Genomic DNA, 57671 nt, shown 5'->3' with positions numbered 1-57671 from the left:
CGCCTGGTTGGCCGCCTTCTGGGGGCTGGTGCGGCGATGATGCGCGCGCTCGCGATCGGCGGCTTCCTCGCCGCGCTGATCCTCTTCGCGGTGGTCGAGTGGATGGCCCGGCGGGAGGGGTCGCGGATCCCCACCCTTGGCGAGGTCTGTGCCTACGTGATGCGCTACGAGGTCGGTTCGGTGCCGGTGGGCCGGATCGGTCTGTTCGGGTTCTGGTGGTGGCTGGGCTGGCACTTCCTGGCCCGCTGAGCCGGGTTGCCGACCGTCCAAATGGCGGGAACCGTAAGCAGTATGTGGACCTGAACGATAACTTGGGAGAAGGCCGGTGCCGCCTGGCGGTGCAGGTCATGGGCGGTGGTGCCACACCCCGCGCTGCCTCCCTCCAGGGTCGGATCGACCCGGGCTCACGCTGCCCAGTCGGCTGCTCCGGTAACCCCGGACCGCCGTGGGGCGCTCAGCAGGACCGCCCGTGAGGGCCGCCGCGTGTCGGCGGCTCACGCCCTGGGAAGAGGAGCGCCACCATGCCGAACAAGCCCAAGCCTGAGACCACCACCGACGACGCCCGCGAGCAGGCCCGCCGCGCACTGCAGACGTCGATGGACACCCGCCAGTGATCCGACCCCGCCGACGGTGATCCTCAGATCGGTGCGGGCGGGAGATTCGGCCAGCTCCGGGCGCACCGGCGGAGGTAAGTAGTCGGCGGGATTGCGATCCTTACCGCAGCCGTGCCAGGATCGGCCGCGATGAGCCAGACCGCCACCACCGCCCACCAACCCGCCTCGCCTCGGCGGATCGCCGCGCTCGCCCTGCCGGCCCTCGTGGTGCTCGCCGCCGAGCCGCTCTACGTGCTGGTCGACACCGCAGTGGTCGGTCACCTCGGCCGGGTGCCGCTCGCCGCGCTCGCCGTCGGCGGCACTGTCATGACGCTCACCGCCTGGGTCGGCACAGTGGTCGCCTACGGCACCACCGGACGCACGGCCCGCCGCTTCGGCGCGGGTGACCGGGCTGCCGCCGTCGCCGAGGGCGTCCAGTCGTCCTGGTTGGCGCTCGGTGTCGGTCTGCTGATCGCGATCGGCATGCAGTTTGGCGGGGGCGCGCTCGCCCGTACCCTCGCCGGTGGTGGTGGCGAGGTCGCCGACGCCGCCGCCCATTGGTTGCGGATCGCGGCCCTCGGCGCTCCCGGCCTGCTCCTCGCCGCCGCCGGCAACGGCTGGCTGCGCGGCGTGCAGGACACTCGCCGCCCCCTGTACTTCGTGCTCGGCCCCAACCTGCTCTCCGCGCTGCTCTGCCCGCTGCTGGTCTATCCCGGCGGGTTGGGTCTGGTCGGCTCGGCCGTGGCGAACGTCGTCGCGCAGACGCTCTGCGGAATGCTCTTCGCCGCCGCCCTGGTCGGTGAACGGGTGTCGCTGCGCCCTCAACCCCGCGTGATCCGCCAGCAACTGGTGCTCAGCAGGGACCTGCTGATCCGTGGGCTGGCGTTCCAGGCCAGCTTCCTGTCCGCGACCGCCGTCGCCGCCCGCTTCGGCGCCGCCGCCGTCGGTGCCCACCAGATCGCCCTGCAACTCTGGTTCTTCACCGCCCTGGTCCTCGACGCCCTCGCCATCGCCGCGCAGTCCCTGGTCGGTGCCGCGCTCGGCGCTGGCGACGACGCGGGTGCGCGGGCGCTCGCCCGCCGGGTCGGGCTGCTCGGCGGCGTCTGCGGCGTGGGCTTCGCGCTGCTCGTCGCCGCCGGCGCGGGCGTGGTGCCGTCGTGGTTCAGCTCCGATGCCGGGGTACGCGAGCAGGCCATGGTGGCCTGGCCGTGGTTCGTCGTCATGCTGCCGCTGGCCGGGGTGGTGTTCGCCCTCGACGGCGTGCTGATCGGCGCCGGCGACGTACGTTACCTGCGTAACCTCACCATCGTGGCGGCGCTCGGCGGCTTCCTGCCGGCCATCTGGCTGGCGTACGCGCTCAATCTCGGGCTGGGCGGCATCTGGGCCGGGCTCGCAGTGTTCGTGGTAATCCGGCTGGTCGCCCTGTTGCTGCGACTGCGCAACGGCAGGTGGGCGGTGACCGGCGCGGTCCGCTGACCGGGTCGCCGGGGCCCACCTGTCAGCAGCGCGTGGTGGTCGGCGCGGGCGCGTCGAGGTCGAAGATCGTGCCCGGGTCGCCCGCGGGTATCCGCTTCCCGTGCAGGGCAGCCAACCAGTACTGCTCTCGGATCCAGCCGTCCCGCAGTTGACCGCAGTCCGCGTTCCAGGTGATGGCCTCCGCTGAACCGAGCCACAGGCCCTTGGAGGATGCCTGCACGTCGTCCGGGTGCGGCATCTGCCAGACCACCCGGTCGCGGACCGCCACCACAGCGGCACCGGCAGGTGCCCGCGGGTCCACGTTGAACGGGTACGCCCACACGAACTCCGTGGAAACCTCCAGCAGTCGGATCCCCTTCTCCTCGGTGGTGGCCCGGTAACTGATCCGGCCCGCGGCTCGCGCGCCGGGCTTCCACTGCGACGGCGACGCCATCCGGGTCGCGTACCGCAGGAAGCTATTGCTGGCGAAGTCCGGCCGGAGCTGCTCGCGGGCGTCCGCGGCGAGCAGTGCGAGGAACGGCTCTGGATCACCCATGAACATCGAGGTGTCGAGCCGGCTCTGGATCAACGCTCTGCGCACCGACTCCAACGCGGTTCGCACCTGGGCAGCGGTGAACGGCCCGGTGGCCTTGGCCGCCGGCATCCGCACGGCCTCCTCGCCCGGCGCGAAGGCGGCCGCCGGCGACCCGGCGAAGAGGTCCCGGGGCTCGCCGACCCTGCTGACCGGCGGGGTGGGGCTCGGGGTGGGGCTCGCCGAGGTGGAGGCCTGGACGTCATCCGCGATCCGGCCGACCAGGACCACCCCGCCGACGACCATCAGCAGTGCCAGCACCAGCCCGAGGCCGAGCAGCAGCGCGCCGTTGTGCCGGGCCGAGAAGAAGCGGACCCGGTCCCACCCGGTGGGCTGGTGCTCGACCTGCGGTGACCGCAACCACTCCGGTAGCTGGACCGGGTTGACCTGCGCTACCGCGGTGGACGGCGGTGGCGGGTCGACCGGGTCCGCCGGCGGGGTGTTCTCCACGCTTCCTCCGTCAGTATTCGCCGCTGGTGGCCAGCGCGAGCAGGTAGTAGGCACCGGTCACCAGGGCGGTGCCGAGGACGGCGGCCACGACGAACGACAGCACGGCGACGATGTGCGGATGCGACTCGCTCCACCGGGTCCGGCCGCGCCAGCGCCACACCGCCCGGCGGGCGGCCCGCAGCGCCGGCCAACCCTCGATCAGGTCATCGACGTAGCGCATCGGGGTACGACGCTGCGGCGTCGGCTGCCGCATCCACTGCGGCAGGTCGACCCGGGCGCGGTGCTCGTGGCCCGGAGGTCGGTCGGAGGTCATCGGCGGTCCTGATCTCGGGGCGACGGCAGCGGGCGGATGATCTTTGCATCACGACGGTCGGTCGGTTGCCCCGCCCGACATTCCGCCAGATGGACGCCCTGTCCCCACAAAACGACTCAGGACGCGTTGGCAGAGGCTCGGGTCACGCGGGGCGTGCCCACGCCCCGCGGAGTACGGGCCATCTGGCAGGCTTGGCCGACGTGAGCACCGATGGTCTGATCGTGGTCGACAAGCCCGGCGGCATGACGTCGCACGACGTGGTGGCGCGCATCCGCCGACTGGCGAAGACCCGGAGGGTCGGGCACGGCGGCACCCTCGACCCGATGGCGACCGGCGTGCTGGTGATCGGTGTCGGCCGGGCCACCCGGCTGCTGACCTACGTGATCGGCGCGGGCAAGAGCTACACCGGCACGATCCGGCTCGGCCAGACCACAGTCACCGACGACGCCGAGGGCGACGTGACCGCCACCGTGCCGGCCGGGCAGGTCACCGACGACGCGATCTCCTCGGCGCTGGCCGGACTGAGCGGCGAGGTCGACCAGGTGCCGAGCGCGGTCAGCGCCATCAAGATCGACGGGCAGCGGGCGTACAAGCGGGTCCGCGACGGGGAGAGCGTCGAGCTGCCGGCGCGGCGGGTCACCATCTCCCGGTTGGAGGTGCTGGCGATCCGTCGCACCGAGCCGGACGTGGTGGACGTGGACGTGGACGTGACCTGCTCCTCCGGCACGTACATCCGGGCCATCGCCCGGGACGCCGGCCTGGCGCTCGGCGTCGGCGGGCACCTCACGGCACTGCGGCGCACCGCGGTGGGCGGCTTCACCCTCGCCGAGGCGGCGACCCTCGACGAGCTGGAACAGCGCGCTCCGGACGTGGTGAACCTGCCACTGGACGCGGCGGCCGACCGGTTCTTCGCGCGCCGGGAGGCCACGCCGGACGAGGCCCGGGTGCTCGCCCACGGTGGGCCGTTGGACCCGGCCGGCCTCTCCGGGCCGTACGCCGTCTTCGGGCCGGCCGGCGGCCTGATCGCTATCGTCAGCGAGCGGGACGGGCGGGCCCGCGCGGAGATCGTGCTCGCACCGGCCTGACAGCGCAGCGCAGGTCCGTCGGCCCGCAGCCGGCGGTGTCGACCCGCCGGCCGGCGGGACAGCAGAGAGGAACGGCATGCAGCGGTGGCGGGGCTACGACGCGGCGCCTGGCGGATGGGGACGCTCGGTGGTCACCATCGGCGTCTTCGACGGTGTGCACAAGGGGCACCAGGCGACCATCGGGCACGCCGTGGCCCGGGCCCGCGAGTTGGGCGTGCAGTCGGTGGTGGTCACCTTCGACCCGCACCCGGCCGAGGTGGTCCGCCCCGGTTCGCACCCGGCGGTGCTCACCGAGCCGGCCCGCAAGGCCGAGCTGATCGAGGCGCTCGGCGTGGACGTGCTCTGCGTGGTGCCGTTCACCCCGGAGTTCTCCCGGGTGCCGGCCGAACAGTTCGTGCACGACGTCCTGGTCGAGCACCTGCACGCCGCTTTGGTGGTGGTCGGCGGCAACTTCCGCTTCGGGCACCGGGCCGCCGGCGACGTGGCGTTGTTGGAACGGCTGGGTCAGACGTTCGGCTTCGGCGTGGAGGGCGCCCCGCTGGTCGCCGAGGCCGGCACCGTCTTCTCCTCCACGTACATCCGGTCGTGTGTCGACGCGGGTGACGTGGGCGCGGCGGCCGGCGCGCTGGGCCGCCCGCACCGGGTGGAGGGCGTCGTGGTCCGCGGCGACCAGCGGGGCCGGGAGCTGGGCTTCCCCACCGCCAACCTGCTCTGCCACCGGTACGCGGCGGTGCCCGCCGACGGCGTGTACGCGGCCCGGCTGATCCGCCGCGGTCAGCACGAGCCGCTGCTGGCGGCGGTGTCCGTGGGTACCAACCCGACCTTCTCCGGCCGGGAGCGACGGGTGGAGGCGTACGCGCTGGACTTCACCGGCGACCTGTACGGCGAGCGGCTGGCCCTGGACTTCGTGGCGCACCTGCGGGGCCAGATCCGGTACGACTCGATCGAGCCGTTGATCGCCCAGATGAATCAGGACGTCGAGCGCACCCGGCGCGTACTGGCCTGATCGTGCCGGGGTGCCGGGCCGCCACCGAGGCCCTTCGCCGGGTGTTACCGGCGAGTGCTGGTAGTCTTGCCGGGACGTCGGGTGACCGGCGTGGGGCCTCGCGTGCCTGCTCGACGCCGCGGGTGCGAGGTACCGGTCCGTTCCCGGTCCATCGGGACGACGGACACCCACTTGATCAACCCATCGAAACAGGGAGAACATGGCGCTCGATCAGGAAGCCAAGGCCAGCATCCGCGCGGAGTACGCGACCGCCGAGGGCGACACCGGTTCGCCGGAGGTCCAGGTAGCGGTCCTCACCAAGCGGATCGCCGAGCTGACCGAGCACCTGAAGGTGCACAAGCACGACCACCACAGCCGCCGTGGGCTGCTGCTGCTGGTCGGCCGTCGCCGTCGGTTGCTCAACTACGTCCAGAAGAAGGACATTGCCCGCTACCGGTCGCTCATCGAGCGGCTCGGTCTGCGCCGGTGACGTGACGGGGGAGTGGCCGCTCGGCTACTCCCCCGTACCGCGTCCCACCTGAAGAAACACGGGCCGCGCGACCACCCGAGAGGGAGCCGGTCAGCGTACCGGTCTCCGGTAGTGGCCCCCGGGAACCCGGCATCATGCCGGCCACCCGGGCGCTTCGATCGAAGACCGGCCGGCTGAGCAGCTCCCCGATGTCGTGGGCCCACGACGCGAAGGAGCACGACAGCACATGACCGAGACCAAACTCGGCACCGAATCCCGCACCGCCGTGATCGACAACGGGTCCTTCGGCACCCGCGAGATCACCTTCTCCACCGGTCGGCTGGCTCGCCAGGCCGCCGGTTCCGTCATCGCCCAGCTGGGCGAGACGGTTGTTCTCTCCGCCACGACCGCCGGTAAGCACCCGAAGGAGCAGTTCGACTTCTTCCCGCTGACCGTCGACGTCGAGGAGCGGATGTACGCCGCGGGCCGCATCCCCGGCTCGTTCTTCCGCCGTGAGGGCCGGCCGAGCGAGGACGCGATCCTCACCTGCCGCCTGATCGACCGGCCGCTGCGCCCGTCCTTCGTGAAGGGCCTGCGCAACGAGGTCCAGGTCGTCGAGACCATCCTCGCGCTCGACCCGCAGCACCCGTACGACGTCGTGGCGATCAACGCCGCCTCGATGTCGACCAAGCTCTCCGGCCTGCCGTTCTCCGGCCCGATCGGGGCGACCCGCGTCGCCCACATCGACGGCCAGTGGGTCGCCTTCCCGACCCTGGAGGAGCTGGCTCGCGCCACCTTCGACATGGTCGTGGCCGGCCGCACGCTCGAGGACGGCGACGTCGCGATCATGATGGTCGAGGCCGAGGCCACCCCGAACGCCGTCGCCCTGATCTCGGCCGGTGCCACCGCCCCGACCGAGGAGGTCGTCGCCAGCGGCCTGGAGGCCGCCAAGCCGGCGATCCGTGAGCTGTGCCGCGCGCAGAGCGAGCTGGCCGAGGTCGCCGCCAAGCCGGTCACCGAGTTCCCGGTCTTCCTGGACTACCAGGACGACATCTACGACGCCGTCGCCGAGTTCGCTCGCGGTGACGTGGCCGAGGCGATTACCATCGCCGGCAAGGCCGACCGCGAGGAGGCCCTGGACCGGGTCAAGGCTCGGGTCGCCGAGGAGCTGGGCGCTCGGTTCGAGGGTCGGGAGAAGGAGCTCAGCGCCGCCTTCCGCTCGCTGACCAAGTCCGAGGTGCGCAACCGCGTGCTGCGCGAGCAGGTCCGCATGGACGGCCGCGGCCCGCGTGACATCCGGGCGCTCACCGCCGAGGTCGGCGTGCTGCCCCGGGTGCACGGTTCGGCGCTGTTCGAGCGGGGCGAGACCCAGATCCTGGGCGTCACCACGCTGAACATGCTCCGGATGGAGCAGATGGTGGACACGCTGTCCCCCGAGAACCGCAAGCGCTACATGCACAACTACAACTTCCCGCCGTACTCGACCGGTGAGACCGGCCGGGTCGGCTCGCCGAAGCGTCGCGAGATCGGCCACGGTGCGCTCGCCGAGCGTGCGCTGATCCCGGTGCTGCCGTCGCGCGAGGAGTTCCCGTACGCCATCCGGCAGGTGTCGGAGGCGCTCAGCTCCAACGGCTCCACCTCGATGGGTTCGGTCTGCGCGTCGACGCTGGGCCTGCTCTCCGCGGGTGTCCCGCTGAAGGCGCCGGTCGCCGGCATCGCGATGGGGCTCATCTCCGACGAGGTGGACGGCAAGACCCAGTACGTGACGCTGACCGACATCCTCGGTGCCGAGGACGCGTTCGGTGACATGGACTTCAAGGTCGCCGGCACGCCGGAGTTCGTCACCGCGCTCCAGCTCGACACCAAGCTCAACGGCATCCCGTCGGACGTGCTGGCTGCCGCGCTGCAGCAGGCGAACGAGGCCCGGCAGGTCATCCTCGGTGTCATGAAGGCCGCGATCGAGGCTCCGGCCGAGATGTCGGACTACGCGCCGCGGGTCACCACCGTCAAGATCCCGGTCGACAAGATCGGCATGGTGATCGGCCCGAAGGGTCAGACCATCAACGCGATCCAGGACGAGACCGGCGCCGAGATCTCCATCGAGGACGACGGCACGATCTACGTCGGCGCCACCAACGGCCCGTCGGCCCAGGCGGCCGTCGACCGGATCAACGGGATCGCCAACCCGACGCTGCCGAAGCAGGGCGAGCGCTTCCTCGGCACGGTGGTCAAGACCGCCGCGTTCGGCGCGTTCATCTCGCTCCTGCCGGGCCGTGACGGCCTGCTGCACATCTCCAAGGTGGGCGACGGCAAGCGGGTCGAGCGCGTCGAGGACTTCCTCAACGTCGGTGACCGGGTCGAGGTCGAGATCGCGGACATCGACGCCCGCGGCAAGATCTACCTCGACAAGGTCCGCCCGGAGGGCACCGAGGCTCCGGCCGCCGGTGAGGCCGCCGCTGGCGACCGGCCGGCTGGTCGGGACCGGGGCGACCGGGCTCCGCGTGACCGTGGCGACCGTGAGCGTGGCGGCGACCGTGGCGGGCGTGGCCCGGAGCGCGGCGGCGAGGGTGGCGGCGGCGAGGGTGGCGAGGGCGGCGAGCGTCCGCGCCGTCGGACCCGGCACAGCTGACCGTCGCACAACGCATCACCCACCCCTCGTCGAACCGGGAGCAAGTCGTGAGTCGGGCCATCAGCGCGCCGTTTCCACCGGATCGACGGGGGGTGGCCCCCGGCTGGCGGGCCAGCCAAGCGAGTCGAGTTCGGGACACCGGGGCGGGCCGCTCCGGCGGCACCGCCCGCGCGGTGACCCGGACGCTCAGCGACGACCCGCTGGGCGGCACGGTACGTCGTACCGTGCTGCCCAGCGGTCTGCGCGTCCTCACCGAGGCGATTCCGGCGATGCGCAGCGTGTCGTTCGGCATCTGGGTGGCGGTCGGCTCGCGTGACGAGACCGGCCCCCAGGCCGGTGCCGCGCACTTCCTCGAGCACCTGCTCTTCAAGGGCACCCACAAGCGGACCGCACTGGAGATCTCCTCGCAGATCGAGGCGGTGGGTGGCGAGACCAACGCCTTCACCACGAAGGAATACACCTGCTACTACGCCCGCGTGCTGGACGAGGACCTGCCGCTGGCGATCGACGTGATGTGCGACCTGGTAGCGGACTCGCTGTTGGAGCCGGCCGACGTCGAGACCGAGCGTGGCGTGATCCTGGAGGAGATCGCCATGCACGACGACGAGCCGGGTGACGAGGTGCACGACCTCTTCGTCCAGGCCGTCTACGGCGATCACCCGCTGGGCCGGCTGATCTCCGGCACCTCGGAGACCGTCACCCCGATGACCCGGCGGCAGATCCAGACCTTCTACCGGGGTCGCTACACCGCGCCGCAGATCGTCATCGCCGCCGCCGGCAACCTCGACCACGCCGCAGTGGTCAAGATGGTCCGTCAGGCCGTGCGCGGAACCCCGCTGGACAGCGACCCGGCCAGCCCGGCGCCGCACCGCGCGGCGACCCCGGCGGTACGCACCAAGCCGACGACCACACTGGTGGAGCCGAAGGAGACCGAGCAGGCACACGTCATCCTCGGCTGCCCCGGCATCGACCGGCTCGACGAGCGGCGGTTCGCCCTCGGGGTGCTCAACAACGTGCTCGGCGGTGGCATGTCCAGCCGCCTGTTCCAGGAGATCCGCGAGCAGCGTGGCCTCGCGTACTCGGTCTACTCCTACGCCAGCCAGTACGCCGACACCGGCCTGTTCGCCGTCTACGCCGGCTGCGCGCCGGGCAAGGTGGACGAGGTGCTGGCCCTGACCCGCGCCGAGTTGGCCCGGGTGGCCGCCGACGGGTTGACCGAGGCCGAGGTGGCCCGGGGCAAGGGGATGAGCAAGGGCTCGTTCGTGCTCGGCCTGGAGGACACCGGTTCCCGGATGAGCCGTCTGGCCAAGGGTGAGTTGCTCTACGGCGACCTGATGCCTGTCGACGAGCTGCTCCGCCGGGTCGACGAGGTCACAGTGGAGGACGTGAACGTGCTCGCCGCCGAGCTGCTCAACCGGCCGATGTCGCTGGCCGTGGTGGGCCCCTTCGGCGCGGGCGACTTCGCGGTCTGAGTCCTTCCGTCGCCAGCGCGGTCTGAGTCCTTCCACCGTTGCGCGGTCTGAGTCCTTCCGCTGCGGCCCTTTCGCGCGTGGCATCCCGGCGGGTGGATGCCCCGGATCCGGCCGGAAGGGCCCGTCCCGATTGGGATAGGTTGTGCCCCGTGACTGACGAGCAGGAGAAGACCCCCGCCGGGCTGGTGCGGGTCGGCGTGTTCGGAGCCCGCGGCCGGATGGGCATCGAGGTCTGCAAGGCTGTCGACGCCGCCGACGACCTCGCCCTGGTGGCGTCGATCGACCAGGGTGACGACCGTTCCGCCGTCTCCACCGCCGAGGTGGTCGTCGACTTCACCACGCCGGACGTCGTCATGGACAACCTCCAGTGGTGCATCGAGCAGGGCATCAGCGCGGTGGTCGGCACGACCGGCTTCACCGAGCAGCGGCTGGAGCAGGTGCGCGGCTGGCTGGCCGACAGGCCCGAGGTGGGCGTGGTCATCGCCCCGAACTTCGGTATCGGCGCGGTACTGATGATGCAGTTCGCCGCGCGGGCAGCCCGACACTTCGAGTCCGTCGAGATCATCGAGCAGCATCACCCGCGCAAGCTGGACGCCCCGAGTGGCACCGCCACCCACACCGCCCGGCAGATCGCCCGGGCCCGCGCCGAGGCCGGCCTCGGCCCGGTCCCGGACGCCACGAAGGACGAGGTGTCGGGTGCGCGCGGCGCCGACATCGACGGGGTACGCGTCCACGCGGTGCGCGCCACCGGCCTGGTGGCCCACCAGGAGGTGCTGTTCGGCGGTACCGGCGAGACGCTGACCATCCGGCACGACTCGTACGACCGGGTGTCGTTCATGCCGGGTGTGCTGCTGGCCGTCCGCGCGGTGCGCAACCGCCCCGGCCTCACCGTCGGCCTGGACGCCCTGCTCGACTGAGCTCAGACCTTCCCGCTCCCTCGTTGCTGGCACAGATCTTGGACAGTTGCCGTCACGCGCTGACTATTCAGTCACGCGCTGACGGAAACTGTCCAAGATCTCCGCACGCGGACCGACCGGGTAGCATCCGCCGATGATTGATGGTGGACACCTGGACCGGCGCGGGCGGCGAGTGACGCTGCGACCGGTGGACGACGACAACTGGCGTGCGGTGGCCGACGTCGCCCCGCGCGACGACCAGCGCCGCTTCGTGGCCGCGCTGGGCGCGCGCTACCTGCTGCTGAGCACCCGCTCCGAGGTGTGGAACTCGCTCGCGGTGTACGCCGACGAGACCGTCGTCGGTCACGTCATGTGGGGAGTGGACGACGACGGCTCACACTGGATCGGCGGGATGCTGATCGACGCCGCCGAGCAGGGCCAGGGCGTCGGCAGGGCCACCGTGCAGACGCTGGCCCCCTGGCTGGCGGCCCGAGAGGGCAACCCCCCGGTCCGCCTCTCGTACCACCCCGACAACACCCAGGCTGCCGCCCTCTACGAGTCCCTGGGCTTCCACCCGACAGGCGCGGTCGACGACGAAGAGCTGATCGCCGAACGAGCCCCCTGACCCCCTCCGCGATCTAGCACTTCCTGTCGCGACATAGAGAACATCCCACCCGTAACGGCAACCGAAACTGCAAGATCGCCGGGGCGGCGAGCCTGGGCCGGCGTCGATCATGGAGTTGTGGTGCCCCACAAATGGGTCGTACACGGAACTGTCGCCCACCACAACTCCATGATCGACCGGTGGGGTGGGGCGGGGACGGGCGCCGGCGGGGACGGGGCGCCGGGGAGGGGTCAAGGGCTGGGGAGGGTCAAGGGCTGGGGCGGGTTAGGCGGGGTGGGTTGGGGATTTTGGGCGGCGTTGGGTGGGGAGGGTTGGGGTTGGGGTTGGGGTTAGCGGGGTGGGGAGGTTGGTGACTGTGGCTTCGCCAGTGCGGTCGACAGACACGTGCACCGGGGTGTTGGCCACGCGGAGGCCGTCGACCGCTACGGCACCCAACTCTGCTCCCGCCAGGGGTGCCAGTCGGACCGTGCCGCCCGGCACGTCCGGGTAGAGCCCCGCGGCGGCCTGGAGCAGCAGCACCGCACCCGTCGCGGCCCACGCCTGCGGTCGGCACGCGGCCGGGTACGGCACCGGCCGGTTAACCAGTGAGCGGTCGTCGCCGCCGTACAGCTCCGGCATCCGGTAGTCGAACGCCTCGGCCGCGCTGAGCAGACCTTCGGTCAGGCCGAGCGCGGCCTCCCGGTGCCCGGCGCGGGCCAGCCCACCGAGCACGATCGCTGTGTCGTGGGTCCAGATCGAGCCACAGTGGTACGACAGCGGGCTGAAGCCGGCGTCGTCGCTGGACATGGTCCGCAGCCCGAACCCGGCGGCCATGGTGTCCGTGGTGAGCAGGCGCGCGACCTGGGCTTCCTCGTCCCGGTCGAGCAGGCCGGTGCCGAGCAGGTGGCCGATGTTGCTGGTCAGCGAGTCGACCGGGCGCTTGTCGCGGTCGAGGGCGAGCGCGGGCTGCGGGCCGTGGCGGCCGTCGACCCAGAAGCTCCTGCGGAACCGGCCGACGAGCGCGGCGGCGTGCTCGCGCCAGCGGTCGGCGTCCGGTCGGCCGAAGGCGTCCAGGAGGGCGGCTCCGTTCACGGCCGCCTCGTGCGCGTAACCCTGCACCTCGGCCAGCACGATCGGCGCGGTGGCCAGGGTGCCGTCGCGGAATCGGACGGCGTCACCGGAGTCCTTCCAACCCTGGTTGGACAGCCCGTGCCCGGTGGTGTCGACGTACTCGACCAGGCCGTCGCCGTCCGGGTCGGCGTGTTCGCCGAGCCAGCGCAGAGCCGCCTCCAGGTGCGGCAGCAGGGGCTCGACCTGCTCGGCGGGCATGCCCCAGCGCCACGCGTCGTGCAGCAGGTTGACCCAGAGCATCGTGGCGTCGACGGTGCCGTAGTACGCCGGCGGAAGGCGCAGGCCGTTGCCGGGCACCGTGAACTCGTGTCGGCGCAGCTCGTGCAGGATCTTGCCGGGGGCTTCGCCGGTCGCCGGGTCGAACCGGGTGCCCTGCCGGCGGGCGAGTACGCGCAGGGTGCCGGCGGCCAGGTCGGTGCCGAGCGGCAGCATCATCCGGGCGGCCCAGAGGCTGTCCCGGCCGAACAGGGTGAGGAACCAGGGCACGCCGGCGGCGAGGAACACGTCCCCGGGGGCGCCGGTCTCGGCCAGTCGGAGGCCGCGCAGATCGTCGAGGCTGCGGTCCAGCAGTCGGACGAGGCGTCGGTCGTCGGCGGTCACCTCGGGTCGGGACCACTCCGGCTCGCCGGCTGGGCCGACGACGACGGCGCGCGGGTCCTCGACGGTCAACTGCCAGCGCAGCACGGTCTCGCCGCCGGGAGGCAGGTGGACCGCCCACGCCAGCCGTGGCGCGGTGGCACGCTCGGCGTCGGCCAGCACGTCCGCGTCGGACGCGGTGACGGTGACTGTGATTCCTGCTCCCGACCAGGTGAGCACGCCCGGCTGGCCGGTCCTGGCCTCCAGCGCGGCGGCGGCGCCACCGGACTTGACGGCCTCGATGGGTGCCAGGTCGCAGCCGAGGTCGACGGTGACGGTGGCGTTTACGTCGACAGTGGCGGTGGAGACGATCCGCAGCTCCTCGGTGAGGCCGTTGCGGGTGGCCCGGCGCAGGCGGTCGACGCGGACCGTCGGGTCGGGGGTGGGGTCGCCGAGCCAGCGGGCCAGGCCGACGAAGCGTGCACCGTGTGGGCCGTCGTCGCCGCGGGTCAGCCCCTCGAGTTCCCGTTCGTCGACCCGCAGCTCGGCGCGGGAGAGCACCCGGGCGTCGGCGTGGAAGACGCCCTGGACGCCGGTCGGGCGGATCTGCCCGGTCGCGTCCCCCAGCGCGCTGGTCGGGGCGAAGACCACCCCTACCAACTCGTGCAGGAGGGGTTGCAGCTGGCGTTCGATCACGGTGTGGCTCCAGATCCTCGGGGTGCGGGGCGGCCATCTTGACAACGCGCCCCTGGCGGTGCAAAGTGCGAAACATTCCAGAAACTTGAACGATCCAATCCTGCCTTATCTAAATTGGATCGTTCAAGATGGCGAGAGGGATTAAGTGGCCGAAAAGGTGACCATCGCGACGGTGGCCCGGCACGCCCGAGTCAGCCGGCAGACCGTGTCCAACGTCCTCAACAGCCCGCACATCGTGCGGCAGGAGACCCGTCAGCGGGTCCAGGACGCGATCAACGCGCTCGGCTACCGGGCCAACCAGGCCGCCCGACAGATGCGTACCGGCCGGTCCCGCCTCATCGCCGCCCGCATCGACCCGACCCGCGACGGCATCAACGGCTCCGTGCTCGACCGCTTCCTGCACGGCCTCACCGAGACCGCCGACGCCGCCGGCTACCGGGTGCTGCTCTACACCGCCACCGACGACGAACGGGAGATCGCCACCTACGGCGACCTGCTCGGCACCTACGAGTTGGACGCGTTCGTGCTGGTGGGCACCAAGTACGGCGACCCGCGTACCGAATGGCTCGCCGACCGGGACGTACCGTTCGTGACCTTCGGCCGCCCGTGGGACGCGCTCGACGTGCACCCCTGGGTGGACGTGGACGGCGCCGCCGGCACCGCCCAGGCCACCCGGCGCCTGCTGGACGCCGGCCACCGGCGGATCGCCTTCATCGGCTGGCCCGACGGTTCCGGCGTCGGCGACGACCGGAGGGCCGGCTGGCGCGACGCGCTGCGCGCAGCCGGCGTCGACCCGACCGGGCTGCACCGGGAGACCGAGGACGGCATCGCCGAGGGGGAGCGGCTGATGCGTGACCTGCTCGTCGCCGTGGCGCCGAGCGCCGTGGTCTGCGCCAGCGACTCACTCGCCCTCGGTGCCCTCCAGGCGATCCGCGGCGTCGACCCGCAGGTGTCGGTGATCGGCTTCGACGACACGCCGGTGGCCGCCGCGGTCGGGCTGACGAGCGTCAGCCAACCGCTCGGCGACGCCGCCGCCCGCTGCGTGGACCTGCTCACCGGGGTCCTCGACGGCGACCGCGAGACCCCTACCCCCGTGCTGCTCCAGCCCTCGCTGGCGCTGCGGCACACCGCGTAGTTCCACACCCCCCCACCAGGAGAAACCATGGCACCCCGAACAATCACCCGGGCCGCGGTGGCCGGCCTCGCCGCCGTCGCCCTCCTCGGCTCCGCCGCCTGCGGCAGCGGCTTCGACGACTCCTCTGGCGACACCGCCCAGTCCAGCGGGCCGGCCAGCCTGCAGATCCTGATCGGCTCGTCCGGCGAGGCCGAGACCAAGGCGGTGCAGGACGCCGCCGCGAAGTGGGCCGGCAGCTCCGGCAACACAGCGACTGTCACCCCGGCGCAGGACCTCACCCAGCAGCTCGGTCAGGCTCTCGCCGGCGGCACCCCGCCGGACGTCTTCTACGTGGACGCGGCCCAGTTCGCCGACTACGCGAGCGTCGGCGCCCTCGAGCCGTACGGCGACAGGGTCAGCAACCCGGGCGACTTCTACGAGAGCCTGCGCACCGCCTTCACGTACGACGGCAAGCTCTACTGCGCGCCGAAGGACTTCTCGACCCTGGCCCTCCAGATCAACACCGACCTGTGGACCAGGGCCGGGCTGACCGACGCCGACGTGCCGACGACCTGGGACCAGCTCACCGCGGTCGCCCAGAAGATCAAGGCGAAGGGGCAGGTCCCGCTCGCCATCGGTGACACCCGGGACCGGATCGGCGCCTTCATGGTGCAGAACGGTGGCTGGCTGACCAGCAAGGACGGCAAGCAGCCCACGGCGGACACCCCGGAGAACCTGGCCGCCCTCCAGTACGTCAAAACCCTGCTCACGACCGGGCTGGCCAAGTACCCGAAGCAGCTCGACGCCGGCTGGTCCGGTGAGGCGTTCGGCAAGGGCAAGGCCGTGATGACCATCGAGGGCAACTGGATCAAGGGTGCCCTGCAGAACGACTTCCCGAACGTGAAGTACAAGGTCGTGGCGCTGCCGGCCGGCCCCAAGGGGCAGGGCACCCTCTCCTTCACCCAGTGCTGGGGTGTCGCCGCCAAGAGCAAGCACAAGGACCAGGCGATCAAGTTCGTCGAGGCGATGACCAGCGGCGAGCAGCAGATGGCCTTCGCCAAGGCGTTCGGCGTCATGCCGTCCCGGCAGTCGGCGGGCGAGCAGTACACCGCCGCCTTCCCGGCCGACAAGGTGTTCATCGACGGCGCCGCGTACGCCCAGGGCCCGGTGAACGCCCCGAAGATGGACAGCGTCCTCAAGGACCTCGACACCGGTCTGCAGGCGCTGGCCAACGGCGACCCGAAGACCATCCTGCAGAACTTCGACAAGAACGCCAAGGCGGCGCTCGGCGGCAGCTGAGGTGACGGCGGGGGCCCCGGGTGATCACCGGGGCCCCCGCCGCACGTCGGCCGGAGAGAGGAAGGGAGGGAGGGAAGATGGCAACCGAGACACTGACCGCCGCGACGACCGCGCCCGGGTCGGGTCCCCGCCGACGCAGAGGCGGCATCCGCAGCAACGAGAACCTCGCCGGCTGGCTCTTCGTCGCGCCGGTGATCGTCATTCTGGGGCTGTTCCTGCTGCTGCCGATCCTGATGGCGCTCTGGGTCAGCCTCACCGACTGGAACGGCCAGGGCAGCCCGTTCACCGGCGACGTCCCGTTCGTCGGCGGCCACAACTACACCCAGTTGTTCACCGAGGACGGGCTGGCCCGCCGCGACTTCATGACGAGCATCCGCAACAACATCTACTACGTGGCGATCGTGGTGCCGGCGCAGACGGTGCTCGCGCTCGGACTGGCGTTGGTCGTCAACAACCGGATGCTCAAGGGCAAGAGCTTCTTCCGCAGCGCCTTCTACTTCCCCTCGGTCACCAGCTCGGTCGCGATCAGCGTGGTGTTCCTGTTCCTCTTCGCCAACTCCGGCGCGGTGAACGCGCTGCTCGGCTTCGTCGGCATCGACGGCCCGGAGTGGTTCGCCGACTCCCGGGGCGTGCTGCACCTGCTGTTCGGCGCGGTCGGCGTGGACTCGCCACCGGCGGCACTGACCGACGGCGGCCCGTTCGGGCTGACCTGGTGGGACTGGTTGGCCGGCCCGAGCGTGGCGATGATGTCGATCATCACGTTGGTCATCTGGACCACGTCCGGCACCTTCATGCTGATGTTCCTCGCCGGGCTGCAGAACGTGCCGGTAACGCTTGACGAGGCCAGCACCCTCGACGGCGCGTCCCGGTGGCAGCGCTTCCGGTACGTCACCCTGCCGATGATCAGACCCACCACCTTCCTGGTGCTCACCCTCGGCACGATCGGCTCCTGGCAGGTCTTCGACCAGGTGTACGTGATGAGCCAGGGTGACCCGGCCAAGACCACACTCACCCCGGCGTACCTGTCGTACCGGACCGCCTTCCGGGACTTCGACTACGGCTCCGGCGCGGCGATCTCGTTCGTCCTGTTCCTGATCATCATCGTGCTCACGCTGATCCAGCGCCGGGCGCTGGCCGAGCGGGACACCGACCGGCCGCGACGCGGCTGGCGGCGTCGACGCGTACCGGAGAGGTCCTGAGATGGCAGTGCTCACCGACCGCCCGGCGGCGGCGCCCGCGCGGCGACACCAGCGCGCGGCCCGCACCCTCGCCACCCGCTTCCTCGGGTACGCCACGCTCGTCTTCTTCGGGCTGGTGTTCCTCTACCCGTTCGTCATCCAGATCGGCAACTCGCTCAAGACCGAGCCCGACGCGGCGGCGAACCCGCTGTCACCGTTCCCGGACCCGCTCACACTGGCCGGCTTCGAACGGATCTTCGCCGGCACCAACTTCCCGCTGTGGCTGGGCAACTCGCTGCTGGTGACGGTGCTGGTCACCCTCGGTCGGGTGTTCTTCGACTCGCTCGCCGGGTACGCGCTGGCCCGGCTGCGGTTCCGCGGCCGCGGCGGGCTGTTCGCCGCGGTCATCGCGGTGATGGCGGTGCCCGGGGTGGTGCTGCTCATCCCGAAGTTCCTGGTGCTCAACCAGCTCGGCCTCTACAACAGCTACGCCGGTCTGGTGGTGCCGCTGCTGGCCGACGCGGCGGGCGTGTTCATCATGAAACAGTTCTTCGAGTCGATCCCGGTGAGTGTCGAGGAGGCCGCCCGGATCGACGGGGCGAGCATCTTCCGTACCTTCTGGTCGGTGGTGCTGCCGATGGCGAAACCGGCGCTGATCACCCTGACCATCCTGTCGTTCCAGGGGTCCTGGAACGAGTTCCCACACAGCCTGGTGTCGGTGCAGGACCCGGACCTGTTCACCCTGCCGCGCGGACTGGCCGACCTGGTCAGCGGCTCCCTCGGCAAGGGCACCCAGTACCCGCTCAAGCTCGGCGCCGCGCTACTGGCCACCATCCCGGTGGCGATCATCTTCGTGGTGTTCCAGCGGTACTTCGTCCGCGACGCCAACGACGGCTCCGACAAGGGCTGACCCGGCCGGGTCACTCGCCGGGGCGGTCCTCGGCGAGTGGCTCGGTGGGCACCGCCACGTGCAGGCGCACCTGAGGCACCAGCATGTCGTCGACGTCAAGCGCCCGGGCCGCGCCGTCGGGCTCCCAGCCGGTGCTGGTGAGGAACTTCCGGGTCGCCTCGTCACCGTCGAACGCCCAGGCCACCGCCCGACTCATGCCGTCCTCCCGCCACAGGTCGACGGCGGCGGCGAGCAGCCGACTACCGTGCCCGCGCCGACCCCACCGCGGCTCCACCAGCAGGTCGGTCACCGCGGCCACGTCCGGGCCGAGCGCGTCGGCCGGCTCACCCGGGGCGAGAGCCTCGCCGTCGGCCGGGCCGGAGGCGGCGAACCCCACCAGATACGATTGCTCGGCCTGTTCGACGGCGACCAGCACCCGGTGCGCGCCCGAGGGCGGCTCCAGCACGGCGGCGCTCCACCGCCGGGCGAGGAACGCCTCGTCCAGGTTGTCGAGCACATGCCGAGGCAGGATCCGGCGATACGCGACCCGCCAGGTCGCGAGCTGGATGCGTGCGATCTCGCCGGCGTCCTCGGGACGCGCCGGGCGGACGTACCCGAGAGCCATGGGACGGAAGCCTACGCAGGGCGGGGGAGACGACGGTGGCGCAGGGTGCCAACAGGACGACCGCGCAGGTCGTCGGGGTGGTGGTGCTCGCCGCGGCGGTCACCGGGTTCCTCGCCGTCGCTGCCGTGCGGCACGGCTTCTTCGACTTGAAGGTCTACTACGGCGCGTTGACGTGGTGGGTGCACGACGGCGGGGAGATCTACGACTACCTCAAGCCGAACACCCAGTACGGCTTCACCTACCCGCCGTTCGCCGCCCTGGTCATGCTGCCGATGGCGTACCTGCCGTGGACGGCCGCGATCGTGGTGAGCGTCCTCGCCAGCGTGGCCACCACCACGGTGCTGATCTGGTGGCTCGTCGACCCGATCGCCCGCCGCGCCGGGTGGACCCGGTGGTTCGCCCTCGCCGTGGCGCTGTGCCTGGCCGCCGCGTTCGAACCGATGCGGGAGACCGTCAACTTCGGCCAGGTCAACACGCTGCTGCTCTTCCTGGTGGCGGTCGACCTGCTGCGACTGATGCCGGCCGGCAACCGGTGGACCGGGGTGGGCATCGGCCTCGCCACGGCGATCAAACTGACCCCCGGCGTGTTCATCGTCTACCTGCTGGTGACCGGGCGGTGGCGGGCGGCGCTCACCGCCAGCGGCACCGCCGCCGGGGTGTCGTTGCTGGCCGCCGCGCTCTTCCCGGACGCGTCCCGGGAGTTCTGGACCGAGGCCCTGTGGAACACCGGACGGGTGGGCGAGTTGGCCTTCGTCTCCAACCAGTCGCTGCGCGGGGTGGTCGCCCGGCTCGACCCGGAGCACCCGAGCACAGTGCTCTGGCTGCTGCTGGTGCTCGGCACCCTGGCGCTCTGGGCCTGGCGGTCCCGGGCCGCCGTCGCGGCCGGCGACGAGGCGACCGGCCTGGCGCTCACCGGCGCGGTGATGTGCCTGGTCAGCCCGGTCACCTGGGTGCACCACCTGGTCTGGCTGCTGCCCGCGTTGATCCTGCTCGTCGACAACGCGATGGCCGCGCCGGCCGGCCGCCGACGGCGGGTCCTGCTGGTCGCCGCGACCATCGGGTACGCGCTGCTGATCAGCCGGACCGTCTGGGTCTGGGAGAAGGACTTCACCGGCGTCGACGGCTTCCTGGGCAGCAACGCCTACGTGTGGATCAGTCTCGCGCTGTTGGCTTTCCTGCCCATCCGCCGGTGGCTGACCCCGAACGGGTCAGCTGTCGAGGCGTCCGGCGTACCGCAGCTCGACCAGCCCGACCGGCGGGCCCCCACCGGCCAGCGGCACCTGGTAGGTCGACCGCTCACCGTCCGGTGACAGGCCGGCGCGTTCGCAGAACCGCCGGGCCCGCCGGTTGTCCGCCAGCACCCACGCCCGGTAGTCGGCCCAGCCCCGCTCGGTGAGCCCGCACCGGGCGGCGTCCAGCAACGCCGCCGCGGTCCCGTCACCCCAGTGGGCCGGCTCCACGTAGAGCGCCACCACCTCGCCGACCGTCGGGTCCAGGTCGTCCCGGTCCTGGTTGCGGCGGTACGGCCCGAAGGTGGTGAAGCCCACCACCGACCCGTCCACCTCCCCGAGCAGGGTGATGAACGGGTGTTCCGGATCGGCTGTGCCAACGTCGCGACGACGCTGCGCCCAGGCCACCACGTTGAGCCGCCCGAGCACCTCGTCCGGCATGAAGCCGGCGTAGCCCGCCTGCCAGCCGTGCACGTGTACCAGGGCGACCGCCTCGGCGTCGTCCGGCTCCTCCCGACGGATGGTCAGCATTGCACCGTTCTATGCCCCGTTGGTCGTCACGTCCAGCTTCCCGCACCGGAGTCGTACCGATGAATTAAGGTCGCCGACGATGACCGCGCCGGAATCACTCTCTCTCGCCCAGGCCCGCCGTGTGGCGCTCGCCGCCCAGGGCTTCGCCGACCCGGCGCCCACGGGCACGCCCACCCGCCGGCACCTGCGTCGCGTGCTGGGCCGGGTCGGGCTGATCCAGATGGACTCGGTCAACGTGCTGCAACGCGCGCACTACCTGCCGCTCTACAGCCGGCTCGGGCCCTATCCGACCACGTTGCTCGACCAGGCCGCCTACCGACGCCCGCGTGACCTGTTCGAATACTGGGGTCATGAGGCGTCGCTGGTCCCGGTGGAGCTGCACCCGATGCTGCGCTGGCGAATGGCCCGGGCGCACAGCGAATCCTGGGGCGGCATGCGGCGGATCGCCCAGGAGCAGCCGGAACTGGTCGCCTGGGTCCGCGACGAGGTGGCCGCCCGGGGGCCGCTCACCGCCGCGGAGATCGAGCACGACGCCCCCCGCGAGACCGGCAACTGGGGGTGGAACTGGTCAGCGGTCAAGCGCGCGTTGGAGTTCCTGTTCTGGGCCGGCGAGGTGACCGCCGCCGAGCGCAGCACCTCCTTCGCCCGCCGCTACGACCTGCCCGAACGGGTGCTGCCAGCGGCGGTGCTGGCCGCGCCCACCCCGACCGACGCCGAGGCGTACCGGACGTTGGTTTCCCTCGCCGCGCGGTCCCTCGGGGTCGCCGCCGAGCCGGAGCTGCGCGACTACTTCCGGTTGCCGCTGGCCGGCGCCCGGCAGGCCGTCGCCGAACTGGCCGAGGCCGGTGAGCTGGTGCCGGTCACCGTGGCGGGCTGGCGACAGCCAGCTTGGCTGCACGCGTCCGCCCGATTGCCCCGCTGGGTGCGGGGCAACACACTGGTCAGCCCCTTCGATCCGCTGATCTGGGAACGCGCCCGCACCGAGCGGCTGTTCGACTTCACCTACCGGATCGAGATCTACGTTCCGGCGCCACAGCGGGTCTTCGGCTACTACGTGTTGCCGTTCCTGCAGGGCGACCGGTTCACCGCCCGGGTCGACCTGAAGGCCGACCGGAAGGCCGGGGTGCTGCTCGTACCGGCCGCCTGGCTCGAACCCGGCGCCGACCCGGGGGAGACCGCCGTCGCGCTCGCCGCCGAGCTGTACCGCCTGGCTGGTTGGCTCGGCCTGGATGCGGTGGCCCCGCCAGCGGCCGGCGATCTGGCTGGTCCGCTCAGCGCCGCGTTGGCCGGCGTGTCCGGTGTACCGTGAGCGCGTGACGAGCGCTCCCGGACCGGTCGACCAGCCGCAGCCAGCCCCCGGCGCCGTCCACACGGCACCGACCGACGGTGGTACGGGTCCCGGCGGCTTCGGTCCCGGTGGCTTCGGTCCCGCTGGCTCTGGTCCCGCTGCCGCTGGTCCCGGCGGCTTTGGTCCCGGTGGCTTCGGTCCCGGCGGCTTCGGTCCCGGCGGGTCCGGTCCGGAGGGTTGGCCGACCACCCCGCCAGGTGGCTACCCGGCGCCTGAACCGGACCGGCTCACCCGATTCGTGTTGCGGCTCTACGAACGCTCCCCGCGCTGGGCAGTGCCGCTGGCCGCGGTCGGCTGCGTCGCGATCGGCATGAGCTACGCGCTGCTCAGCAACCCGACCTACGCCGACCCGGATGCCGCGCCCACCTGCCTGCTCAAGTTGACCACCGGGCTGGACTGCCCGGGCTGCGGTGGCACCCGAGCGCTCTGGTACGTGCTGCACGCCGACCTGCCGGCCGCCGCCCGGCACCACTTCCTGTTCGTCTTCGCGCTGCCGTTCCTCGCGTACCTCTTCGTGGCCTGGGCGGGAAACCAGGCGTTCGGTTGGCGCCTACCCGAGCTGCGGATCAGCTCGAAGGTCATCGGCGGATTCCTGGCCGCGTGGCTGGCCTTCTCGGTGCTACGCAACCTGCCCTGGGCGCCGTTCACCTCGCTCTACGTCTGACCGCGCTGCTACCGGCCGCGCTGCTACCGGCCGCGCTGCTACCGGCCGCGCTGCTACCGGCCGCGCTGCTACCTGCCGCGCTGCTACCGGCCGCGCTGCTACCGGCCGCGCTGCTACCGGCCGGGCTGCTACCTGCCGCGTTGCTGCCGGCCAGGCTGCTACCGGCCGGGCTGCTACCGATCGCGTTGCTGCCGGCCGGGCTGCCACCGGCCGGGCTGCTACCGATCGCGTTGCTGCCGGCCGGGCTGCTACCGACCGCGTTGTTGCCCGCGGGGCTGCCGTCTGAGGCGCCAGTGCCCGATGGGCCGCCGCCCGACCTGCCGCCGCCCGACCTGCCGCCGCCCGACCTGCCGCCGCCCGACCTGCCGCCGCCCGATGGGCCGCCGCCCGACGGGCCGGTGCCCGGATGCGGCCGGCGGGCGGATGCGGGCTCGGCCGGCGTGCGTTGTCCTGGCGTCCTTTGGAGTTGACTCGTTTACGACATCACGGGTCTCCTCCTGCGCCGAACACCCATGATCGACTCGGCATTCAGGAAACCGGGCCATCCACCTGACCCGGATACCCCGACTTCCGGGAACCCGAGTCGATCACCCTAGTCGGCACCTGCATATCCGCGCCCGTGGCGCACGGCAGCCGATGCGCCTCGCCCCAAGGTCGCGCTCGATCCTGGATGTAGTGGGGTCGGGCGTGACAGATGCCACTACATCCAGGATGTTGCGCGATCTTGCGAGCGGAAGCCGCTGCCGAACTGCTCAACTTGTTCGGGTCGCTTGGGCGCCTGAGCGGCGCTCGGGTCTCCGTCGTCGGCTTGGTCGGCCCATCCATCCCGGGGCTGATGTCGCCAACGATTCAGCTCCAAAGGACGCCGACGGAACCGTCCGCCCGGGTCTCGACGACGATGCCCCGCCCCGCCTCAAGGCCCCGCTCTCGGCCTCCGGCCCCTCGGCCTCCGGCCCCTCGGCCTCCGGCCCCTCGGCCCCGGACCTCCGGCAACGTCCAGTCGGCACTGACCGCGCCTCCGGCCCCCGGCCCCCGGCCTAAGGCCCCGCCCTTGGCTCCCGGCTCCGGCCCGGCCAAGGCCCTCGCCCTCGCCCTCGCCCTCGCCCTCGGCCCAAGAGTCGGGGACGTCGGTTGGTGGGTCGTTGTCTGAGTGATCGACATTGCACGGGGCGCGCCTGAGTTGGGTCGGGCGGCACCCCACCACTAAAGTCCCAGGAATGCCGGACATGGTGCAGCCCCAGGTCAAGTTGATCGCGTGGACCCAATTCGCGGCCCCGGACGACGTGCCGTGGTCGACCGACGCGGAGGGCGGCCAGGCGCTCGCCGAGTTCGCCGGTCGGGCCTGCTACCAGTCGTGGAAGAAGCCGAACCCGGCGACCGCCACCAACGCCGGCTACCTGGCGCACATCCTCGAGGTTGGGCACCTGAGTGTGCTGGAGCACGGGTCGGTCACCTTCTACTTCACCGGGGTGTCCCGCTCCTTCACCCACGAGTTGATCCGGCACCGGCACTTCTCGTACTCCCAGCTCTCCCAGCGTTACGTCCCGGAGCGGGACGCGGCAATGGTCGAGCCGGCCGTCATCGCCGACGACCCGGAGCTGCACAAGAAGTTCGTGGAGGCCGCCGAGGCGAGTGTTCGGGCGTACACCGAGTTGCTTGAGGGCCTGGAGCAGCGCTTCTCCGACGAGCCCAACCCGACGCTGCGCCGCAAGCAGGCCCGGCAGGCGGCCCGTGCGGTGCTGCCCAACGCCACCGAGACCCGGATCGTGGTCTCCGGCAACTACCGGGCCTGGCGGCACTTCATCGCGATGCGGGCCACCGAGCACGCCGACGTGGAGATCCGTGAGCTGGCCGTCGAGTGCCTGCGCCAGCTGCAGGGTGTCGCCCCCAACGTGTTCGCCGACTTCGTGATCTCCACGCTGTCGGACGGCACCGAGGTGGCGGCCAGCCCGCACGAGGCGTCCTGAGCCCTTCCCCGGCGGGCTCCGGCTGGTCGTCCGCTAGGTTGGAGGGTATGACGCACGACCACCTCGATGCCGCGGCCCGACCGGCGTCCCGCCCCTTCGGCCGGCTGATCACAGCCATGGTGACCCCGTTCACCCCCGACGGTTCCCTCGATCTCGACGGCGTCGCCCGGCTGGCGAGCCACCTGGTCGACGAGCAGGGCAACGACGCGCTGGTGGTCAACGGCACCACCGGCGAGTCGCCGACCACCACGGAAGCGGAGAAGGAGCAGCTGATCCGGGCCGTGGTGGAGGCTGTCGGTGACCGGGCCAAGGTGGTCGCGGGCGTTGGCACCAACGACACGCGGCACACCATCGAGCTGGCCGCAGCCGCCGAGAAGGCGGGTGCGCACGGCCTGCTGGTGGTCACCCCGTACTACAACAAGCCGCCGCAGGCGGGGTTGGTCCGGCACTTCACGGCCGTCGCCGACGCCACCGGCCTGCCGGTGATGCTGTACGACATCCCGCACCGTTCCGGTGTGCCGATCGAGACCGAGACGCTGGTGCGGCTCGGCGAGCACGGCCGGATCGTCGCGGTCAAGGACGCCAAGGGCGACCTGACCGCCACCAGCTGGGTGACCAGCCGGACCGCTCTCGCCTTCTACTGCGGCGAGGACGCTCTCACCCTGCCGGCGCTGGCCGTCGGTTCGGTGGGCGTGGTCGGCACCTCCACGCACTTCACCGGGGGGCTGACCGCACAACTGATCGATGCGTACGACGCGGGAGACATGGCGACCGCGCTGGCGCTGCACCGGCGGCTGCTGCCGCTGTTCACCGGCATCTTCCGCACCCAGGGCGCGATCCTGGTGAAGGCGGGCCTGGCAGCGCAGGGCCTGCCGGCCGGCCCGGTGCGACCCCCGCTGGTGGACGCCACCGACGACGAGATTGCCCAGCTGCGCGCGGACTTCGCGGCAGCGGGCCTGGAGCTGCCCGAATGAACGAACGACACGATGGACGTCGAGTAACGGCGTCGCAGAATGAGGTGGACGCGTGACCGAGGCGCACATCGAGGCGGAGCTACCCCCGCCGCTGCCGGAAGGTGGCCTGCGGATCATCCCGCTCGGCGGGCTCGGCGCCATCGGTCGGAACATGACCGTCTTCGAGTACGACGGCAAGTTGCTGATCGTCGACTGCGGCGTGTTGTTCCCCGATGTCGAGCAGCCGGGTGTGGATCTGATCCTGCCCGACTTCGGTCCGATCCTGGACCGGCTGGCCGACGTCCAGGCGATCGTGCTGACGCACGGTCACGAGGACCACATCGGCGCGGTGCCGTACCTGCTCGCCCACAAGCCCGACATCCCGCTGGTCGGCTCACAGTTCACCCTCGCCCTGGTCGAGGCGAAGTTGGCCGAGCGGCGGATCCAGCCGTACACGCTGACCGTGCGTGAGGGCGGTCGCGAGCGGCTCGGCCCGTTCGAGTGCGAGTTCTTCGCTGTCAACCACTCGATCCCGGACGCCCTCGCGGTGGCCATCCGCACCCCCGCCGGCCTGGTGCTGCACACCGGCGACTTCAAGATGGACCAGTTGCCGCTGGACGGCCGGATCACCGACCTGGCCGGTTTCGCCCGGCTCGGCGCCGAAGGCGTCGACCTGCTGCTGTCGGACTCCACCAACGCGGAGATCCCCGGTTTCGTCACCCCGGAGCGGGAGATCGGCCCGGTGCTCGACTCGATCTTCGCGAAGGCCAAGGGCCGGATCATCGTGGCGTCGTTCGCCTCGCACGTGCACCGCGTGCAGCAGGTCTTCGACTCCGCCGCCGAGCACGGCCGCAAGGTCGCGCTGATCGGCCGGTCCATGGTCCGCAACATGGGCATCGCCCGGGACCTCGGCCTGCTCAACATCCCGGCCGGCCTGGTCATCAGCATCGACGAGGCGACCACGCTGCCGCCGGACGAGATCGTGCTGATGTCGACAGGTTCCCAGGGTGAGCCGATGAGCGCGCTGGGCCGGATGGCCAGCGGCGACCACCGGCACATCACCATCGCCCCCGGTGACACGGTCGTGCTGGCTTCCTCACTGGTGCCCGGCAACGAGACCTCGGTCTACCGGGTGATCAACCGGCTCGCGCGGGCCGGCGCGGTGGTCGTGCACAAGGACGTGGCCAAGGTGCACGTCTCCGGGCACGCCCCGGCCGGGGAACTGCTCTACCTGCTCAACGTGGTCCGGCCGAGCAACCTGATGCCCGTGCACGGCGAGTGGCGTCACCTGCGCGCCCACGCCCGGCTCGGCATCGAGTCCGGGGTTGCCGCCGACCGGGTGGTGATCTGCGAGGACGGCGACGTGGTCGACCTGGTCGAGGGCCGAGCCAGCCTGGTCGGGCACGTGAAGAGCCGGTACGTCTACGTGGACGGCCTCGCCGTCGGTGACGTCAGCGAGTCGCTGCTCACCGAACGGCGGATCCTCGGTGACGGAGGGTTCATCGCCACCACGGTGGTCGTCGACTCGGTCACCGGCAAGGTGGTCGCCGGCCCGACGCTCTCCGCGAAGGGCTTCTCCGAAGACCCGGAGGCGTTCAACCCGGTGGTGCCGTTGGTCACCGAGGCGCTCAACCGGGCCGCGGCGGACGGCATCACCGACCCGCACCAGCTTCAGCAGATCGTCCGACGGACCGTGGGGCGGTGGGTCAACGACAAGTACCGTCGTCGGCCGATGATCGTGCCCACCGTCGTCGAGGTCTGACCGCACGCGTCACGATGCCCGTCCGCACACGAGGTGCGGGCGGGCATCGCCGTTTTCACGATTGGGCTCGCCAGTGCGGGTCAGCCGTGCTGGAGCCGGCGTCGCAGGAGCAGCAGTCCGCCGCCGAGGGTCAGCAGCGACACGCCGATCAGGCCGTACACGATGGTGGTCGTGCCGGTGCGCGGCAGTTCCGTTGCCTCCGGGGCGGGCGTGGCCGGTGCCGGGGTCGCCGGCGTGGTCGGGTCGGTCGGTGGCGCGGTGGTGGCCGCGCCGCCGCCGGATCCGCCAGCGGTCAGGCGGAGCGTCACCGAGGTGTCCGGGTTGGTGTACCGGTTGGTGGGCGCGAGCCAGAGCCGAACGCTCTTCGTGCCGCCGGTGGCCGCCACCCGTACGTCGAAACTGTCCGTGGCACCGTCCGCGAGGCGGCGCTCGCGCAGGATCTCGCAGCCCACACCGTTCGTCCGGCCGCTGTCGGAGCACCCGGGTGCGGTCACCCGCACCCCGTCCGGGGTGGCGACGTTCAACGAGTACCCGCCGATGTCGAATGTGCCGGTGTTCGTGACCCGGACCCGAATGGTCGCGGCACCGTCGACGACCGGGCCGGCGGTGGCCCGTAGCCGCAGCGTCGTGCGGTCCGGCCAGTTGATCCGGAATTCGGTGGGTCGGTCGGCGCGGCCAGTGGCGTCCTGACCGGCCACGGAACCCCACTCGGTCGCGCCGAAGACCGGCTGCGCGGCCGATGAGGTCACCGTCAGGCGGTACGTCCGATCGCCGCCGGCGGGCAGTTCCGCGCCGCCGCAGACCCAGGTCCTGGGCGCACCGTCGCCGGCCCGGCAGTCGCCGCCCGCGGTCAGGTCGGCATTCTGTGGCAGGCGGAGCACGAAGAAGCCCTTCGCCGCTGTCCCACCCTCGTTGACGACTTTGACCTCCAGCGGACCCGACGGGTGCCACGGGTCGCCGCCGAGGAAGACGATGTCGGCCCGGGCCAGGATCGTCGGCGCGGCGCTCCCGGCCGTCGTGCTCGGCGAGACGGTCGGCTTTGCAGGGGCGGCACCGGCAACGGTTGGGGTGGCGAGGGCGGACAGGGCGAGCACGGCGGCACCGAGAATGCCGGACCGGAGCGGGCGGTTCATGACGACTCCCGAGGGGTTGCGGTGGGCTGACGGCGATATCACCCCGGTGCCGTTCTCCCGGTTGCGAGCTGTCGGATGTCGTGCAGTCCGCGCGGCAACTGCAACCGTTGGCGCCCCTCGCGAATCAGGGCAGCGCGGCGACGGCCTCGGCGTACGCGATGCCGGTGGCGATGGCGGCGTCCATGAGGACCCGTAGCTGCGCCGGGGCGACCCCGTGCGCCAGGTCGGTGGCCACGTCGCCGGCCAGCACCAACTCGTCGCCGAGGTCGTGCGCGTACGCCTTGGGCAGCAGCCGGTCGTGGTTCCACGCGTTGCAGAAGGCGTACGCCTCGGCGCGGCGGGCGGCCGGCAACCGGCGGTTGGCCATGGCGCGGGCGTGCAGCACCTCGCCGCGTTCACCGGCCCGCCGGAACTGGATCACCGTTCCCTCCCAGTGGCCGACCACCGCCTCGCCCTCGTCCACCAGGTACCGGTCGCCGCGCCCGTCCAGGATCCCGGTGATCATGCCGAGGGAGAGCGCCGACAATTCGCGTTCGCCCAGCTCGGCCTCGACGTCGACCCCGACGTCGGACCGGTCGTCGTCGGGCTCGTCAGGCTCGTCGTCACTGGGCAGCGGAACCGGCGCCGCGAGCGGGCGCACGGCCAGCCAGGCGGCCATCCGTCCGGAGTGGTGCCCCGTGCCGTTGCGCGCGTCGAAGCTGCCAGCCAACTCGTTCGCCACCCCGAGCAGCAGCGCCCCGAGCGTGGCGACGTCCAACTCGGTGGCCGGCCGCTCGCCGTACGCGGGCCGGGGCATCGTCCGCCCGCCCAGCCCTGCGTCGGTGGCCAGCCCGCAGAGCAGTGCCCCGGCGGCGGCGAACTCCATGGCGGCGAGGTCGTCGGTCGGCCGGTCCAACCGGGGCAACTGCTCGGCCAGGATGGCCAGCCCGCGCTCCAGATGCCCACCCAGCGCGCAGAACCGCAGGTGTGCGGCGAGGTGCGGGAACGCCGCGCGCTCCCGCCGGTGCCGGCGGTACGCCCGCACGTGCGCTGTCGCCGCCCGTTCCGGCTCACCGATGCGCAGTGCCGGCAGCAGACCGGCGACCAGATCCCGCTCGGGCTGGTCGGTGCAGGCCTGCGGGTCGCCGTCGGTTTTCCCGAGCTCGGTCACTGCGGCATTCCACTCGCCCCAGCCGGCCAGCAGCTCGGCCCGCCGGGCCGAGGCGCAGCCCGGGCAGCCGCCGGCCGGGCCTGGCCGTTTTCCGGACCATCGCTCGTACCAGTGCCGGGCGGTGGGCTCGTCGCCCAGATGATCGGCGATCCGGCAGTGCAGCTCCGCCACGGTCGGTGTGTCCGGACCATCCGTGCCGACGCGGTGGGCCAGGTCGTGCAGCAGGGACCGGGTCTGGTCCAGCCCGACCCGGGGAGTGCCGAGCAGCGCCTCCACCGCGTACCGCTGGTAACGCAGCAGCAGCCCGGTCTCCGTCTCGGTGAGCACGTCGGGCCGGTGGTCGGCGGCGGCCCGGCAGCGCCGGACCGGCTCGACCAGACGCCACCGCTCCCCGTGCAGCAGGTACGCCTCGATCAACGCGAACCGTGCGTCCATCCCGGACCGGACGTCGCCGGCCGCGTCGGCACGCTCGGCGAGCCGTTCCAGGGCCACCTGCCGGGCCGGGCCGTCGGGAAGGTCACGAGCCTCGGCGAGCGCGGCCTCCAGCGCCGGTACGCGGCCCCGCGCGAGCCGCTCACCGGCACGGGTGGGTGGCGTGCCGGCGCGGCTGCCGGTGAACTCGTCCCGGCCGGTCACGACGGCACCGCTCCGGGCAGTCGACGAACCGCCACGGCGAGCTGGCAGCCGGTGGAGATGCCACAGTCGAGCAGCTGGTCGAGCTGGTGTGGGGTCACGCCGCGTTCCAGGTCGGTGATCACCTCGCCGTACACCCGGGCCCGACCGTCGTCGGCGACGTGGACGAACGCCTTCGGCCAGAGCCGGTCGTGGTTCCACGAGTTGCAGAACGCGTACAGGTCGGGCACCCGTTCGATGCCGAAGGTCGGATCGACCATGGTGCGGATCTGGAGCAGCTCACCGTCCCCGCCGACGCGAAGGAACCAGATCAGGTTGTCGTCGAAGTGGCCGACGAGGTCGCCGTCCGGGGTCGGACCGACGGACCGGCCCCGGGCAGCGAGCACCGCGGCGACCAGTTCACCGGTCAGCGGACGCAGCAAGTCGGGGTGCCCGGCCAGTGGATCGTCCGGATCGCCTTCGATTTCCGGCGACGCCATGGGGCATCCCTTCTGAGGCGGATATCACGACCGGCGGTGGGGTTCGTGTTTCGACGCGCGGACACGACCCGGAAAAGCGGGGATCTGCCCGCCCCCACCGTTACCGTGACTCTATGGCGGGCCGTACCTCTCAGGCGAGCCGGCGGCGCGGCGCGTCGCCGCGCGGTGGCACCAACAGTCGTGCCCGTCAACCGGCGAAGAAGACCACCCGGGCACCGGTCCGACGTCGCACCACGCCGGCCCGGCCCGGCCCGGCGGTCTACGTCGGCCGTGCGGTGGGTGCACTGTGGATGGGGCTGGCGCACGGGATGGGCTGGGCGGTGCGTGCCGCTGGCCGGCAGGCTGCGTCGGCCCGCGACCTCGACCCGGAGCACCGCCGGGACGGCGCCGGGCTGCTCCTGTTCGGGCTCGCTCTGCTCAGCGCCGTGGCGCTCTGGTTGTCCGGAGCGGGGCCGGTCGGCGCGCGACTGGCCGACACGATCCGGCTGTTCCTGGGCGCGATCTCGGTTGTCGTACCGGTGCTGCTGATGATCGGTGCGTGGCGGCTGATGCGTCAGCCGGCCGATCCGGAGCACCGCGGCCGTGGGTTGATCGGCTGGGGTTCGCTGCTGGTGTCGACCGCCGCGTTGCTCCAGATCGGTCAGGATCCGGTCGACCCGCTGGAGCGTGACTTCGCCGGCGGCCTGGTCGGCGCGGGCGTCGGTGGGCTGCTGGAGCGGGCGGTCACCGCCTGGGTGGCGGTGCCGCTGCTCGTCCTGCTGCTGCTCTTCGGCCTGCTGGTGGTGACCGCGACGCCGATCAACAAGATCCCGGAGCGGCTGGGCCTGCTCGCCGGTGGGCTGGTCGGCGCACCGGAGGCGGATGAGGAGGCGGACGAGGTGGCCGCCAAGCCGGCGCGTAAGCGACCGGCGAAGCGGATGCCCGCACCACTGGACCCGGACGACTTCGATGACCTGGACGGCGCGGACCTCCAGGAAACCATGGTGCTGCCGCGCAAGTCTCCGGCGAAGGTGCCGGCGAGCCGCAAGCCGTCGGTCGAGCCGCCGGAGCACTCGCCCGCCCCGACCCGGGCCGAGCAGCTGGCGTTGACCGGGCTCTCCGGGGACTACACCCTGCCGCCGGCCAACATGCTCAGTGCCGGGGCCGCAGCGAAGACCCGCAGCAAGGCCAACGACGAGGTGATCGCCGCGTTGACCGGCGTGTTCGACCAGTTCGACGTGGACGCCGCCGTCACCGGCTTCACCCGTGGCCCGACCGTCACGCGGTACGAGGTGGAGCTGGGGCACGGCGTCAAGGTCGAGCGGATCACCCAGCTGTCCCGCAACATCGCGTACGCGGTGAAGTCGCCTGACGTACGGATCCTCAGTCCGATCCCGGGCAAGAGCGCCGTCGGCGTGGAGATCCCGAACGCCGACCCGGAGAACGTGGCCCTCGGTGACGTGCTGCGTTCGCGCGCGGCGACCAGCGATCACCACCCGATGGTCGTGGCGCTCGGCAAGGACATCGAGGGCGGCTACGTGGTGGCCAACCTCGCCAAGATGCCGCACATCCTGATCGCCGGAGCCACTGGCGCGGGCAAGTCGAGCTGTCTCAACACCCTGCTGGTGTCCATCCTCACCCGGGCCACCCCGGACGAGGTGCGGCTGCTGCTGATCGACCCGAAGCGGGTCGAGATGACCGGTTACGAGGGCATCCCGCACCTGGTCACTCCGATCGTGACCAACGCGAAGAAGGCGGCCGACTCGCTGGACTGGGTGGTCCGCGAGATGGACATGCGCTACGACGACCTCGCCGCCAACGGGGTCCGGCACATCGACGACTTCAACCGCAAGGTCCGTAACGGCGAGATCAAGGCCCCGCCGGGCAGCGAACGTGAGATGCGTCCGTACCCGTACCTGTTGGTGATCGTGGACGAGCTGGCGGACCTGATGATGGTCGCGCCGCGCGACGTGGAGGACTCCGTCGTCCGGATCACCCAGCTGGCCCGGGCCGCCGGCATTCACCTGGTGCTGGCCACCCAGCGCCCCTCGGTCGACGTGGTGACCGGTCTGATCAAGGCGAACGTGCCGTCCCGGCTGGCGTTCGCCACCTCCTCCCTCGCGGACTCCCGGGTCATCCTCGACCAGCCGGGCGCGGAGAAGCTGCTCGGCCGTGGTGACGGGCTCTTCCTGCCGATGGGCGCCTCCAAGCCGGTCCGGATCCAGGGCGCCTGGGTCACCGAGCGGGAGATCGCCGACGTGGTGAAGTTCTGCAAGGACCAGCGTGAGCCGGAATTCCGCAAGGACGTGCTGGCCCCGGCGCAGGAGAGCAAGAAGAAGATCGACGAGGACATCGGCGACGACCTGGACCTGTTGGTGCAGGCGGTGGAGCTGGTGGTCACCTCGCAGTTCGGCTCGACCTCGATGCTGCAACGCAAGCTGCGGGTCGGTTTCGCCAAGGCGGGCCGCCTGATGGACCTGATGGAGACCCGGGGAGTGGTCGGGCCGTCCGAGGGGTCGAAGGCGCGCGACGTGCTGGTCAAGCCGGACGAGCTGGACGAGGTCCTGACCGGCCTGCGCGGCGACGTGGACTGACCTACTGTCGACAGTGGACGCACGACGGGCCCGCCGGATCCCGGCGGGCCCGCGACAAGAGAGTGGTCAGTTGTTGATCAGCGCGCCGATGATCACCAGGCTGATGATCGCGGCGACGACGCTCGCCACGGCGGCGTACCAACCGAGCGGCTTGTCACCGAGAACCGCGCCGACGACGCCCGCGATGACACCGAGCACGCCGAAGATGATCGGGTTGAGCAGCAGGGCCAGGACCGCGAAGACGAAGCCCACGATGGTGAGGATGCGGGCGGCGTTGCTGCGGGGACGGGCGGTGCTCGGCATGTCGGCCATGTCTTCCTCCAAGTGAGAGCCTGTCGTGACGAATCGATCAATACCCACTGTTGGCACCCATCACGCCTGCCTGCGCGGCACCTCAGTGGAAGATCTTGAGGCCGATCACGCCGGCGACCACCAGGAAGAGGCAGAGAATCCGGGGCAGGCTCGCCGACTCGCCGAGCGCCAGCATCCCGACCAGCGCGGTGCCGACCGCGCCGATGCCGACCCAGACCGCGTAGCCGGTGCCGACGGGGATGTCCCGGAGCGCGTACGACAGCCCGGCCATGCTCAGCAGCAGGGTCACCACGAACACCATTGACGGGACCAGCCGGCTGAAGCCGGCGCTGCGGTCCAGGGCGATCGCCCAGGCCGTCTCCAACAGTCCCGAGATCACCAGTACGAGCCAGGCCATCGTTCACCTCACCGGAAGCGCCCGGGGCTGCCGCGCCGGGACGAGTCGAGTCTGCACGTCACGCGGGGCGTCTTGGCCTGACCGGGTACGCCCACCACTCGTCCGGAGCGGCCACGAGCATCCGGCCGCCGGTGCCGACGCTAGCACCGCCCGTGGTGGCGGGACGGTGACCGTCACCACGACCCGTTGACCTCTACCTGACTTCAACTTGCAGTATCGCCACCATGACCATGCTCTACGCCGACCCCGAGGTCGCCGCCGCGCTGGACGCCGCCACCACGGTCGCCGCCATGCGCGCCGCCCTCCTGGCCGCGTACGAGGGACGCCTGATCGCGCCGCCGCGGGCCGCCGTACCGCTGGGCGGCGGGCGGATGGTGCTCACCGCCGGGCACCTGGTCGACGAGTGGTACGGCTACCGCTCCTACGACACCTTCGGTCACCCGCAGGGCGAGCAGTTGGTGGTGCTGCACGACGCCCGGACCGGGGCGATCCGGGCGGTCGCGGTGGGCGAGGAGTTGGGCTCCCGTCGTACCGGAGGGTTGGGGGGTCTCGCGGTCGACGCGCTGGCCCGTCGCGACGCCGCCACCCTCGGGGTGATCGGCTCCGGTCGGCAGGCGTGGACCCAGGTCTGGGCAGCCGCCGCGGTCCGCCCGTTGCGCGAGGTGGTGGTGCACAGCCGCTCCGCAGCTCGCCGGGAGGCCTTCGCCGCCCGGGTCCGTGTCGAACTGGGCGTGCCGGCCCGTGCGGTGGCAGATCCGGGCTCGGCCGCCACCGGGCGGGACCTGGTGGTGCTGGCGACCACCAGCCCGACCCCGGTGCTCTGCGCCGCCGACCTCAGCCCCGGCACGCACGTCAACGCGGTCGGTTTCAAGCAGCGCGACCGCAGCGAGTTCGGCACCGACCTGCTGGACACCGCCGACCTGCTGGTCACCGATTCACCGGCCCAGGCGGCGGACTACCAGCCGCCGATGCTCGCGGCCACACCCCCGTACGCCGGGCGGTTGCGCGACCTTGGCGGCATCCTGGCCGGCGCGGTCCCCGGCCGGACCACCGCGGACCAGATCTCCGTCTTCTGTTGCACCGGCCTGGCCGGCACCGAGGTGTTCCTGCTCGACGCGCTGACCCGGGTTGGCGCCGAGGCGCGCTGACGGAATGACGTTCTCCTCCGTGTCGACCGTCTCCGCAGCCCGCGTGCGTGGGCTCACCCGGCCGGCCCGGTACCCTCGGATGGTGTCTGCCACCTCTCCTTCTCCCGCTGACCACGCCGACGGCCGTCGCGTCGCCCTGCTGACCCTGGGCTGTGCCCGCAACGAGGTCGACTCCGAGGAGCTGGCCGCCCGCCTGCACGCCGACGGCTGGCAGGTGACCACCGACGGCGAGGGCGCCGACGTGGTGGTCGTCAACACCTGCGGCTTCGTGGAGAAGGCCAAGCAGGACTCGATCCAGACCCTGCTCGCCGCCGCCGGAACGGGCGCCAAGGTGGTCGCCGCAGGCTGCATGGCCGAGCGGTACGGCCGTGAGTTGGCCGACAGCCTGCCCGAGGCCCAGGCGGTGCTGAGCTTCGACGACTACCCCGACATCGCCGCCCGGCTGAACGCCGTCGTCGCCGGCGAGCAGATCAGCGCGCACACCCCACGGGACCGGCGCGAGCTGCTGCCGCTGACCCCGGTGCAGCGCCGCGACAGCGGGGTGTCGCTTCCCGGCCACGGCACGGTGACCCGCACCGTCGTCGACACCGACGAGCACACCCCGGCACACCTGCGCCAGGTGCTGCGTCGACGGCTCGACACCGGTCCGGTGGCCTCGCTGAAGCTGGCCAGCGGCTGCGACCGCCGCTGCGCGTTCTGTGCCATCCCGGCCTTCCGGGGGGCCTTCGTCTCGCGTACGCCAGACGAGCTGCTCGCCGAGGCGGAGTGGCTGGCCAAGACCGGCGTACGGGAGCTGGTGCTGGTCAGCGAGAACTCCACCTCGTACGGCAAGGACCTGGGTGACCCGCGCGCCCTGGAGAAGCTGCTGCCCCAGCTCGCCGCGGTGACCGGCATCGTCCGGGTGCGGGCCAGCTACCTCCAGCCGGCCGAGACCCGGCCCGGGCTGGTCGAGGCGATCGCGACCACCCCGGGCGTGGCACCGTACTTCGACCTGTCGTTCCAGCACTCCAGCGAGCCGGTGCTGCGCCGGATGCGGCGTTTCGGGTCCACCGACCGGTTCCTGGAGCTGCTGGCGAGTGCCCGCGCCCTTGCTCCGGACGCCGGCGCCCGGAGCAACTTCATCGTCGGTTTCCCCGGCGAGACCCGTGGCGACGTCGACGAGCTGGTCCGGTTCCTGACCGAGGCCCGGCTCGACGCGATCGGCATGTTCGACTACAGCGACGAGGACGGCACCGAGGCGGCCGGCCTGCCCGGCAAGGTCTCCGCCGCGACGATCAAGCGGCGCTACGACCGGCTCAGCGCCCTCGCCGACGAGCTCTGCTCGCAGCGGGCCGAAGACCGGCTCGGATCGACCGTCGAGGTGCTTGTCGACTCGATCGAGGACGGCGTGGTGGAGGGCCGGGCGGCCCACCAGGCGCCGGAGGTGGACGGTTCCACCACCCTCGTCGCCCCGGTCGAGGGCGGGGTCGACCTGGCCGCGCTGCGCCCGGGCGATCTGGTACGCGCAACGGTGACCGGCACCGAAGGGGTGGACCTGCTCGCTGTGCCGGATGAGATGATCTCGGCGGCGCCCGGCGCGGCACGGTGACGGCGGGTCCGAGCGGAGTGGGGGACCCAGGTGGTGCGGTGCCGGGAACGCCACGGCGGCCCGAGCGGAGTGCGGCGGTGACCGGGGCGACGGAGTCGACGCCGGGCCGGGTGGTGGCCGTGGTGCCCGTCGTCAACGCGGCGAACGCGTTGACCGCCCTGCGGCTGCTGCTGGTGCCGGTCTTCGCCGCCTCGGTGATCATGTCCGGGATGACCCACACCGGTTGGCGGATGGCGGCCTGCCTGATCTTCGCGGTGGCCTCGGCGACCGACCTGGTGGACGGCTGGATCGCCCGCCGCTTCGGGCTGGTCACCTCGGTGGGCAAGGTGGCCGACCCGATCGCCGACAAGGCGCTGACCGGCGCGGCGCTGGTGCTGCTCTCCTGGTACGACCAGCTGCCCTGGTGGGTGACCGCGCTGATCCTCGTTCGCGAGCTCGGCATCACCGGGCTGCGGTTCTGGGTGATCCGGCACGGCGTCATCGCCGCCAGTCGAGGTGGCAAGGTCAAGACCGCGCTCCAGATCCTCGCCATCGCCTGGTACCTCTGGCCGATGCCGGCCGCGCTCGCCGCCGTCGGCCCCTGGATCATGGCCGCCGCCGTCCTGGTCACGGTCGCCACCGGCTTCGACTACGTAGCGCAGGCCCTCCGCCTCCGCCGCCCCCGCTGACAGTCCCGGGCCCCGCTTTCCGCCGTTGATCATGGGGTTGTCGCCCTGCCGGACGGCGTGTCGTGACGCCAACTCCATGATCACCGCGATCGGGTGGGGTTGGGGTCGGATCGGGTGATTGGGTTGGGGACTGGTGGGTGGGGAACGACTGGTTTCTGCGACGGAGGGTGGGGTGTCGGTGAACGGTGGCGGGGCGAGTGGTGCCGGGGTCGCTGGTGACGGGGTGGGCGGTACCGAGGTCGGCAGTGCTGCGGCGGGGGTCGTGCACCGGCTGGCCGAGCGGCACGAAACCCTGGCCACAGTCGAATCGCTCACCGGTGGGTCGCTCGCCGCTTCGATCGTGAACATCGCCGGGGTCAGCGGGGTCTACCGGGGCGGCCTCGTGGTCTACGCCACCGAGTTGAAGGCGACGCTGGCTGGCGTACCGGCTGATCTGTTGTCCGACCGGGGGCCGGTGGACCCGGACGTGGCGGTGGCGCTCGCCGAGGGCGGCCGGCAGCGGTGCGGCGCGGACTGGGGGCTGGCCACCACCGGGGTCGCCGGCCCGGAGCCGCAGGACGGGAAACCCGTCGGCCTGGTCTACGTCGCGGTCGCCGGACCGGACGGCAGCGAGGTCCGCCAGCTCGACCTGGGCGGCGGGCGGGACCACGTCCGAGCGGCGGCGGTGGTCGAGGCGCTGCGGTTGCTCTCCGAGCGGCTGGCCGCCACAACCTCGTGAACGCCAGGGCCGAAACGGTCAGAGCCACCCGAGCCGACGCCACGCGGGCGTCGTCGTGCCCGTCCCGACGAACCGACGGGCGGGGCGGGATGTCGCCCGCGCCCGCAACGGGTACGGTTGCGGGAAGGCTCCGACGTTCGGGGTCGGCGCGGTCCGCCGCAGCCGGCCGCCCAGCGGCGAGCGCGAGGTATCCCTCAGGGGGAGGTGCGATGATCCTGCTACGCCGGGTGATCGGTGACGCACTGCGAGCGCGCCGGCAGGGCCAGCAGCGCACGCTGCGTGAGGTCTCCACCGCCGCCAACGTCAGCCTCGGCTACCTCTCCGAGATCGAGCGCGGGCACAAGGAGCCGTCGAGCGAGCTGCTCGCCGCGATCTGCGACGCCCTCGGTGCCCGCCTCTCCGAGCTGCTGCGTGAGGTGAGCGACACCGTGGCGCTCGCCGAGCAGATGCCCGAGGTGCTCGTCTCGATGCCGGACGAGCCGGCCGAAGCCGCTGCCAAGAGCACCAACCGGGGTGTCCGTCAGGTCACCTCCGACGGCAAGGTCGCCGTCTCGGTCCGCCAGGACTCGCCGCTCAAGGCCACCCTGCGCAGCACCCGGGTCCGCCCGACCGAGCGCGACCGGGACGTGGTCTGCGCGGCCTGAGCCGCGATTTTGTTGACCATGGGCGGGCTGGCCCCGGCCGCGTAGGGTTGCTCGCAGGAGCCGCCGGTGCTGTCGACCGCCCGGTACGGATGCCTCATTGGCGTTCGGCTGGGACGATGGAGACCGGCCGGCAACGGTCGGCCGGTTCAGCCGGCCGGCCGTGGTGGAGCGACGCTACTGAGGGGATACCGCGGAGATGGCGAACCCGTTCGTCAAGGGTTGGAACTACCTGATGGCGCTCTTCGGTGCGAAGATCGACGAGCACGCCGATCCCAAGGTGCAGATCCAGCAGGCCATCGAGGATGCCCAGCGGCAGCACCAGGCGCTGGTTCAGCAGGCTGCCGCGGTGATCGGCAACCAGCGTCAGCTGGAGATGAAGCTGTCTCGGCAGATGACCGAGGTCGAGCGGTTGCAGGGCAACGCCCGCCAGGCCCTGGTGCTCTCCGACCAGGCCCGGGCCAAGGGCGACGAGGCCGAGGCGGTGCGGTTCGAGCAGTCCGCGCAGACGCTGGCCAGCCAGCTCGTCTCCGCCGAGCAGGCCACCGAGGACCTGAAGACGCTGCACGACCAGGCGCTGGGCGCCGCCGCCCAGGCCCGCCGAGCCGTCGAGAACAACTCGATGATCCTCCAGCAGAAGCTCGCCGAGCGCACCAAGCTGCTCAGCCAGCTGGAGCAGGCCAAGATGCAGGAGACGGTGGCCCGCTCGCTGGAGTCGATGTCGTCGCTGACCGCGCCGGGCACCACCCCGTCGCTGGACGAGGTGCGCGACCGCATCGAGCGGCGGTACGCCAACGCGATGGGTCGCGCCGAACTGGCCGGCAACTCCGTCGAGGGCCGTATGTTGGAAATTCAGAAGGCCACGATCGACTCGGCCGGCTCCGCCCGGCTGGAGCAGATCCGGTCCAGCATGGCGGGGGAGCAGCTCGGCGGCACGGCCCAGCAGCGACCTGCCGTCCCGCAGGCCGAGAAGACCGGCCCGGCCAACGACCCGACGGCCGCCGCCCGGCTGGACGAGCTGCGCGCCAGCATGGCTCGCGAGCGGGGCACCGGCGACCCGACCGCCGCCGGCTGAACGACCGGATCGAGGGGGGCACTGTGGCAGACGAGCGGACCCGGTACTTCCGGAGGCTGGGTCGGCTTCGCCGGTCGGCCCGACGGTGGAGCGTGCTGGCCGGTGGGCTCGGCGGCGCGGCGGCGGTGCTGACTCCGTACGCCGGCCTTGGTCTGCCCGACGCGGCCTGGGCCGGCGCCGCGGGCAGCGCTGTGGCGCTCGCCGCCTGGCGCTGGATCGACGTGCGTGCCCTGGCCGCCCAGCCGGCGCCCCCAGCGCTCGACCCGGCCGAGGCGGCGGCCCGGTCGCGGGCCCGACTGATCGCCGCCGTCGAGCGGCTGCCGGTCGGCCCGGGCGTACTGGCCGAGGTACGCCGGGTCCGCTCCCGGATCGCTCTGCGCGGCACCAGCGCCGGAGAGCAGTGGGCCCGACTGGACCGGGCGGCGCTCACCCTGGCCGGAATGGCCCCCCGACTCACCGGGCTGGCCGAGCCGGCGGTGCTGGAGGCTGCCGCCGCCGACCGCTCGCTGCGCGACCTGGCCGCTCGGGTGGCCAGCGTCGAACGGGCGCTACGGCTGGCCCCGGCCGACGCCCGACCACCGCTGGCCGAGGCGCACGCCGCGCTGACCGCGCAACTGGAGGGCGGGGTGGCGGCATACGAACGGCTGGTGGTCGCCGCCGCCGGCTACCTGGCCGAGGACTCCCGACCGGAGACCGCCCATCCGGCCGCCGACCGGCTCACCGAGGCGACCGACCTGCTGCACGGGGTCGCCGGGGCGCTCGCCGAGCTGCGGGCCGTCGGCACCCCGCTGCGTGCGCCGACGCGCTGACGGCGCACGCGCTCCGAGAGGCAGCGCGCTGACAACGCACCCCGGGGAGGCCGCGTCGGCCCCCGGGCCGGTCACTGTGGTGTCGTCACCAGGACCGGTCCGGTGTACGGCGAGGCGCCAACGACGTTGAACGACCGGATCCGGTAGTGGTACGCGACGCCCCGGGCCAACCCCGTGTTGGTGAAGCCGCGGCCGGTCACCGTGAAGGTGGCCGTCTCCTGCTCGAAGGCCGGGTCGAGTGCCCGCTGCACGATGAACCCGGCCCCGGGGCCGCCGGGTGTGCTCGCCTCCCAGGCCAGGATCACCGTCGCGGTGTCCGGCCCCGGTGCGCTGGCGGTGGCGCTCACCCCGGTAGGGGTTCCCGGCGCGGGCGGCGAGGTCACCGTGGCGACCGTCGACCACGCGGAGGCGGAGCCCAGGTAGGTGGTGCGCACCCGGTAGTAGTACGTGGTGTCCGGTGCCACTGTCGCGTCCAGGTGGTTGTCGCCCACCCCTATCGCCGTGGTGCCCGGGCCGCTGGTGAACGTCGGGTTGGTGGCCCGCTGCACGTCGATGCCGGTGGCGAACGAGCGGTTCGTCCAGCGCAGCGCCACCCGCAGCGGGGCGGCCGGCGGGAGCGTCGCGGCCAGACCGCTCGGCGCGGCCAGGTGTACCGATGCGGGTACCCCGTTCGACCAGGACGAGTAGCTGACCGCGTTCTCCGCCCGGATCCGGTAGTGGTAGGTCACCCCGGGGGTGACTGTCGCGTCGGTGTAGCGGGTGGCGGCTGCCGCGACGGTGATCGTGGTGACCTCGCCGCCGAAGGTCGCGTCGGTGGCCCGTTGCAGCAGGTGGCTGGTGGCGGGCGGACGCCCGCCGTTGCTGGTCCAGGCCAGCGCGATCGCGGGTAACGCGGTGGCCGAGCCGGACACCGGTGTGGCGGTCAGCCCGGTCGGCGCCTTCGGCGCCACCCGCAGCACCAGCGGCCGGCTCATCCCGCCGTCGCGGTGGCCGGCGAGTTGACTGTGCCAGCGGTACTCCCAGCCCAGGTTGACCAGTTGGTTGACCACGGTGGCCGGTCGCCCGTCGATCGGACTGATCGGCGTCGACCCGGTCCGCGCTCCGGCCGGACGGCAGGGGTCGAGCAACCGGACGCTGTCTCCCAGCTTGAACGGCAGCACCGGCGCGACCGGGCGTAGCGCCACCACCACGTCCTCCCGGGGGTTGACCCGGATGACCCCCTTCCACCCCAGCTCCGTGCCGTGCGGGAGTCGCAGCGTGCCGTCCCAGCCAACCCGGTTGATCACCTGCACGTCGCAGCCGGCGACGTGCAACGGCTCGGTCTGCCGGACGTTGCCGCTGATCCGCCAGAGCTGCGTGCCGTCGGTGGGGGAGCCCACCGGCACGGCGGGGTCGGTGGCGAAGAGCACCTCGGTGACCGGGTCGGTCGTACCGAGCGGCAGCGTCGTCGGGTTGAGCGGCCCGGCATGGGGGTGCCCGACGCCGAGCCGGCCCGCCGACCGGCCGTGGTCCGGCTCGAAGATCTGCTGCGCGGCTTTCACCGCGATCGGCAGGGTCACCGGGCCGGTGCCGGCCGTCGGCGTGAACGTCACAGTGGAGGCGTGCACCGGCACCGTCGTCTGCGCCGGTGTCCGGGTGCCGAACGCCCTGTCGTACGCCGGCTGCGGGACGATCGGCGGGCGCTGGCTGGCCGCGTACGCCAGGGGCAGCCGTTCGCGCAGCCGGCTCAGGTCGTACGGCGGCTCGGGCGTCCCGGTGACCCGGAACTGGAGCAGGGTGCGGGTGTTCGGGCCGTACCCCGGTTCGGTCGAGGGCGGGCCGCCACCGGCGCTGCGGTCCGGGGCATCGGTGTGCTGGTCGTAGCGGCTGTCGAAGCCGGGCAGTGGGGCCGGAGCGTCGTTGTAGAGAATCAGCGTGCTACCCGGCGGCACGGCGGTGAAATCGACGAGCACGTCGGCCCGTTCGCCCGGGGCGAGCAGCACTGTGTGTCCGTCGACGTTCAGCACTGTCGGGTCGAGCCGGTCGTAGCGGTAGCCGATCGGTTGGTTCGGCAGCACCACCGGCGCCGGCAGGAGGCCGGCCTCGTTGCCGATCTGGATGAACTCCGGGCCGGCAGCGCGGGGATCCGGCACACCGCCGTCGCGTCCGTCGGTGGGCCACCCCGCCGGACGGTCCGCCGCCCGCGCGGCTGGCACCATCGGCACTTCACCGGCGTCGGGGTCGGCGAGCGCCCCGTCGGCCGTCCACATCGCCGCGTCGGAGCAGGCGCGGTAGAGCTGAAGGTTGAGGCTGCGGTCCAGGCAGGCGTTGAGGATCCGGAACCGGTACGCGCGCGGCCGCACCTCCAGGTACGGGTAGGCGACGCCGTTGACGAGCGGGGTGTCGCCGTACGCTTCGGGCACCGCCGACGGGTGCGGTACGCCGGGGCTCGACGGCGGCTCGTCCGGCGCGCCGACCGGGTCGTGGTGCGGGTTCGGCACCCAACCGTCGGCGGGGGCGTCGCCGGAGGCGGGGTTGCGGGACCAGGGTCCGTAGTCCCACCGGCCGGTGGCGTTGCGTCCGCCGGACCGGTACGGGTTCTGCCGGGGTTGGTAGACATGCGGGTGCCAGAGGCTTCCCCGGGCGCCCCAGCGTTCCCGGTCCCAGGTCGGGTCCTCGGCGGCGAGTTGGGTGTCGTCCGGAACGAACGTCTTGTCCTCGATCACCAGCGGCACCTGGTCGGCCGGCAGCACCGCGTCGGCGACGAGCTGGTCCTCGGCCGGGTCGGCGATCAGGTAGAGCGCGAGCTGTCCGCCGTAGACGGTGAGTCGGGCCAGGCCGAGGGTGTTGTCGTGGAACCACAGCAGCCGGCCGCTCTGCTCGTTCGGAAAGTAGAGCGTGGTGGCCCCGGTGCCGGGCGCCGGCATGTCCGGCACGTGAGCCAGGCCGGGCCCGGTCGGGTACGGGGTGATCTCCCCGGCCGGGGTGATCCACTGCCCCGGGTTGCCCGCGCTGGTCCAGCCGGTCTGCGCCCCGGCCAGGTGCAGCACGGCCCGGTTCTGTGGGTACGGCGCCGGGCCGTCCAGTGGGCCCAGGCCGGCTCCCTCGACGGTGTCGTCGACCGGTAGGAACAGCTCGCCGGACCGGCCGGTGGGGAGCTGGTTGATGAACTTCACCCGGACCGGTCGACCCCGACGGGCGCTGATCATCGGCCCGAGGTGCCAGGGCCGCTCCGGAGGCGCCACCGTGTTGTGTCCGGCCGGGTCGGTGCCAAGGTTCAGTTGCCGGTAGCCGCGCAGCCGGGTGACCGGCAGGTCCCGGTGCAGCCGCTGCGCGTACTCCTGCAGGCCGATCTCGTAGTAGTCGCAGCCCGGATAGCTGATGGTGTCCGGCACCGCCACCGGCAGGTGGCTGCCGAGCTCGCCGCGGCCGGGCTGGCCCGGGACGGGCAGTGGGTCGACGAACTTGCGCAGCCCGGTCCCGGCCACCACCTGCCCGTCGGGGCCCCGGGTCGGGCGAGGGCTGTGGGCGAAGTTCGGTACCGGGCCGAAGTAGCGGGGCACGACGGCCGGGTCCAGGCTCGGCGTGACGACGGCCTCGTCGGTGGTACGCGGGGTCGGCACGGACGCGGCCCGGCTGTCGGCCTCGGTGTCGCGGGTGGTCCGCTCGAAGAAGGTGGAGCGGAGTCTGCGGAACATCGCCATGACTCTCCCCGGTTCGGGGCGCGAGGTCCGCCACCCCGGCGTGGGGGACCTCGGCACTCTGCTGACGGTCGGTGAGCGCTCAACCGCAGCATGCGACTCCGGCGGCCGGTTAGGAATTACCCAATCGTCCGTTTCTGCCGTGGATCCCGTCTGGCGAGAGCCTGGTCAGCCGGATGATGAGGGGCGCGGGAGTTCGGGCTGACAGACCGGGCACCAGTAGGTGACCCGTTCGCCGAGCTCCTCCTTGCGGATGGCCGTGCCGCAGCGGCGGCAGGGCTGAGCGCGGCGGCCGTACACGTAGCTGGTCTGCCCCCGGTGCAGTGAGCCGGTGCTGCTCTGCGTCCACCGGCCCCGGTTGGCGGCGAGCAGCCGCTGGGAGAGGGCCACCAGGCCCGGCAGGTCGGGCACTTTCTCGACCGGGGTCCACGGTGACACGCCCCGCAGGAACAGCACCTCGCACTTGTAGAGGTTGCCCACACCGGCCAGGTTGCGCTGGTCGAGCAGCGCCTCGCCGATGGTCTGCTCGGGGTGGTCGGCGAGCCGACGGACCGCCTCGGCCGGGTCCCAGTCGGCGCCGAGCAGGTCGGGGCCGAGGTGGCCGACCAGGTGGCCCTCGTCGGCGGTCGGCACCAGGGTCAGGTCGTGCAGGTGGTAGCCGACCGCGACAGCGCCAGGGCTGCGCAGCACCACCCGGATCAGGTGCGCGGGCCGTCCGCTCCAGCGTTCCCCCGGGGCGTACGCCCGCCAGGCGCCGTCCATCCGCAGGTGGGAGTGCAGGGTCCAATGCTCCCCGGTCGGGGCGTCGAATCGCAGCAGCAGGTGTTTGCCCCGGCTGGCCGACTCACGGACGGTCCAGTCGGTCAGGTCCGTGGTCGCCAGCTGCGGCACCCGGAAGTCACTGCCGGTGATCCGCGCGCCGGCCAGCGCACGCTGCAGCACGCGCGCGGTGTTCCAGACGGTGTCGCCTTCGGGCACCCTGCCATCCTCCCTCTTTCGAGCAAGATTCGCATGTGTCGCTATTTGTACTCAGGTTCCTCATGATCTACCGACATGCGAAGGTCAGGGGGTTCTGAGGAGAATGCCCATGACGCGACCCTCTTGTCGTATCCCATCCGTCGCCCTCATCGCCACCCTCGCACTTCTGCTCGCCGCAGCGCTGCTACCCGCCGGCGGCCCTGCCCCGGCCGCACCCGGCGGCGCTCCGATCACTCTCGTCGCCGCCGCGCCCGGCGACGAACGGTGGAGCGTCGACCTCACCATCGTCGACCGCGACGATGTCAACGTCCGGCGTAGCGCCGCCGGCCTCCGCCTGCGGGATGCCCGCGCCAACGGGCGCGGCGCCCGCAGCCCGCACAGTGCTGTCGCCGAGGGGATGCTGCTGGCCGCTCCCCGTACTCTCGCCCGGCCGGCCACCCGGGTCCGCGCTGAGATCAACGCCGCAGTTCCGGCAGGGGCGACAGTGGAGGCGCAGGTTCGCGGCTGGCGGGCCGCCGGCTGGACGGAGTGGCGGGCGGCCACCACCGGCGCGGTCTTCGACCGGCCGGTCACCAGGGTGCAGACCCGGGTGGTGCTCACCGCCCCCGACGGCGGCGCCACGGCGACGGCACGGAGCGTGCGGCTCACCGCCGACGCGAACGTCGCCGTCTCCGCCGCCACGCCCGGCCGCACCTACCGGGTGTACGCCACCCGTATCGGCCTGGTCGGCGAGCTGACCGCCAACGGCCGTACCGTGCAACCCCGGGACCACTTCGCGGCGCTGCCGTCGCGGCGGGGGCTCTCCCCGTTGAACACCGGCGACTACACAGTGCGGGTCTGCACCACCAGCGGCTCCCGCTGCGAGTACGCCCCGGTCTGGGACGTCGGGCCGTGGAACACCCGCGACGACTACTGGAACCCCTCGTCGGTTCGGGAGAACTGGAAGAACCTGCCGCAGGGCCGGCCCGAGGCGCAGGCCGCGTACCAGTCCGGCTACAACGGCGGACGGGACCAGTTCGGGCGGACCGTGCTCAACCCGGCCGGCATCGACCTGGCCGACGGGACGTTCTGGGACGGGTTGCTACTGACCACCAACTCCTGGGTGGACGTCGCGTACCTGTGGACCGGAGGGGGGCCGCGCGGTGTCGTCGGTGACGGGCCGCTCAACATCCGCACCGGGGCCAGCACGTCGTACGCGACGCGAGGCCTCGCTGCCCGGCTGGCCCACGTGCCGATCCAGTGTTACGTCACCGGTCAGTCGGTCGCCGGCCCCTACCGGACCACCACCCGCTGGAACCGTCTGGTCAGCGGCCAGTACGTCAGCCACGCATACATCTCCAGCGTGTACGGCGGCAGCGTGCCGGTCTGCTGAGCCACGCTCACCCCGTCGGGCGCTCCGTCGATGTCAGGGGCGCTCGTCGGGGCGAGCCGTGCGCACCATGTCCTGGTAGCGCGGGTGGCTGGCGCCGTAGACGGCGTAGTTGAGGCGGGCGTGCGTCAGGCTCAGGTCGCCGTTGGGGCCGCCCCGGACGGCGTCGGCGTCGGCGTCGGTCTGGCCGTCGTCGGTCCAGAAACAGACGGGGCAGGTCCCCCCGCCGGTTCGGGATGCACAGCAGGGACAGCCCACAGGAACCACATGCTCACCCACCGGAGAAGCATTCCACAGTCGAACATCAGCCCGATACCCGCAGGAGGTCCCCCGGGAAGGCGGCGAGGAGGTCCGCGGCCCGCCCGCCGTTGACCGCGACCGCCACCAGACCGGCCGAGTCGACGTAAGCCACCAGGCCTCCGGCCGGGGCGTCGCCGAAGGTGCGCCCGTGCACCGCCGCGAGGGTCGGCGTCGGTCCCGGCGGACCCACCCGGAGCGTGGCCGGCAGCCGATCGAGCAACTCGGCCGGCGCGGCAAGTTGGACGTTGCCGAAGTGGTCCACTGTCAGCACCTCGGCGGTGAAGCCCTCGGCGTCCCGGGACACCGTCGGCGCCGGGAGTCGCACCAGCCCGGCGGGATCGACAGGTGGGCCCGCCTCGGCCAGCGGTGCGCCGAGCGCCAGCCGGGCCGCCGCCGGTGCGAAGACGTCCCGGCCGTGGAACGTGGCGGACACCTCAGCGGCCAGCCAGCGCGGCTCGGTCAGCTCGACCGCGCCGGTCACCCCACCGAGCGCGGTGGCCGCGTCCAGCAGCAACCCGTTGTCCGGTCCGACCAGCAGTCCGCCCGGGGTGGCCAGCGCGACCCCCCGCCGGGCGGTGCCCACACCCGGATCGACCACCGCCACGTGCACTCCCACCGGCAGGTACGGCACGGTCTGCGCCAGTACGGCAGCACCGCGCCGGACATCAGCCGGCGGGACCAGGTGGGTCACGTCGATCACCCGTGCGGCCGGTGCGATCCGGGCGATGACCCCGTGGCAGGCGGCCACGAAGCCGTCGGTGAGGCCGTAGTCGGTGGTCAGCGAGATCCAGGGCGCGGCGGACATGCCCGCAGGCTAGTGGAACCTGCGCCGTGCTGGCGGATACGGGACAGCGCAGTGGCCGACCGGCCCCTCCCGCCGCGGGAAGAGGTTGTGCAGACTGCCCTGGTGACAACTCGGAACCTCCCCGCAGTCGGAATCCTGCTGGTCGCCGTCGCCCTCAGCGCCGGTTGTGGCAGTGACGACGACGGCAACCCGACCGCGACCCCGTCCGTCTCGTCCGAGGCGGCCCCGACCGGCCTGCCGACGCCCCAGGCCGCACCCAGTGCCGACGGCGCGACCCCGCCCCCCGCTGCCCAGGGCACGACGCAGCGACGGCCGGCCAGCCCGCCGCCGGTGGTGCTGCCCAAGCGTCCGGCCAGCGCGCCCGGCGCGAAGCAGGTCGTCGACGCTTTCCGTGCCGCCGGCCTGAAGGTGCCGCACCCGAAGGACCGCTCGGTCGACTGCGGGCCGGACGGCCTCGGCCTGGGCTGTTCCGAGCTGATCGCCACCGACGCCGTAACCGTGTACGTCTTCCCGGACGAGACCAGCGCCAGTGACATCGCGGAGACGTGGGGTGGCCAGTCGTACCGGCGCGGCGCGGTGGTGTTGAACTACCTGGAGGCGAAGACCCCGGCCGCCGACCGCCCCGGCTACGAAAAGGCCCTCGACAGGCTGGGCTGAGCCACCGGCGTGGCCGGAGCATGTTGTTCTTTTGACCGTGATGTCTGTGAGTCATCGTGATGACTCACAGACATCAAGCTCTCTGCGGAATTGCCCTCGGCGGGTCCTCGGCGGGTCAGCCGCGCAGGCGTAGGCCCCGGGGGGTGGCCCGGAAGCCGGCGGCGGTCAACGCGTCCCGCAGCGGCGACGAGTGCACCGCCTCGCCGTCGGCCCGCTCCACCGACATCGCGCCCAACGCCCCCGAGTGGACGGCGTCGGCGAGCGCCTTGCCGGCTGCGGCGAGCGCGTCGGTGTCGTCGGTGAAGGAGAGCAGCGTTCGGCCGCCGCGTTCGACGTAGAGGACGAGGTCTCCGCCGACCTGCACCACCAGGGCACCCGCCTTGCGACCGGCCCGGTGCCCGGTCGCCGGGGTGGCGCCGTCGCCGGAGTCGATCACCCGTTCCGGCCAGGGCAGCGCCGCACCGTACGGGTTGGCCGGGTCGGTCGCGGCGAGCACCGTCGCCACCGCGCCCCGACCCCGGGCGCCGTCGGTCGGCTCGGCCAGCGCGCGCAGCCGGTCCACAGCACCGGGTACGGCGAACTGCGCCGCCCCGAGCCCTTCGACGAAGTAACCCCGGCGGGCCGCGCCGCGCTCCTCCAGCGCCGACAGCACCGGGTAGACCGCCGAGAACCCACCGACCACCTGCTCGGCCATCACCGCGCCCCGGGTGACCACCCCGTGCCGCTCCAGCAGCAGGTCGGCGAGCGCGGCGGCCCGCCGGGTCGGGTCGAGGTCCCGCGCCGGAAGACGCGACCAGCGGCCGGCGACCGTCGGCGGGCCACCCCGGGTCGGCAGCGCCACCCGACCGGGCCGCCGGTAACGGGTGCGGGGCGCGGACGGCCGGGAGCGGTGCGCGCCGCCGGCGCCGAGCACCGCGCGTAGCGGGGCGAGGGTGTCGTTGCTGAGGTAGCCCGCCCAGACCAGGTCCCAGATCACAGCGGTCAACGCGGCGTCGTCGGTCGACCCGACCCGGTCGGCCAGCGGGCGGAAGAAGAGCGCCTGCCCGTCGCCGAGCGCGTCGAGCACCGCGTCGTGCAGCGGGGTACGGGTCAACGCCTCGTCGGGCGGCGGGAGCAGCAGCGGTGCGGCGTCCGCGTACGCCAGGGTTACCCAGCCGTCGCCCCCGGAGATCGCGCCCGACCCCGCCCAGAGCACCTCCCCGCTGGCGCACAGCTCGTCCAGCTGGGCGGGGGAGTAGTCAGCGACCCGGGCGGGCAGCACCAAGCGTTCCAGAGCTGACGCCGGAACCGCAGTGCCCTGCAACTGCTCCACGGTGGCGGCCAGCGCCTCCACACCTCGGGCGGACGAGCCGACCTGCTGCCAGCGCGGCAGGAACGTGGCGAGGGCCCGGGGCGGCACCGGCTCGATCTCCCGGCGCAGCGCCGCCAGCGAGCGACGACGCAGCATCCGCAGCACCTCGGCGTCACACCACTGGGCGCCGGCCGAATCCGGTGTGAACTCCCCGGAGACCACCCGCCCTGTGGCGCCGAGTCGGCGCAGCGCCTGCTCGACGACGAACACACCGAGCCCGAACCGGGCCGCGCAGCTCGCCGCGGCGAACGGCCCGTGGGTGCGGGCGTAGCGGGCCACCAGGTCACCGAGCGGATCGGCCACCGGGGCGAGGTACGCCTCAGCCACCCCCATCGGCAGCGCCACGCCGAGGGCGTCGCGCAGGCGGGCGGCGTCCTCGACACCCACCCAGCGCTGCTCGCCCGCGATCCGGACCCGCAGCACCCGGCGGGTGGCCTCCAGCTCACTGAGCCACGTCTCCGGCACACCCCGCTCGGTCAACTCGGCGTCGCTCAGGTCACCGAGCACCCGCAGCAGCTCGACGACGTCCTCGGCGTCGCGGGGGCGGCGCTGCTCGGTCAGCCACCGCAGTTGCCGGTCGGTCTCGGTGAGCACCGCCGGGTCGAGCAACTCCCGCAGGTCGACACGGCCGAGCAGCTCGCCGAGGAGCGTGGAGTCGAGGGCGAGTGCGGCGGCGCGGCGCTCGGCCAGCGGGGCGTCACCCTCGTAGAGGAACGCGCCGACATAGCCGAAGAGCAGCGACCGCGCGAACGGCGACGGCGCGCTGGTCTCCACCTCGACCAGCCGCACCTTGCGGGTGGCCAGGTCGCGCATCAACCCGGCCAGCGCCGGCTGGTCGAAGACGTCCTGGAGGCACTCCCGGGCAGCCTCCAGGGTGACCGGGAAGTCCGCGTACTCGCGGGCGACGTCGAGCAGTTGCGCGGCCCGCTGCCGTTGCTGCCAGAGCGGTTGGCGACGCCGCGGGTCGCGGCGCGGCAGCAGCAGGGACCGGGCGGCGCACTCCCGGAAACGGGCGGCGAACAGGGCGGAGGTGCCGACCGACTCCTCCACGAGCTGGGCGATCTCGTCGGGCTCGAAGACCACCACGTCGGCGCCGGGCGGCTCGTCGGCGGTGTCCGGAAGACGCACCACGATGCCGTCGTCGGAGGGCATCACCTGGGCGTCGACCCCGTACCGCTCGGCCAGCCGGCGGCCCACCGCGAGGGCCCAGGGTCCGTTGACCCGGGCACCGAGCACGCTGTGCACGGCTAGCCGCCAGTCACCCAGCTCGTCGCGGAACCGCTCGACCACCACCGTGCGGTCGTCGGGCAGCGAGCGGGTGGCCTCCCGCTGCTCGCGCAGGTAGGCCATCAGGTTGTTGGCGGCCCAGTCGTCCAGCCCACCGTCGCGCAGCGCGGCCACTGCCGCCTCGTCGGTCTGGCGCAGCAGGGTGCGGACCCGGGCGCCGATCGCCCGGCCCAGCTCCACCGGCCGGCCCAGCTGGTCGCCCTTCCAGAACGGCATGCGGGCGGCCTGCCCCGGGGCGGGCGAGACCAGCACCCGGTCCGGAGTGATCTCCTCGATCCGCCAGGAGGACGAGCCGAGCAGGAAGACGTCACCGACCCGGGACTCGTAGACCATCTCCTCGTCCAGCTCGCCGACCCGGGCGGCCCGCTCGGCGCCGGCCAGGAAGACCCCGAACAGACCCCGGTCGGGGATGGTTCCACCGCTGGTCACCGCGAGGCGTTGCGCCCCCTGGCGGCCGGTGAGCACATCGGTGGCCCGGTCCCAGACGAGCCGGGGGCGCAGCTCGGCGAACGCCGTGGACGGGTAGCGGCCGGAGAGCATGTCGAGCACGGCGTGCAGCGCCGAGTCGGGCAGCTCGGCGAAGGGCGCGGCCCGGCGGACCAGCACGGCCAGGTCGCCCAGCGTCCACGGCTCCAGCGCCACCATCGCCACGATCTGCTGGGCCAGCACATCCAACGGGTTGCGCGGGTAGTGCAGCTCCTCGATCGCTCCGGCGGTCATCCGCTCGGCGACCACCGCGCAGGAGAGCAGGTCGCCGCGGTGCTTGGGGAAGACCACCCCCCGCGAGACCGCGCCCACCTGGTGCCCGGCCCGGCCGACCCGTTGCAGACCGGCAGCCACGCTGGGCGGCGCCTCGATCTGCACCACCAGGTCGACAGCGCCCATGTCGATGCCGAGCTCCAGGCTGGAGGTGGCCACCACCGCCGGGAGCTGGCCGGACTTGAGCGCTTCCTCGATGTGCTTGCGCTCCTCCCGGGAGACGCTGCCGTGGTGGGCGCGGGCGATCACGGGCGCCGCGCCGGTGGCCGCGCCGGACTGGGCCATCACCTCGGCCGGCGGCCGGTTGCGCAGCGGACCGGCGGGACCGCCCCAGCGCTGCGCGCCGGATGCCGGGTCACCGTCGCCCGCCGGGTCGTCGCCGGCCGGCAACCCCTCCGGTACGCCGATCGCGCCCTCGACCGACGCGGATGCGGCCACCGCCTCGGCGGCCAGCTCGTTGAGTCGGGCGCAGAGGCGCTCGGCGCTACGCCGGGAGTTGGTGAAGACGATGGTCGAGCGGTGCTGCCCGATGAGGGTGAAGACCCGTTCCTCCACGGCCGGCCAGATCGACGCCCGACGTGGCCCGGGGCCGCCGAGGTCGTCCTCCGGTGGCTGCTCCTGCTCGTCCAGGCGGGTCATGTCCTCCACCGGGACCTCGACGCTGACCTCGATGGTCTTCAGGGTGGCCGGCTGCACCACGTCGACCGGGCGGGCGCCGCCGAGGAACTGCGCACAGGCGTCGATCGGCCGGACGGTGGCCGAGAGGCCGATGCGCTGCGCCGGGGCGGGCAGCAGCTCGTCGAGGCGTTCGAGAGAGAGGGCGAGGTGGGCGCCGCGTTTGCTGCCGGCCACCGCGTGCACCTCGTCGACGATCACCGTCTGGATGCCGCGCAGCGAGTCGCGAGCCGCGGAGGTGAGCAGCAGGAACAGCGACTCGGGCGTGGTGATGAGGATGTCCGGTGGGGTGCGGGCGAAGGCGCGTCGCTCGTCGGCGGGCGTGTCGCCGGTGCGCATGCCGACGGTGATGTCGGGCGGTGCGACGCCCAACCGGGTGGCCGCCTGCCGGATGCCGGCCAGCGGGGCGCGCAGGTTGCGCTCCACGTCGACGGCGAGAGCCTTGAGCGGGCTGACGTAGAGCACGCGGCACCGCTGGCGGGCCTCGGCCGGTGCTGGCTCGCTGGCGAGTCGGTCCAGTGACCAGAGGAAGGCCGCGAGCGTCTTGCCCGAGCCGGTGGGCGCCACGACGAGCGCGTTGCGCCCGGCGGCGACCGACCGCCAGGCGCCGGTCTGCGCGGCGGTCGGGGCGGCGAAGGCGTTGTCGAACCAGGCGCGGGTGGCCGGGCCGAACCCGGCCAGCACCGCGCCGGCGTCTGCGTCTGCCCCGGTCACCGGTCCATCGTGCCCCGCGGGTCCGACATCCACGAGCGACCTCACGACGGAATGAACCAGCAAAAGGCAAAAAGCGTGGAAGGTGCGCTTAATACGTTAAGTCTCACTTAACTGTTTGCTTCTAAGGAGCAACATAAAGTAACTTCACTCGCAACGCGAACCGGGGTGAGGGGATTTGATGGCCGGCGAGCAGCGCACCGTCGAACCGGGCACCGACGTGCTGATTCGCAAGGTCGACAGCCACCTCGCCGCGCTCCGCGCCGGCCTGCACGGCCCCGAGCTCGAGCTCGCAGAACGCCTCGCCCACTGTCTACGCCAGATGGTTCTCTGCACCGCCCAGGCCAGCGCCGCCGACCGGGGTCAGGTCCGCGTGGCAGTGCACTACTTCGTGCTGCGTCGCGAGAGCCGTGGCCGCCTGCTGTCGGTGCGTTCGCTGACCGCCGCCGAGCGGGTCGTCGACCGGGTCGCCCGCCAACTCGGCCGCCCCGACCTGCTGGCCGAGCTGCGCCGCGACCGCCCCGCACCCGGCGACGCGCAACCCCTCAACAACGCCCTCCTGACCTGACAACCCCGCCCCGCCCCACCCCCGTCAATCAAAAGTCCCCGTCACCGGCCCACCCGCACCCCCACCCCCACCCCGCGCCCGCGAGCCCCGCCTGTGCCCTGCGCCCCACTGGCGCCCCGCCTGTGTCCCGCGCCCCGCTCGCTCCCCGCGCCCCGCTCGCTCCCCGCGCCCCGCTCGCTCCCCGCGCCGCACCCCGCCTGTGCCTCGCGCTCCGCTCGCTCCCCGCGCGCTCCGCTCGCTCCCCGCGCCCGCCCGGGCCTCGCGCGCCCGCCCGGGCCTCGCGCCTCCGCCCGCGCCCCGTACCCCTCCCCGCCGCCCGCGCCCCCCGTCCTGCCCGCCCGCCCCCACCCCTCGTCCTGCCCGCGCCCGCCCCCACCCTCGTCGATCAAGGAGTTGTGGTGGGTGACAAGTGCCCCGTGAAAGACCAAATCGGGCACCACAGCTCCATGATCGACCGGGGTGCGCTGCTCGTTCCCCGCGATCTTGCACTTGCTGTCGTGGCATAGCGGGCATTCCGCGCGAGTCGACATCCGAAACTGCAAGATCGGCGCGAGCGGGGGAGAACGGGGGTGGGTGGGGGTCAGGGTGGTGTGGAGTTGGAGGGCTTGGGGGGACGAATTCTGGCAAAACCGCCCGGCGGGGGAGGAACTGGCGTCTGATCGCTGCTAGGCGCCACCGCTGCCACGGGCGTCGGCCATGTCGATCGGGAGCGCAGGTGCTGGTACTGCTCATCCTCCATCTCGTGGCGGCCCTCGCCGCGCCCCTGCTCGTCCGCCGGTGGGGTCCGCGCGCGTGCTACCCGCTGGCGCTCGCGCCGGCTGCCGCGTTCTGCTGGGCGGTGGCCCGCACTCCGGCCGTCGCCGACGGCGGGGCGGTGGTCGAGACGTACCCGTGGATCCGGCAGTTGGGCCTCGACATCGCGTTCCGGCTCACCACGCTGTCCTGGCTGATGACGCTGCTGATCGGCGGCGTCGGCACGCTGGTGCTGGTCTACAGCGCCCGGTATTTCGGTGCCGGTTCCAGCGGGCTGGCGCGGTTCGTCGCGGTCCTGGTCGCCTTCGCGGGCGCGATGCTCGCGCTGGTCTTCGCCGACGACCTGCTGCTGCTCTACGTCGGCTGGGAGCTGACCACGATCTTCTCGTACCTGCTGATCGGGCACAGCACCGAACGGCGGTCCAGCCGTTGGGCGGCGGCGCAGGCGTTGACAGTCACCACGCTGGGCGGACTCGCCATGCTGGTCGGCTTCATCATGCTAGGCGAACACGCCGGCACCTACCGCTGGTCGGAGATCAGCCAGCAGCCTCTGCCCGGAGGCGGGTACCTGGTGGGCGCCGTGCTGCTGATCCTGGCCGGCGCGCTGTCCAAGTCGGCGGTGCTGCCGTTCAGCTCGTGGCTGCCGGTCGCGATGGCGGCACCCACGCCGGTCAGCGCCTACCTGCACGCCGCCGCCATGGTCAAGGCCGGTGTCTACCTGGTCGGGCTGCTCGCGCCGGTGCTCGCCACGGTCGGCCCGTGGCGGCCGCTGGTGCAGGTCGCCGGTGTGGCGACCATGCTGCTCGGCGGGTGGGCCGCGCTGCGTCAGACCGACCTCAAGCTGCTGCTGGCGTACGGGACGGTCAGTCAGCTCGGCCTGCTGGTGGCTGTGACCGGCTCGGGCACGCCCGACGCCGCGCTGGCCGGCACCGCGATGCTGCTGTCGCACGCCCTGTTCAAGGCGGCGCTGTTCCTGGTCGTCGGCATCATCGACCACGGTGCCGGCACCCGTGACCTGCGCGAGCTGTCCGGGGTGCGGCACTGGTCCCGGCCGCTGTTCGTGGTCGCAGTGCTGGCCGCGGCGTCGATGGCCGGTGTGCCGCCGCTGGTCGGCTTCGTGGCCAAGGAGGCGGTGTTCGCGGCGTTCACCGACCAGCCGGTGCTCCTCACCGGCCTGGTCGCCGGGACGGTGCTCACCGTCGCGTACAGCGCCCGCTTCCTCTGGGGCGCGTTCGCCGACCGGCCGGGTGTGGCGCCAGTCCCGCCGGGGTCGATCGCCGCGTCGATGCTGGTCCCGCCCGCGGTGCTCGCCGGTGTCGGTCTGCTCGCCGGTCCGGCCGCGAGCGTGCTGGACGACCTGCTGCGCCCGTACGCCGATCTGCTCGGCGGTGTCGACGCGCACCTGGCGCTCTGGGCCGGACCGACCCCGGCGCTCGGCCTGTCCGTGCTGGCGCTCGTCGGTGGCGGTCTGCTCTTCGCCGTGCGCGGGCCGCTCGCCCCGGTGCTGGCCCGACTCCGGTCACCGGTGGGGGGCAACCAGGGGTACGAGTGGGCGGTCGGCCGGTTCGACCGGCTGGCCATCGAGGTCACCAGCGCGACCCAGCGTGGCTCACTGCCGCAGTATCTGGGCATCATCCTGGTGACACTGGTGCTGGTGCCGGGTGCGGCGATGCTTTCCGCCAGCCCCTGGCGGGCGCGGATTCCACTCTGGGACAGCGCGCTGCAACCGGTGGTCGTCGTGGTGATCGCGGTGGCGGCGGTGCTGGCGGTCGGTGCCCGCCGCCGGCTGACCGCGATGCTGCTGGTGGGCATGACCGGCTACGGCACGGCGATGTTGTTCGTGCTGCACGGAGCGCCCGACCTGGCGCTCACCCAGTTCCTGGTGGAAACCGCGACGATCGCGGTCTTCGTGCTGGTGCTGCGTCGCCTGCCGGAGCGGTTCTCGGCCCGCCCGCTGCGCCGTACCCGTTGGGTCCGTCGGGTGATCGGGGTGGCGGCGGGTGTGGTGGCCGCCGGGTTGGCCCTCACCGCCGTCGGGGCACGCCGGGCGCCGGACATCTCCGCCGCCTTTCCGGATCTGGCGGTGGTGCACGGGTACGGCCGCAACGTGGTCAACGTGACCCTTGTCGACATCCGGGCCTGGGACACGATGGGCGAGCTGGCGGTGCTGGTGGTGGCCGCGACCGGGGTGGCCAGCCTGATCTTCGAGCGCTCCCGCACCGGGCCGCGGCCGCGCCGGCCCGGTGCCGAGCAGGAGGAGGGCGGACGCGGCCGGCCGGTGTGGCTGCGCGGTGGCCCCACCCTCTACGAGGAGCGCCGCTCGATCGTGTTGGAGGTGGTCATCCGGCTGATCTTCCACACCGTGGTGCTGTTCTCGCTGTTCCTGCTCTTCTCCGGGCACAACGCGCCGGGCGGCGGGTTCGCCGGCGGGCTGGTGGCGGGTCTCGCCCTGGTGGTGCGCTACCTGGCCGGCGGCCGGTACGAGCTGACCGAGGCGGCCCCGATCGGCGCTGGCGCGATCCTCGGCGCCGGGCTGGCCATGGCGGTGGGCAGTGGTGTGGTGGCGCTGCTGCTCGGCGGGTCGGTGCTGGAGAGCGCGAAGGTCGACCGAACCCTGCCGCTGATTGGCGACGCCCATCTGGTCACGTCGCTCTTCTTCGACATCGGCGTGTACCTGGTGGTGATCGGGTTGGTCCTGGACATCCTGCGCAGCCTCGGTGCCGAGGTGGACCGGCACATCGAGGCCACTGGAACGGCCAGCGGCGGGTTGGCCGTCGACAAGGGGGACCGGGCGTGAGCGCGAGGAGTGAGCCGGGTTTGCGAGCCCCGCAGTCGCGAACAGGGGTGGCGCGGTGAGCGCGAGGAGTGAGCCGGGTTTGCGAGCCCCGCAGTCGCGAACAGGGGTGGCGCGGTGAGCGCGAGGAGTGAGCCGGGTTTGCGAGCCCCGCG

At 72.5% G+C, this 57671-nt stretch carries 48 protein-coding genes and 1 riboswitch (1 of these 49 only partly in view); of the genes, 33 read left to right on the top strand and 15 right to left on the bottom strand.

Features of this window, described 5'->3' with window-relative positions:
- The 3 genes from ABZU43_RS28785 to ABZU43_RS28775 all read left to right on the top strand — a co-directional run.
- Window positions 1–40, top strand: partial view of a hypothetical protein gene (locus tag ABZU43_RS28785; RefSeq protein WP_210784728.1) — the final stretch only. It extends 368 nt beyond the left edge of the window; 40 of the gene's 408 nt are visible here — the last part of the coding sequence; its start codon lies beyond the left edge, outside the window; its stop codon occupies window positions 38–40.
- Entirely contained in the window at window positions 40–249 is a 210-nt protein-coding gene (locus tag ABZU43_RS28780) for a DUF6186 family protein (RefSeq protein ID WP_181548655.1), read from the top strand. Before ABZU43_RS28785 ends, ABZU43_RS28780 begins: the two co-directional genes overlap by 1 nt.
- Window positions 250–743: 494 nt before the next feature.
- Window positions 744–2069 carry an MATE family efflux transporter gene (locus ABZU43_RS28775; RefSeq protein ID WP_355009565.1) on the top strand — a complete coding sequence of 442 codons (1326 nt, stop codon included), beginning with the start codon at window positions 744–746 and terminating at the stop codon, window positions 2067–2069.
- A 22-nt stretch (window positions 2070–2091) separates the two neighbouring features.
- On the opposite strand, the gene ABZU43_RS28770 is transcribed toward ABZU43_RS28775, so the two are convergent.
- Together ABZU43_RS28770 and ABZU43_RS28765 are read right to left on the bottom strand one after the other, a co-directional pair.
- Window positions 2092–3090, bottom strand: coding sequence for a hypothetical protein (locus tag ABZU43_RS28770; RefSeq protein ID WP_355009564.1), 999 nt, complete (start codon window positions 3088–3090; stop codon window positions 2092–2094).
- Between the two features lie 10 nt (window positions 3091–3100).
- Entirely contained in the window at window positions 3101–3403 is a 303-nt protein-coding gene (locus tag ABZU43_RS28765) for a hypothetical protein (protein ID WP_355009563.1), read from the bottom strand.
- Window positions 3404–3603: 200 nt separating this feature from the next.
- On the opposite strand from ABZU43_RS28765, the gene truB reads away from it, so the two are divergent.
- From truB to ABZU43_RS28730, 7 genes are all read left to right on the top strand, one after another.
- Window positions 3604–4488: a tRNA pseudouridine(55) synthase TruB gene (truB, locus tag ABZU43_RS28760; RefSeq protein ID WP_355009562.1), complete on the top strand. Its 885-nt coding sequence runs from the start codon at window positions 3604–3606 to the stop codon at window positions 4486–4488.
- Window positions 4489–4564: 76 nt separating this feature from the next.
- A complete protein-coding gene (locus ABZU43_RS28755) occupies window positions 4565–5494 on the top strand; it encodes a bifunctional riboflavin kinase/FAD synthetase (protein ID WP_355009561.1) in 930 nt (309 codons plus the stop codon).
- Between the two features lie 199 nt (window positions 5495–5693).
- A complete protein-coding gene (rpsO, locus tag ABZU43_RS28750; protein ID WP_030337594.1) occupies window positions 5694–5963 on the top strand; it encodes a 30S ribosomal protein S15 in 270 nt (89 codons plus the stop codon).
- Between the two features lie 226 nt (window positions 5964–6189).
- Window positions 6190–8571: a polyribonucleotide nucleotidyltransferase gene (locus ABZU43_RS28745; RefSeq protein WP_355009560.1), complete on the top strand. Its 2382-nt coding sequence runs from the start codon at window positions 6190–6192 to the stop codon at window positions 8569–8571.
- Between the two features lie 47 nt (window positions 8572–8618).
- Entirely contained in the window at window positions 8619–10043 is a 1425-nt protein-coding gene (locus ABZU43_RS28740) for a pitrilysin family protein (RefSeq protein ID WP_355009559.1), read from the top strand.
- A 149-nt stretch (window positions 10044–10192) separates the two neighbouring features.
- Window positions 10193–10960, top strand: a complete 768-nt coding sequence (dapB, locus tag ABZU43_RS28735) for a 4-hydroxy-tetrahydrodipicolinate reductase (protein WP_355009558.1) — start codon at window positions 10193–10195, stop codon at window positions 10958–10960.
- Between the two features lie 133 nt (window positions 10961–11093).
- Entirely contained in the window at window positions 11094–11564 is a 471-nt protein-coding gene (locus ABZU43_RS28730) for a GNAT family N-acetyltransferase (RefSeq protein WP_355009557.1), read from the top strand.
- 264 nt (window positions 11565–11828) lie between these two features.
- On the opposite strand, the gene ABZU43_RS28725 is transcribed toward ABZU43_RS28730, so the two are convergent.
- The gene (locus tag ABZU43_RS28725) at window positions 11829–13946 is read right to left on the bottom strand and encodes a glycogen debranching N-terminal domain-containing protein (RefSeq protein WP_355009556.1); all 2118 of its coding nucleotides are present in this window, start codon (window positions 13944–13946) and stop codon (window positions 11829–11831) included.
- 157 nt (window positions 13947–14103) lie between these two features.
- Here ABZU43_RS28725 and ABZU43_RS28720 point away from each other — a divergent pair, with 157 nt between their 5' ends.
- From ABZU43_RS28720 to ABZU43_RS28705, 4 genes are all read left to right on the top strand, one after another.
- Window positions 14104–15081: a LacI family DNA-binding transcriptional regulator gene (locus ABZU43_RS28720; RefSeq protein WP_355009555.1), complete on the top strand. Its 978-nt coding sequence runs from the start codon at window positions 14104–14106 to the stop codon at window positions 15079–15081.
- Between the two features lie 27 nt (window positions 15082–15108).
- A complete protein-coding gene (locus tag ABZU43_RS28715) occupies window positions 15109–16359 on the top strand; it encodes an extracellular solute-binding protein (RefSeq protein ID WP_355009554.1) in 1251 nt (416 codons plus the stop codon).
- A 77-nt stretch (window positions 16360–16436) separates the two neighbouring features.
- A complete protein-coding gene (locus ABZU43_RS28710; protein WP_355009553.1) occupies window positions 16437–17558 on the top strand; it encodes a sugar ABC transporter permease in 1122 nt (373 codons plus the stop codon).
- Window position 17559: 1 nt separating this feature from the next.
- The gene (locus tag ABZU43_RS28705) at window positions 17560–18447 is read left to right on the top strand and encodes a carbohydrate ABC transporter permease (RefSeq protein WP_355009552.1); all 888 of its coding nucleotides are present in this window, start codon (window positions 17560–17562) and stop codon (window positions 18445–18447) included.
- Window positions 18448–18457: 10 nt separating this feature from the next.
- Here the strand turns inward: ABZU43_RS28705 and ABZU43_RS28700 are convergent, their stop codons facing one another.
- Entirely contained in the window at window positions 18458–19051 is a 594-nt protein-coding gene (locus ABZU43_RS28700; protein ID WP_355009551.1) for a GNAT family N-acetyltransferase, read from the bottom strand.
- Between the two features lie 35 nt (window positions 19052–19086).
- On the opposite strand from ABZU43_RS28700, the gene ABZU43_RS28695 reads away from it, so the two are divergent.
- Entirely contained in the window at window positions 19087–20361 is a 1275-nt protein-coding gene (locus ABZU43_RS28695) for a glycosyltransferase 87 family protein (protein ID WP_355009550.1), read from the top strand.
- Here the strand turns inward: ABZU43_RS28695 and ABZU43_RS28690 are convergent.
- Window positions 20260–20811, bottom strand: coding sequence for a GNAT family N-acetyltransferase (locus tag ABZU43_RS28690; protein ID WP_355009549.1), 552 nt, complete (start codon window positions 20809–20811; stop codon window positions 20260–20262). The genes ABZU43_RS28695 and ABZU43_RS28690 overlap by 102 nt on opposite strands.
- A gap of 79 nt (window positions 20812–20890) precedes the next feature.
- Here ABZU43_RS28690 and ABZU43_RS28685 point away from each other — a divergent pair, with 79 nt between their 5' ends.
- From ABZU43_RS28685 to ABZU43_RS28660, 6 genes are all read left to right on the top strand, one after another.
- Window positions 20891–22120 (top strand): crosslink repair DNA glycosylase YcaQ family protein, encoded by a 1230-nt coding sequence (locus tag ABZU43_RS28685; protein ID WP_355009548.1) that lies wholly within the window; start codon window positions 20891–20893, stop codon window positions 22118–22120.
- A 4-nt stretch (window positions 22121–22124) separates the two neighbouring features.
- Window positions 22125–22823, top strand: coding sequence for a DUF2752 domain-containing protein (locus tag ABZU43_RS28680; RefSeq protein ID WP_355009547.1), 699 nt, complete (start codon window positions 22125–22127; stop codon window positions 22821–22823).
- On the top strand, window positions 22760–23293 hold the full coding sequence (locus ABZU43_RS28675) for a hypothetical protein (RefSeq protein ID WP_355009546.1): 534 nt from the start codon (window positions 22760–22762) through the stop codon (window positions 23291–23293). The genes ABZU43_RS28680 and ABZU43_RS28675 overlap by 64 nt, the downstream gene beginning before the upstream one ends.
- 756 nt (window positions 23294–24049) lie before the next feature.
- Complete coding sequence (thyX, locus tag ABZU43_RS28670; protein ID WP_355009600.1) at window positions 24050–24790, top strand: FAD-dependent thymidylate synthase; 741 nt, start codon at window positions 24050–24052, stop codon at window positions 24788–24790.
- 47 nt (window positions 24791–24837) lie between these two features.
- Entirely contained in the window at window positions 24838–25764 is a 927-nt protein-coding gene (gene dapA / locus ABZU43_RS28665; RefSeq protein WP_355009545.1) for a 4-hydroxy-tetrahydrodipicolinate synthase, read from the top strand.
- Between the two features lie 52 nt (window positions 25765–25816).
- Window positions 25817–27505, top strand: coding sequence for a ribonuclease J (locus tag ABZU43_RS28660; protein ID WP_355009544.1), 1689 nt, complete (start codon window positions 25817–25819; stop codon window positions 27503–27505).
- An 80-nt stretch (window positions 27506–27585) separates the two neighbouring features.
- Here ABZU43_RS28660 and ABZU43_RS28655 read toward each other — a convergent pair whose 3' ends face one another.
- From ABZU43_RS28655 to ABZU43_RS28645, 3 genes are all read right to left on the bottom strand, one after another.
- Window positions 27586–28638, bottom strand: coding sequence for an LPXTG cell wall anchor domain-containing protein (locus tag ABZU43_RS28655; RefSeq protein ID WP_355009543.1), 1053 nt, complete (start codon window positions 28636–28638; stop codon window positions 27586–27588).
- Between the two features lie 124 nt (window positions 28639–28762).
- On the bottom strand, window positions 28763–30334 hold the full coding sequence (locus tag ABZU43_RS28650) for a YbjN domain-containing protein (RefSeq protein ID WP_355009599.1): 1572 nt from the start codon (window positions 30332–30334) through the stop codon (window positions 28763–28765).
- A gap of 86 nt (window positions 30335–30420) precedes the next feature.
- Window positions 30421–30900 (bottom strand): YbjN domain-containing protein, encoded by a 480-nt coding sequence (locus tag ABZU43_RS28645; protein WP_355009542.1) that lies wholly within the window; start codon window positions 30898–30900, stop codon window positions 30421–30423.
- A gap of 113 nt (window positions 30901–31013) precedes the next feature.
- Between ABZU43_RS28645 and ABZU43_RS28640 the strand changes: the two genes are divergently transcribed.
- Window positions 31014–33473: a DNA translocase FtsK 4TM domain-containing protein gene (locus tag ABZU43_RS28640; protein ID WP_355009541.1), complete on the top strand. Its 2460-nt coding sequence runs from the start codon at window positions 31014–31016 to the stop codon at window positions 33471–33473.
- A 66-nt stretch (window positions 33474–33539) separates the two neighbouring features.
- On the opposite strand, the gene ABZU43_RS28635 is transcribed toward ABZU43_RS28640, so the two are convergent.
- Both ABZU43_RS28635 and ABZU43_RS28630 read right to left on the bottom strand, forming a co-directional pair.
- Window positions 33540–33785: a hypothetical protein gene (locus ABZU43_RS28635; RefSeq protein ID WP_112586600.1), complete on the bottom strand. Its 246-nt coding sequence runs from the start codon at window positions 33783–33785 to the stop codon at window positions 33540–33542.
- Between the two features lie 82 nt (window positions 33786–33867).
- Window positions 33868–34182: an SMR family transporter gene (locus ABZU43_RS28630; RefSeq protein WP_355009540.1), complete on the bottom strand. Its 315-nt coding sequence runs from the start codon at window positions 34180–34182 to the stop codon at window positions 33868–33870.
- Window positions 34183–34243: 61 nt separating this feature from the next.
- Window positions 34244–34315, bottom strand: a riboswitch (guanidine-III (ykkC-III) riboswitch).
- A 91-nt stretch (window positions 34316–34406) separates the two neighbouring features.
- Between ABZU43_RS28630 and ABZU43_RS28625 the strand changes: the two genes are divergently transcribed.
- From ABZU43_RS28625 to ABZU43_RS28595, 7 genes are all read left to right on the top strand, one after another.
- Entirely contained in the window at window positions 34407–35330 is a 924-nt protein-coding gene (locus ABZU43_RS28625) for an ornithine cyclodeaminase family protein (protein WP_355009539.1), read from the top strand.
- Window positions 35331–35409: 79 nt separating this feature from the next.
- The gene (gene rimO, locus ABZU43_RS28620; protein ID WP_355009598.1) at window positions 35410–36918 is read left to right on the top strand and encodes a 30S ribosomal protein S12 methylthiotransferase RimO; all 1509 of its coding nucleotides are present in this window, start codon (window positions 35410–35412) and stop codon (window positions 36916–36918) included.
- A 77-nt stretch (window positions 36919–36995) separates the two neighbouring features.
- Window positions 36996–37586, top strand: coding sequence for a CDP-diacylglycerol--glycerol-3-phosphate 3-phosphatidyltransferase (pgsA, locus tag ABZU43_RS28615; protein ID WP_355009538.1), 591 nt, complete (start codon window positions 36996–36998; stop codon window positions 37584–37586).
- Window positions 37587–37809: 223 nt separating this feature from the next.
- Entirely contained in the window at window positions 37810–38304 is a 495-nt protein-coding gene (locus ABZU43_RS28610; protein ID WP_355009597.1) for a CinA family protein, read from the top strand.
- Window positions 38305–38513: 209 nt separating this feature from the next.
- The gene (locus tag ABZU43_RS28605; RefSeq protein ID WP_355009537.1) at window positions 38514–38948 is read left to right on the top strand and encodes a helix-turn-helix transcriptional regulator; all 435 of its coding nucleotides are present in this window, start codon (window positions 38514–38516) and stop codon (window positions 38946–38948) included.
- Window positions 38949–39144: 196 nt separating this feature from the next.
- Window positions 39145–40020, top strand: coding sequence for a PspA/IM30 family protein (locus tag ABZU43_RS28600; RefSeq protein ID WP_355009536.1), 876 nt, complete (start codon window positions 39145–39147; stop codon window positions 40018–40020).
- Between the two features lie 23 nt (window positions 40021–40043).
- Window positions 40044–40829 (top strand): hypothetical protein, encoded by a 786-nt coding sequence (locus ABZU43_RS28595; RefSeq protein WP_355009535.1) that lies wholly within the window; start codon window positions 40044–40046, stop codon window positions 40827–40829.
- Window positions 40830–40900: 71 nt separating this feature from the next.
- On the opposite strand, the gene ABZU43_RS28590 is transcribed toward ABZU43_RS28595, so the two are convergent.
- Together ABZU43_RS28590 and ABZU43_RS28585 are read right to left on the bottom strand one after the other, a co-directional pair.
- Complete coding sequence (locus ABZU43_RS28590) at window positions 40901–44512, bottom strand: hypothetical protein (RefSeq protein WP_355009534.1); 3612 nt, start codon at window positions 44510–44512, stop codon at window positions 40901–40903.
- Window positions 44513–44677: 165 nt separating this feature from the next.
- Complete coding sequence (locus ABZU43_RS28585) at window positions 44678–45487, bottom strand: DNA-formamidopyrimidine glycosylase family protein (RefSeq protein WP_355009533.1); 810 nt, start codon at window positions 45485–45487, stop codon at window positions 44678–44680.
- 109 nt (window positions 45488–45596) lie between these two features.
- Here ABZU43_RS28585 and ABZU43_RS28580 point away from each other — a divergent pair, with 109 nt between their 5' ends.
- On the top strand, window positions 45597–46859 hold the full coding sequence (locus ABZU43_RS28580) for a hypothetical protein (protein WP_355009532.1): 1263 nt from the start codon (window positions 45597–45599) through the stop codon (window positions 46857–46859).
- Between the two features lie 33 nt (window positions 46860–46892).
- Here the strand turns inward: ABZU43_RS28580 and ABZU43_RS28575 are convergent, their stop codons facing one another.
- Both ABZU43_RS28575 and ABZU43_RS28570 read right to left on the bottom strand, forming a co-directional pair.
- Window positions 46893–47135 carry a CPCC family cysteine-rich protein gene (locus ABZU43_RS28575; RefSeq protein ID WP_238671784.1) on the bottom strand — a complete coding sequence of 81 codons (243 nt, stop codon included), beginning with the start codon at window positions 47133–47135 and terminating at the stop codon, window positions 46893–46895.
- Between the two features lie 25 nt (window positions 47136–47160).
- Complete coding sequence (locus ABZU43_RS28570; RefSeq protein ID WP_355009531.1) at window positions 47161–47961, bottom strand: SAM-dependent chlorinase/fluorinase; 801 nt, start codon at window positions 47959–47961, stop codon at window positions 47161–47163.
- A 102-nt stretch (window positions 47962–48063) separates the two neighbouring features.
- Here ABZU43_RS28570 and ABZU43_RS28565 point away from each other — a divergent pair, with 102 nt between their 5' ends.
- Window positions 48064–48618: a hypothetical protein gene (locus tag ABZU43_RS28565; RefSeq protein WP_355009530.1), complete on the top strand. Its 555-nt coding sequence runs from the start codon at window positions 48064–48066 to the stop codon at window positions 48616–48618.
- 115 nt (window positions 48619–48733) lie between these two features.
- On the opposite strand, the gene ABZU43_RS28560 is transcribed toward ABZU43_RS28565, so the two are convergent.
- Window positions 48734–53404, bottom strand: coding sequence for a DEAD/DEAH box helicase (locus ABZU43_RS28560; RefSeq protein WP_355009529.1), 4671 nt, complete (start codon window positions 53402–53404; stop codon window positions 48734–48736).
- A gap of 178 nt (window positions 53405–53582) precedes the next feature.
- On the opposite strand from ABZU43_RS28560, the gene ABZU43_RS28555 reads away from it, so the two are divergent.
- Both ABZU43_RS28555 and ABZU43_RS28550 read left to right on the top strand, forming a co-directional pair.
- The gene (locus tag ABZU43_RS28555) at window positions 53583–53969 is read left to right on the top strand and encodes a hypothetical protein (RefSeq protein ID WP_355009528.1); all 387 of its coding nucleotides are present in this window, start codon (window positions 53583–53585) and stop codon (window positions 53967–53969) included.
- Between the two features lie 715 nt (window positions 53970–54684).
- Complete coding sequence (locus ABZU43_RS28550) at window positions 54685–57519, top strand: Na+/H+ antiporter subunit A (protein WP_355009527.1); 2835 nt, start codon at window positions 54685–54687, stop codon at window positions 57517–57519.
- The last annotated feature ends 152 nt before the right edge of the window (window positions 57520–57671 follow it).

The sequence above is a fragment of the Micromonospora sp. NPDC005205 genome, assembly GCF_040608275.1.
GTDB lineage: Bacteria > Actinomycetota > Actinomycetes > Mycobacteriales > Micromonosporaceae > Micromonospora.
This window is presented reverse-complemented; position numbering and strand designations above follow the sequence as displayed.

Bases quoted from the DNA above. Each gene is read 5' to 3' on its own strand.
- ABZU43_RS28745 (WP_355009560.1), top strand. From the start codon at position 6,190: ATGACCGAGACCAAACTCGGCACCGAATCCCGCACCGCCGTGATCGAC.
- ABZU43_RS28700 (WP_355009551.1), bottom strand. From the start codon at position 19,051: ATGGCTCTCGGGTACGTCCGCCCGGCGCGTCCCGAGGACGCCGGCGAG.
- ABZU43_RS28715 (WP_355009554.1), top strand. From the start codon at position 15,109: ATGGCACCCCGAACAATCACCCGGGCCGCGGTGGCCGGCCTCGCCGCC.
- ABZU43_RS28555 (WP_355009528.1), top strand. From the start codon at position 53,583: ATGGCCGGCGAGCAGCGCACCGTCGAACCGGGCACCGACGTGCTGATT.
- dapA (WP_355009545.1), top strand. From the start codon at position 24,838: ATGACGCACGACCACCTCGATGCCGCGGCCCGACCGGCGTCCCGCCCC.
- ABZU43_RS28600 (WP_355009536.1), top strand. From the start codon at position 39,145: ATGGCGAACCCGTTCGTCAAGGGTTGGAACTACCTGATGGCGCTCTTC.
- ABZU43_RS28780 (WP_181548655.1), top strand. From the start codon at position 40: ATGCGCGCGCTCGCGATCGGCGGCTTCCTCGCCGCGCTGATCCTCTTC.
- ABZU43_RS28605 (WP_355009537.1), top strand. From the start codon at position 38,514: ATGATCCTGCTACGCCGGGTGATCGGTGACGCACTGCGAGCGCGCCGG.
- ABZU43_RS28710 (WP_355009553.1), top strand. From the start codon at position 16,437: ATGGCAACCGAGACACTGACCGCCGCGACGACCGCGCCCGGGTCGGGT.
- ABZU43_RS28755 (WP_355009561.1), top strand. From the start codon at position 4,565: ATGCAGCGGTGGCGGGGCTACGACGCGGCGCCTGGCGGATGGGGACGC.
- ABZU43_RS28775 (WP_355009565.1), top strand. From the start codon at position 744: ATGAGCCAGACCGCCACCACCGCCCACCAACCCGCCTCGCCTCGGCGG.
- ABZU43_RS28685 (WP_355009548.1), top strand. From the start codon at position 20,891: ATGACCGCGCCGGAATCACTCTCTCTCGCCCAGGCCCGCCGTGTGGCG.
- ABZU43_RS28590 (WP_355009534.1), bottom strand. From the start codon at position 44,512: ATGGCGATGTTCCGCAGACTCCGCTCCACCTTCTTCGAGCGGACCACC.
- ABZU43_RS28630 (WP_355009540.1), bottom strand. From the start codon at position 34,182: ATGGCCTGGCTCGTACTGGTGATCTCGGGACTGTTGGAGACGGCCTGG.
- ABZU43_RS28645 (WP_355009542.1), bottom strand. From the start codon at position 30,900: ATGGCGTCGCCGGAAATCGAAGGCGATCCGGACGATCCACTGGCCGGG.
- rimO (WP_355009598.1), top strand. From the start codon at position 35,410: ATGGTGTCTGCCACCTCTCCTTCTCCCGCTGACCACGCCGACGGCCGT.
- ABZU43_RS28625 (WP_355009539.1), top strand. From the start codon at position 34,407: ATGACCATGCTCTACGCCGACCCCGAGGTCGCCGCCGCGCTGGACGCC.
- ABZU43_RS28765 (WP_355009563.1), bottom strand. From the start codon at position 3,403: ATGACCTCCGACCGACCTCCGGGCCACGAGCACCGCGCCCGGGTCGAC.
- ABZU43_RS28640 (WP_355009541.1), top strand. From the start codon at position 31,014: ATGGCGGGCCGTACCTCTCAGGCGAGCCGGCGGCGCGGCGCGTCGCCG.
- ABZU43_RS28635 (WP_112586600.1), bottom strand. From the start codon at position 33,785: ATGGCCGACATGCCGAGCACCGCCCGTCCCCGCAGCAACGCCGCCCGC.
- ABZU43_RS28570 (WP_355009531.1), bottom strand. From the start codon at position 47,961: ATGTCCGCCGCGCCCTGGATCTCGCTGACCACCGACTACGGCCTCACC.
- rpsO (WP_030337594.1), top strand. From the start codon at position 5,694: ATGGCGCTCGATCAGGAAGCCAAGGCCAGCATCCGCGCGGAGTACGCG.
- ABZU43_RS28705 (WP_355009552.1), top strand. From the start codon at position 17,560: ATGGCAGTGCTCACCGACCGCCCGGCGGCGGCGCCCGCGCGGCGACAC.
- ABZU43_RS28690 (WP_355009549.1), bottom strand. From the start codon at position 20,811: ATGCTGACCATCCGTCGGGAGGAGCCGGACGACGCCGAGGCGGTCGCC.
- ABZU43_RS28655 (WP_355009543.1), bottom strand. From the start codon at position 28,638: ATGAACCGCCCGCTCCGGTCCGGCATTCTCGGTGCCGCCGTGCTCGCC.
- thyX (WP_355009600.1), top strand. From the start codon at position 24,050: ATGGTGCAGCCCCAGGTCAAGTTGATCGCGTGGACCCAATTCGCGGCC.
- ABZU43_RS28580 (WP_355009532.1), top strand. From the start codon at position 45,597: ATGACGCGACCCTCTTGTCGTATCCCATCCGTCGCCCTCATCGCCACC.
- ABZU43_RS28730 (WP_355009557.1), top strand. From the start codon at position 11,094: ATGATTGATGGTGGACACCTGGACCGGCGCGGGCGGCGAGTGACGCTG.